The sequence below is a fragment of the Brevibacterium sp. ACRRH genome, from assembly GCF_022346365.1.
Taxonomy (GTDB): Bacteria; Actinomycetota; Actinomycetes; order Actinomycetales; family Brevibacteriaceae; genus Brevibacterium; species Brevibacterium paucivorans.
The window spans coordinates 57672-99259 of record NZ_JAKRMN010000010.1 but is presented as its reverse complement, the minus strand read 5'-3'; the positions used below and the strand labels follow the sequence as shown (position 1 = coordinate 99259).

Below are 41588 nucleotides of genomic sequence, written 5' to 3'. Positions count from 1 at the left end.
TCGGGCATCTTCAAGTCCGGTGACCCGGCCAACCGCGCACAGGCGATCGTCAAGGCCACCGCGTTCTACGACGACCCGGCCGTCATCGCGGACGTGTCCCGTGGCCTGGGCGAAGCCATGGTGGGCATCAACGTCGCTGACCTTCCAGCACCGCACCGCCTCGCCGAGCGTGGCTGGTGAACGCGTCCGTTCGCGTAGGTATCCTGGCGCTCCAGGGTGGCGTGCGAGAACATGCAAACACGTGTGAATCCCTGGGCGCTCAGGTCACCCTAGTGCGCCGCCCACGTGAACTGACGCAGGTCGAGGCGCTGGTGCTTCCGGGCGGTGAGTCGAGCATGATCGACAAACTGTCGCGTGCGTTTGACCTGCAGAAACCCATCCAAGCTGCGATCGCTGCCGGCCTTCCCGTTTACGGCACGTGCGCGGGCCTGATTCTGCTTGCGGACCGGATCTGTGACGGCATCGAGGGGCAACAGACCTTCGGCGGTCTTGACGTGACGGTTCGGCGAAACGCGTTCGGCTCCCAAATCGACTCGTTCGAGTCGGACTTGCACGCCCCTGACCTGGGGGAGGAGCCGGTGCGCGCCGTGTTCATCCGCGCGCCCATTGTCGCCGAGGTGGGCCCCGCGGCCCGCTCTCTGGCCACCCTCCCGGGAGGCGAGGTGGTCGCGGTCGAGCAGGGCAACCTTCTGGGGACGTCTTTCCACCCGGAGCTCACCGGCGAGACGCGCTTCCACGCGCGATTCATGGACAAGGCACGAGCGCGGAGAGGCTAGCCAACCATGCGCGGCTAGCCGTCACCCCAACATACTCAGTATCTGCCCGGTAGCCAGCCCAAAGAACGTACCCGCAAACGCGCCAATGAGCGCATACAGCACACCCACCGGTACCAGCTGCTGGCTGTACGCGCTGGCTACCACGGGCGCGGATGCCACACCACCAATGTTGGCGGTAGAGGCAACGGCGATGCTGAACAGTTCTGTGCGGGTGAGCTTGGCGTACAGCACCATGAGCAGCAGGTGGATAGCGACCACCACGAACCCGGCCAGCAGGTACAGCGGCGCTTCGACCAGCGAGCTGAAGTCCGACCCCGCCGCGATGATCCCGATGATGATGTACAGCATGATGTGGGACACCTCGGACGCGCCGGGCATCTTGCCAAACCGTGTGGACCCGATGATCAGCCCCAACACGCTCACGATCAGGATGGTCCACGTGGTGGAGGTGACGACCACGCCAATCTCTGGCAACTGGTCACCCACCCACGTGGCCGCCGCTGACGCGAACAGCCCCAACGCAATGACCCGGAAGAGCGCCACCAGGTCCAGGGTCTCACCGCTGCCGTTGGAACCGCCGCCACCCTTGTCTTTACCGGCTTCCCCCGCCGAGGTGTCACCCGAGTTCGCGACCGCGGCGGCTTGGGTCTCGAGGTAGGAAGTGTCGGCCTTCACCCACGTGTTAAAGCGCTGGGCGATTCCCGTCCCGGAAAACATCAACAGCAGCCACAACGAGTACACGATGGTGTCCACAATGAGCACGTGCCCAAACAGGGATTCGGGTGCTTGCAGGATTTCCTGGACGGCCACCATGTTCGCCGAACCACCGGTCCACGAACCTGCCAGCGCGGCGAACCCTTTCCACGCCTCGGGGTCCAAAAGACCTCGGAACAAAAGGAACGCAACCACAAACCCGGCAAAGATCGACACGACCGCCGCCGTGTACGTGAGCATGAGCTTAGGCCCCAGTTTGATGATCTGACGCACGTCGCACTGGAACAGCAACAACATGATCATCGCCGGTAGCAGCGCGTCCTTGACTCCAGACCCCACGGCGTCGATCGAGTCGGTCTGCCCAAACACGCCCAGCGTGTTCAAAGTCGCCGCGATCAGGTACAGGAACACGAACCCGGGCACGTACTTGAACACCGCCATACCCCGACGTTTCTCCAAGTACACCAGGATCGCTGCGATGCCTATCAGGGTGGCCAGGAAGAAGAAACCGTCGGTGATCATGACTGCTCGTCTGCTCCTCCGTTGTCGAGGCGGGTACTTACCGGGTTACGCGCACCTCGGCACCAATGCGCGACAGGTGACGCGTATCACAACCGTACAACATGTGTGGTGGTGGGCTTGGGATTTTCGGAAGCCCCAAGCGCACGAGCCCCTATGCTTTCTTCCGCTCCACCAGCTTGCGCTGTTCCAGACGCAGGGTGACGTCGGCGGCCCGTGCCAGTTGACGTGAGTGGGTCACCACGATCACGCACTTGTTCTGTTCGTGGGCGGCGTCGCGCAGAATCTCGATGACACCTTGGGCGGTGTCCTCGTCCAGGTTGCCCGTGGGTTCGTCGGCCAGGATCACGGGTGCTGACGACACCAACGCGCGCCCAATCGCCACGCGCTGCTGTTGCCCACCGGACAAGGCCAACACGTTGCGCTTGGCCGCCGCTTCGTCGATTCCCAACCGTGTCAGGTCCTCAACGCTGGCCTTGGGGTTGACCAGGCGCAGGTTCTCCAACGGCGTGAGGTAGTCGATCAGGTTGTAGTTCTGGAACACCAACGCGATCTGGTCCCTGCGGTGGCGCGTGTAACCGGTGGTGGCGAGGTCCTTCCCATCGAACAGAACCGCGCCTTGCGTGGGCGCGTCGAGCCCGGCGAGCAGGCTCAACATGGTGGTCTTACCCGCCCCAGACGAGCCCACAATCGCGTAGAACGTGCCCACCTCAAAGTCGTAACTGACATTGCTGAGCACCCGCTTGGCAGCACTGGCGTAAGTGAAGTTGACGTGGTCGAGTTGCATGATGGTCATGATGTTTCCTAACTGAGTTTTGCAAGAATTCGTTTGGGACGTTGCGTGATGAGCGGCAGCACGCCCACGGATACGCCCATGAGCACGAGGACGAACCCCAACGCCACCGCCGCAACAACGTCTCCGGCGCTGGTGGTCAGTTGCAGGGAAGAAAGCGTCTCCCCGCCAACCTGGGTAAACACCGCCCGCCCGAGGTGGTTCGACAGCACCGTGCCCGCCCCGGCCGCGATGAGGGTTGCGACGGCGGCGAAGATGCTGGACTCGATCGCGAACTGGGCCAGCACATTGCCCTTACTCTTCCCCAGGGACAGGAGGATGCCCACTTCGTGGATGCGACCTCGGGCCCAGAACGTGCTCACCAACGTGAGCACACCCGCACCTGCCACGCACAAGGTGAGCAACAGGATAGTCAGCAGCCGGTCAACCCCCGCGATCGCCTGCAGAACGGGCGCGAACTGCGCGGAGTTGTCCTCCAGGGTGAGGTCGGGGGCCGTGCGCTTAGCGGCGTCGAGTGCGCTGGTGAGTTGTTGCGCGTTGTGTGTGAAGTATCGGCCCGTGGTCAGTGGCGCGCCCAGTTTCTGGGCGGACTCAAGGTCCACGAAAACCTGGTTCTGCGAAGCCCCGGACGGCAGGCCGGTAGGGTTCTCTGTCTTTCCGTCAAAGATGCCGGCCACGGTGACGGTCACGCTGGAACCGTCGCGGGTGAGCGTGAAGGTGTCGCCGGGCCCGAGGTTGTTGTGGCTGGCGAACTCCCGGTGGATGAGCGCCTGCGTTGTGCCTGAGCCTGCGTGCGTGCCCTCGGTGAGTTGGTACAGCTTGCCTTGGAACGCCGGGTTGAGTTCGGAGTCGTTAGCGCCGGTGACGCTGACGTCGCCTGCGAACTTCGGATCCAACTGGACGCCACTGGTGCCAGCCACTGGCGTGGCATCCTTGGGGCGCGCCAGGGTGGACGCTTCCAGACTGTGCTGTGCCACCTCGGGCAGGGAAGCCAGCCGGTCAGCCAGGGAAGGGTCAATGCCAGGAGTGGGGCCGTCGCTGGGGGCGCCGTTCTGGCTGGGCCCGGTAGCCGTGAAACCCGCGCCCACGTTGGTGTTGATGGCGTGCTTGACGTGGGCCATGGTGGAGCGCACGCCGGACTGGGCGACGAGCGCGGTGAACACCACGGTCATGATGAGGATCATGAGGAGGCTGCGGCGCGGTTTGCGGGTGACGCAGCGGATTGCTCGGGACCAGGGGTGCGTCATGCCGCGTCCACGAGGATCGCGCGGGGGCTCTTACGCAACATGGGCACCGCGGTGATGGCGACGACCACGGCGATCACAGCCACGCAGATGATGGACGCCTGAATGGCCGAGGCGGGGGAGAGTCCCACGGTGAGGTTGTCCAGGGTTTGGGCGGACGCGGAGGACTCCAGGTCGGAGCCGAACTGTCCGGCCTGCGCCATTTCCTGGGCCGCGGACTTGTTGACGCTGGCCAGGGTGGTGTCGCCCATCCACTGTGCGAAACGGCTGGCGGCGAAGTACGCGCAGATGAAGGCGGGTACGGCGATGAGGATGAGTTCGGCGAGGTACTGGGCGGCGATGCTGGCCTTGGTGACGCCTATAGACAGTAGCGTGCCGGTTTCTTTTTTGCGTTCGTTCAGCCACAGAAACAGGACGAGTGCGACGATCGCGGCGGCGAAGATGGTGGCGCCCACGGTGGTGTTGCGCATGATGCTCTTGATGCCGTCGACGGCGCCGGTGATGCCAGACAGGTACTGGGTGGACGGGGAGATCTGGTAGTTCTGCCAGTCGATGCCTTGGGCCTTAGCGGCCTTGGTGACGTCGTCGAAGTTGGTGTCTTTGGCTACGAAGAAATTGGCGTCTTGGTAGATCTCGGTTTCAGGGGTGAACTGGTAGAGCTCACGGGTGGTGTCCAGGTCAGTGAACACGGTGTTAGCGAACAGTTCGTTGCGCATGGCCGCCGGTTTGGTGTTTGTGCCGGACAACAGGCCCACGATCTGGGTTTTGACTTCTTTGGTGGACTGGCGTTGGTTGTCGACGTCGTACTTGTTGCCCTTGAGTGTGAGGGTGTCGCCTACCTTGAGGTTGTTGGCTTTGGCGAGGTCTTCGTGAATGACGGCTTTGTGGGTGTCGTCGGGGGTGAGGTGGCGGCCCTGAGCAAGTTTGAGGGAGCCGCTGCGGAAGTTGTTGTCGATTTCGCTGTTGTTGACGCCCCACACGTTGACAGCGTTGCCGAACTGTTTTTCGCGCTGTTCGTCATAGTCGTCGTGGTCGAGTTTCTGGACCTTTGCGTTGACCAGGTCAGCGGTGACGTTTTGCCGGGCGACGTGTGATTCCACACCCTCCAGTTTTGAGAGCGTGTCAATGTCTGCAGCCTTGACGGTGCCGGAACCTCGGGGTGTGCCGAGGTTGTTCTGAGGGTTGTTCTCTAGCACGAACCCGCGGCCGGTTTTCGCGTCGATCTCCTCTGACACTTGGTCAGCGGAGCGGGTGACAGCGCTGGCCGCCATGACCACTGTGGCCATGATGATGAGGACGACAAGGATGATGAGTGTCTTGATTGGTTTCCGGGCACAGTAGCGCCAGGCTCTTCCTATGAACGTCAAAGGTTCCCTTTCACAGTAAGAAACGGTTGGCGCGCCCAGAGCGTTTGCTGTTTGCAGTGTTGCCAACGGTGGCAAGGCTGACGGTTCGCAAAACGGTGCGCGCCGAAAAGGTTCGGAGAAAATTTACTATTCGAATCTGAATCGATTCTGGTAGCAGTCTGCGCCGAACCTGTGGGAGGGGAGGGGTGTGTGGGGTGTGACTGCTGGGAAACGGTGGCAGCGAACAACTGGCTCAGCTTTCGATGATGCGAAGACGTGTAAGCGCTTAAGGCGCGATGTGCGAAGGGATGTTTGATGGCAGGAGAAACAAGAAGGTTAGAAGCTGCGGAGGTCAATGTCGGAAGGCTATTGACCAGCGGTGACTTTGAGTTTGTCATTCCGGAATATCAGCGCCCTTATGCCTGGGGTGTCGAAGAATCACTTCAACTGCTGTCAGATCTTCTGGGAGCGCTTGAGCGAGACACAGATGAGCCTTACTTTCTCGGTTCAATTGTCCTTGTGAAGTCCGCGGGCGCCCCTCGGTCCGAGGTCATTGACGGCCAGCAACGCATCACAACCTTGACGCTGTTGCTAGCGCTACTTCGAGATCTTGTCGCCAACGATGATCTTCGCCGGTCCATTCACAATTTGATTGAGAAACCTGCAGTGGAGTGGGATGACCAGCCCGCACGGCCTCGGTTGAGGCTTCGGCCACGCGATAATCAGTTCTTCTCCGACTATGTGCAGACGATGGGCCAGATCGCAAAGCTCATCGAGCTCAGTGACAACATTCCTGAGACTGATTCTCAGCGGGGGTTGCGTGACAACGCGAAGGCACTCCATGCTGAGTTGTCGCAGCTCAGCTCAGAGCAATTGAAAGACTTGTTCCGACTTGTCGCTGGGAGGGCTTTCCTCGTGACTGTCGCGACGCCGGATCTGAACAGCGCCTACCGGATTTTCTCGGTAATGAACGCTCGCGGTTTGCCTCTTTCGCCACAGGATATTTTCAAATCTCAGGTCATTGGCGCCACCAAGGAAGAAGAAAAGCAACACTATGCAGACCTTTGGGAGCGTCTTGAGGAAGATCTGGGCCGCGATGAGTTCGGGGATCTGTTCCTCTATATTCGTGCGATTAAAGCACGCACCCGAAGTGTCAAGAGTTTGTTGCAGGAATTTCCCGAGCAGGTCCTCAACGCTTATCTGCCTGATAACGGAAGCGGCTTCATGAAGGAAGTGCTAGAGCCGTATGCCAAAGCAGACATTCGTCTGAATGCTCATGATTTCCACGGAGATAACCCACTTTGGGAGCAGGTCAACAATTGGTTGAAGTGTTTAGCTCAACTCGACAACGATGACTGGCGTCCCCCGGCCTTGTGGGCGATCACCGAGCACGGCGAAGATCCCGAATTCTTAGTCACGTTCTTCAGCAAGCTTGAACGCCTCGCTGCCAGTATGCTCGTCCGCCGGGTCTACGCGACACCACGACAGCAGCGTTACATGGAGCTACTCAAACAGCTGGCCGACGGGCACGGTCTGGATTCGCACAGCTTCGAACTCACCGAAACTGAACGGGCAGAGACACGGGAACGCCTCGACGGTGACATCTACTTGGCGACCCGCGTTCACAAGTATGTGCTGCTACGGCTGGACTCCGTACTAGCTGATGATCCGGGGGCTTCCTACGACCACAAGATCATCACGGTCGAGCACGTTTTGCCCCAAACCATCGATCCCGAAAGCCAGTGGGCAAAGAACTTCACTGAGGAAGACGCACAAGCGTGGACACATCGCCTTGGAAACCTACTGCTGCTCAACCGCTGGAAAAACTCCAGCGCTGGTAATTACGACTTCGATGCTAAGAAGGAGAAGTACTTCAAGTCCGGGAAAGGCGTGGCGGTGTTCGCACTCACAACGCAGGTACTTGGAGAGCCAGTGTGGACTCCCAGTGTTATCGAGCGACGTCAGGAAACGTTGGTGAATCTGCTGGTCGAAGAGTGGAAACTCTAGCTGGTTGGTGTTGTCTGATCATGAGCCATTTATTTGCGCTTCAGTTATAAACACCATGGGCGCATTCACTTTGTGCGTTACGTTTATGCCGAATCAAACCTTTTCGCACTGAGACTAGGGCAACTTCCTACGCATTTTCGTGCCTTTTTTGTTGTTTTAGTTTTGAGGATGGGTAGGAAGCAGGTATTTCGTCTCTTGGCCGTTTTGCTGATTGTGTTGGGTTTGACCGCGGGGACAGTGGTTCCAAGCCAGGCGGCGCAACGCCTGGTGGATGTAAAAGGGTTCAGCGCCCCGTCAGTTGTGTTTTCGAAGTCCGGGTGCGAGTACATCACCGTGAAAATGCGCAAGTCCGTTCACCGTTAAACATGGGAGTGGAACGTCTATGCGGATGTCACGCATAAGGGACGATCGGTAAATACTGCTCTGTTTAGTGACAATGGGGATTCTTCCCGCACGCGAATCTTCCTGTGTGATTATGACGGCTTTGGAAAACACACAATTGGCCCATCCAGCGTCGACGCATATACCTATGACTGGCTTACCGATGGCCATGGCTCTTATCAGAGCAACACAGACTGGACTTAGGGTCACTTCTATGTCCGTGCCAAGGTCAAGGCCGGTTTGAAGGCTAAACGTAGGGGGAACAAGGTAGCGCTGATCGCATCGGCTCAGCGTTACAGTACCGATCGAGGCAAGTTCGTGAACTACGCGCCTAAGAAAGCTCGTGTGCAGGTGAAGTCGGGCAAAAAATGGAAGACCGTGAAGTCGGTCAAGCTTAAGCATGGTGAAGCAACGGTAATCGTCAAGTCGAAGTGGAAGAAGCAGTACCGTTTTGTCATTGACAAGTCGAGCTCCAGAACTAGCGCAAAGTCGAAGATCGTGAAGGCATAGTTCATTCGACTGGATGGCTGGCGGCGGTTCGTTGGAGTTAAGCACAGGTTTGGGGCATATATGCTGAGGTGGCAACAGGCATTTACGTTCGTGCGTCAAAAAGTAATCAATTCGAGGCGATGCAGATGACTAGCGACTTTCCTACGACTGATGAGTTCCGCCCCATGATTCTCCGTGCTCTTGCTGATGGCAAGGAGCGTGGGCGACAAGAAATCTATGAAATGGTGGCCACTTTGGCTGGTCTGTCGCAAGAACAAAAGCAAGAAACGTTGGCCACTGGCCAACTGCGGTACAAGAATCGGATTGGGTGGGCGCTGTCTTCGTTTTCCTTGTCTGGGTTGGTCGATCGACCTAAGCGTGGCCGTTACAAGATCACCGAGAACGGCAAGGTCGTAGACCGGCGTTCCTTGCGTGAGTACAGCGAAAAGGACATGCTCGAGTGGTCCACGTGGCGTGAGTATAAGGACGAGGTTGCGCAACGCCGTCAGATCAAGGACGGGACTAGTTCTACCGAAAGCGAAATTGAGTCAGCCGATGACCCGGTAGAGGTTATGCGGGCTAGCGAGAGAACGTTTAATGCAAGTACCGAAACGGACTTGCGTAAGCGCTTGCAATCATCATCCCCCGAGTTTTTCGAACGTGCAGTAATCGACGTGCTGTGGGCCATGGGCTACGGCGGTGCACACGGCGAAAAGCAGCATGTAGGGCGATCTCACGACGGAGGAATCGACGGTGTAATTCGTCAGGATGCACTGGGGCTTACGAACATTTACATTCAGGCAAAGCGCTATTCGGACACCAACAAAGTTGGGGAACCGGAAATCCGTAACTTCATTGGGGCTCTCGACGCGCAGGGTGCGAACCTGGGTGTATTTATTACAACGTCTACTTTCTTGGACCGAGCAAAAGAGACAGCGGCGCGTTATCGGCACGGCAAGATCGTTCTGATTGACGGCATAAAGCTGACCTCGCTCATGCTTGACTACGGTGTTGCCGTGCACAAAGCACGGGAGTTCACGTTGTACGAAATCGATGACGACTTCTTTGAAGACGAACTGGTGTAAGGAACCGGGTGAACGACAGCTAGCGACGCCTACTGTATTCGTCAATTTTTCTTTGCAGATGCCTGTACCAATCTTGTTGTTTGTACAACAACTGCTGTTGCTTCGAACGCCACTCATTGTTCCTACGCAGAGCGTCAGCTTGGCGTTGTACAGCTGCATTGCGCTTACGTGATCTTACCGGGGGTAGCGACCAGGACGCGATCGCCGCCCCATCTGCCTCGGCCTTTCGTATCCGGGCTTCAGTTTCTCGGATCTTGCGCTTCTGCTCGTTCAGCTGTTGACGATAGTCGTCAGCAATGCACCGTCGCCAGTAGTCAAAAAAGTCGTCAGTAGCTCTATCTAGCCTTGTGCGAAGCCTGTCTTCATTGTCTCTTCCTGAGTACCCGACTTGAAAGAATTCGTCGCGAAGTTGCAAAACCCTGTTTTTCGCGTCACCCAAATCCCTTGCTCCGCGTAGGCCGGCGATCTGCGAAATTATGTGTTCCTTTCGATTCGCATTTGTTTGGTTAACTCTTTGAGTCCGGTTGTACAGCTCCCGCCAAATTGAACGAATTTCTTCCGTAAGCTCAGGTTGCTTTTCTCCGGCGTGACCGGACTGTGCCCACTCATCCTTGATCTTGTCCATTTCTGACCAGGCCAAATGTAGGTCTTGTAAATGAATGATGCGTCTAGCACGTGCAATGAGTTGCGTTTTAGTGGCAAGGGCTTCTTTTTGGGATCGTGTTGGCTCCACGTTGCCTCCTCTGAAACTCACTTGAAGTTTACCAATGGTCGACACGAGGAGACGTTGAAAATCACAGATCCCGAATACGTGGACACATGTATCAAGAATGCAAGAGTGCTGGTGTGGCTACGAGGAGTTCAGTGTGTATCAGGCGCACAAGTTTTGTGTCACACCCTCTTCCTATTATCAGCGATGAACACTAACGATCGAACAAGAAGAAAGTAGAACAGCTGAAAATTTCTTTCGATAAGGGGGAGAAAATAATGTCTTTAGATGGAATTATTACGGCCTTTGCAAAGCAACTTCATAGCATTGCTACATTTTTTGCTTCGTTTTATGCGCTTTGTGTATTCATTGCAATCTTTGGTCATGGAGATAGCGGAGTTCACAACATGGCTACAATCTTAGATGTTTTCGGTCTTACAGGTGCAAGAACTTGGGTCATTAGTCTTTCTAACCGCTTGATGATGTGGGAAGTAGCGTCAAGCGTACGCGTGCTCTTTCTTATCTGGTTATTGGTCGCATTGACTATTTTTGTGTACCTGTTTTGGGGTGAACGTTCAGGCCAACTTATGCCGTCACCCGCCGTTGGAGTGACTTTTACGTGGTCTCTTTATACTGATTTGTACAGTGGCTCGCAACTATGGAATATAGCTACGTTTATGTATATGTTTGCACTTGTGCTGATATTAGTTGGTAGCTTGAAACGAGGAAGAGAGTTCTGGAAGTATCCGTTATTTGCCATAGTGGGGTGCCTTGTGACGCCGCTGTATGCGCTTGTAGTTATTCCATTTTGGATTTCGACGAAAACAGATGACTATGACCAAACAAGAGGTCTAAGTGAAATTGTGTTACAGCTTGAGAAGATTCAAAATAAGCTAAAATAGTGCAGGATATTTAACTGTGTGTCGATAGAAGTTTATGTACTCCGAATGGTGTTGTCTACGTATTTAGTTTTGTTTTATTCTTTAGGGCATATAGTGCTCTCGAAGTTTTCGTTAAGACCGACATACTCTCTCACCACCATTTCTGCCATTGCAGGTCATCTCAATGATTAGTGACCTGCTTAGAGAGCTATGCGTTTCTACCATGAAAGACGTTCTGGTTCCTGGGCTGACTCTCAATGACAGCCGAAGGTGTTGTGATTGATGCCCACGGTGAGGTGGGCAAGTTGTTGTTTGGGTGTCGGCAGAGGGGTGGTGGTGAAATCAGCGGTGGCCTTTGGTTGCCCGTGCAACCTGCATTCTTCTATGACCTGTTCTTTAGCTGTGGACGTGCGCGAAGCTGAGCTCGCCAACTTCGGTGTGTGGTGTTACACGCTGGGAAGTGGCTCGCGTACATGACTGCTGTCTTGCTGATCTGAAACCGGCGGCAGTGCCTATACGTATCCTGATTTTCGGGGCAGCCTGAACACCGTTTCGAGGCAACACGAAAAGACACGGTTCGTGTTGAGCTGAAAGCAAATGAATTGCGTGCAGAGAGTCCGTCAAACGAAGCAAAGCTCAAAGAGCTAAAGCTGGTGTGCTAAAACCATTGAGCGCAAGAACTGAGAAATTTAAACTGGCTCAGAGCGCGCGGATGTTTAGAGAAGCGGAGCCTCTAGGGATGGATGCGCACGACTTGGAAGCTAAAGAAACAAGACTTGCCCAAAAATTTTATATATTTGAACTTCGTGAAAAAAGCGCGAGAAGTTACGCATTCTCATGTTGAGGTCTATTCCAGACAGTGGTCTACGCGCTGAGCGTGAAATAAAACGGATCAAGGATGCCGTTAGAAAAGTAGTGCACTAAAACTGGATAGATAGTTATTATTATTCAGCTACCGAACTCGATGATTTGTTTGATGGTTTATCGGAACATTCGCCACATATTGTGCATTTTTCTGGACACAGTGATGATACGTCTATATTGCTCGAACAAGATGTCGTTGGCGCTAACGACGGAATGGCGGTGGTGGTGAGTAACCTCGGGCGTGCGTTCTGCTCCGTGGATAACCCTCCGATTGAACTCCTGCCATTCGGCAGATCATTATCGTGCAAGAAATAATGTTTGTTGTTGATATGCTCGCGTCCGTTGGGGGAGAGGGGCGGAGCCAGCTCCGCTACCAGAATGTATGCGACGATTGCGAACGGTCAGTCTTTAGGTTCTGCGGTTGATAGTGCGGAGGCTTACCGATCAGTAGTTGGGCTTAAAGGTGCGGAATTGCAGATGCTCGTTAGCACAGATGGTGCAGATCCCTATTAGCTGTACTCGGTGAAGTAGCCGACCGGTTTTAACAAACATGGATAAGTGGGGCATGACAGTGCCGTTTTTGCCTGCAGTGCAGGTGCAAGTGGCACTTACTTCCCCAAAGATGCTACAACACAAGCAATCGCGGAACTAGAGCGTGGTTAAAGCCACTGACCACGAACGGACGCTGCAGGTACTAGGAGCTTGCACTTATGCGGGTCGCATAGGTTTTCGAAGTAAAAGTTGGGAGAACGATTGCTACTTTGTTGAGGTTTCGTGGGAAGCTAAGGGAAGCGGAGCGCTCGAATTCTCAAATGAAATCGGCTGAGATGCTGGCCTTAACTGACAACTCGTACAGGCTGTGGCTAACAGCGCATGTCATGGATAATCACGGCCACAGGTTTGTTCAAGACAGTGCAAGAGTTTGTCTGAGTGCAACGGGTACCTGAAGAACGAAGGAACTGACAGCTTTGGCTATCGATAAGAAAATAAATCACGTCACCATGATTTGGAATATTGCCGAGATTCTGCGTGGCGATTACAAGGAACACGAATATGGCGACGTGGTCTTGCCTTTCACCGTGCTCACCCGCCTCGATTCGGTCTTGGTAGACACCAAGCAGGCAGTCCTAGATATCAAAGCCACCTCAGTTCCGAGCGAGATCAAGGAGCTACAATATGCCAAGGCTACGGGCTACCCGTTGTGGAATACGTCGAACTTCACGCTCAGGACCTTGTTGGATGACCCGGACAATCTTGAGCAGAACCTGAGCTACTATGTGCAAGCGTTTGCGCCTGCTGCGCGTGAGGTGATGGAGGCCTACAACTTCTACAACGTGATTGAGCGCCTCGACAAGGCGAATTTGCTGTATCACGTGCTCAGTGAGTTCACCTCCGCGAAGGTCAACCTCCACCCTGACGTGGTCAGTAACGAACAGATGGGTTACATCTTTGAAGAGCTCATCCGTCGATTCTCTGAACTGTCGAATGAGACTGCTGGTGAACACTTCACCCCGCGCGAGGTCATCAGCCTGATGGTCACCCTGTTGTTTAACCCCGATGAAGATATCAACCGGCTTTGTGCAGACGGAGCCATGGCCTCGCTATATGACCCGGGGGTCGGTACCGGCGGCATGCTCTCCATCGCCGCGCAGCACCTCGATGACATGAATGGGACCGCACGCCTAGAGGTTTACGGTCAAGAGCTCAATCCGCAAACCTATGCGGTGGCAAAGTCTGACATCATGATCAAGGGTGAACGCCAAGAACGCATCTACTTAGGCAACTCGTTGACGAACGATAAGACGGCAGGGATGCGGTTTGACTACATGTTGTGCAATCCGCCCTTCGGCGTGAACTGGAAGAAATACGCCGACCCGATTCTTGATGAGGCTGAACGCATGGGCCACCAGGGGCGTTTCGGAGCGGGGACGCCGCGTGTGTCGGATGGCTCGTTCCTCTTCTTGCAGCACATGATCTCGAAGATGAAGCCCTACGACCCCAAAGACCTCGTCAATTCCCCTGGCACGCGGATCGGGATCGTGTTTAACGGTTCACCCCTCTTTACAGGTGGAGCTGGTCAGGGTGAATCAGAGATCCGCCGTTGGATCCTTGAGAACGACTGGCTCGAAGCGATCATCGCCCTACCGGATCAGATGTTTTACAACACCGGCATTCTCACCTACATCTGGGTGCTGTCGAACAAGAAAGAGCGTCGCCGCAAGAACAAAGTGCAGCTGATCGACGCCACCCAGTACTACCAACGGATGCGTAGACCCTTGGGTGAAAAACGCAAAGAACTCACCGAAGACGACATCGCTGCCATCTCTCGCATCTATGGGGCATTCCAGGAAACCGAAGAGTCGAAGATCTTCGACACCGAAGACTTTGCATATCACGAAGTGCTCGTAGAGAGACCCCTACGGTTGAGCTTCCAAACCACTCTAGACACGATCGAAGCACTCAAACAAGCCAAGCCATTCATGGATCTTGCCACGTCGAGGAAACGAATCGAACCTGCGCGCAACGAAGAAATCGAGGCGGGCAAGCGGGTGCAGGAAGCGGTCATCGCCACTCTCGAGGCATTCGATGCTGAGCATGTGTACCTCAACCGGGACGAGTTCACAGACCTACTCCGAGAAGGCATTAAAGACCGTGGAGAGAAAATCGGCATCGCAACGCTGCGCAAGATCGTCGTCGAACTCGGCACCAAGAACCTGGACGCGGATATTTGTGTGGATGCGAAAGGTAACCCGGAGCCAGACCCGGATCTACGTGACACCGAGCAGATACCGTTCCGCGAAGATATCGAGGCGTACTTCCAACGCGAAGTTATCCCGTACGCTCCCGACGCATGGATCGATCACAACAAGACCAAAGTTGGCTACGAGATCCCCTTCACCCGCTACTTTTACAAATACGAAGAACTTGGCGATCCCGCCGAGACCCTCGCCGAAATTCAAGCCCTATCGGCAAATATTCAGGCCGACATCGCCAAACTCTTTAGTGAGCAGGTGGCAAAGTGACAGTCGCATCCGAGTCAAAAATATTGGGCGTGAGATTTCCTGACGATTGGTTGCGCAACAAGATCGGAAGAATCACAACAAAAGTTGGCAGTGGTGCTACCCCGAAAGGTGGCGCTAGTGCTTATCAGCCAACTGGAATGCCGCTCATTCGTTCACTCAATGTGCATAATGAAGGTTTCCGATCATATAACTTAGCTTTCATCAATGATGACCACGCTCGGCAACTCGAATATGCTTCGGTTGAGCCTGGCGATGTTCTGCTCAACATCACAGGGGCATCTATTTTGCGCAGCGCGGTTGTGCCAGCGGAAGTCGGACCAGCGCGCGTCAATCAGCACGTTTCTATTGTGCGTCCGGATACTGATCAAGTGCTCCCAGGTTATTTGCACGCATGGTTAATATCTCCCGTCATGTACAGCTATATGTATTCCCTAAGCGTGGGGAGTACACGCGAAGCGATCACAAAGGAGCAAATCCTTCGATTTCCAATTGTGTTCCCCACCCTAGAAGAGCAGCGCTCAATCATTAGTTACTTGGAGTCCAAGACCGCTGCGATCGATGGAATCATTGGCAAATTGCAGCGCGAAGTTGAGCTGTTAGAGCGTTACCGTCGAGAGCTGATTGCCCACACCGTAACTCGTGGCCTTAATCCAGATGTACCAATGAAGGACAGCGGAATCGACTGGATCGGCAAGGCTCCGGCGTCCTGGAAAGCGGCTTCAATTTCGGTCGTGACCGATGAGAACAAGGCCAAGAACGCAGATTTGTCCGAGAAAAATCTGCTCAGCTTGAGTTATGGCCGGATCATTCGCAAAGATATCGACCTCGCATTTGGTTTGCTCCCGGCCTCTTTTGATTCTTATCAAATTGTCGAACCCGGCTACATTGTTCTTCGAATGACTGACCTCCAAAACGACAAACGCAGCCTTCGAAGTGCGCTCGCTAATGAGCGTGGCATCATCACAAGCGCGTACATCGGCCTTAAGGTTCGCGGCCCAATCGTAAGTGAGTACTTTGCATGGCTACTGCGGTTTTATGACCTTGCAAAGGTGTTTTACTCGCTTGGCGGAGGCGTTCGACAATCCGCAAGCTACAAGGAAATCGGCAAGATTCCGATCCTCGTCCCCCCGTTGGCAGAGCAACAGAAGATCGCGGATTTCCTCGAGGAAAAATCAGCCCAGATTGATTCGACTATTGAGGGCATTAATAAGCAGATCGAGTTGTTGGGCAAGTATCGCAAGCAGGTTATTAATGATGCCGTGACGGGCAAGGTTCGTGTGGAAGAGGTGGCGTGATGGATACGTCTGAGCGCAGGTTTGAAGATGAGATCGAGTATTGGTTGACTCATGTTGGCCCTTCCGAGTTCGACCTCTACGAATCGAGGACATCGTCCGGTTTTGATAAGCAGCTCGGCTTGTATCCGCAGGATCTGCTCGATTTTGTGCGGGATACGCAGCCGCAACAGTGGGAGCGCCTGGAACGCATTCATGGGGCAAAGGCTGGCGAGAAATTTTGCAAACGTGTTGCCCGCGAGCTCGATAATCGTGGTGTCGTGGAGGTGCTACGTCGCGGTGTGGAAGATCTTGGTGCGCGCTTCAAACTGGTGTTCTTCGCCCCTGGCTCTGACCTAAACGAGCTGCTGGCAGAGAAGTATTGGGCGAACCGCATGACTGTGATGCGCCAGCTGCGCTACTCGACAAAGAATGACAACTCTGTCGACACCGTACTGTTTGTTAACGGCATCCCTGTGGTGACCTTGGAGTTAAAGAACCAACTCACTGGACAAACTTACCGCGACGCGATCGACCAGTACAAACGGTCCCGCTCAGCCAGTGAGGTGCTGTTTGGGTTGAATCGCCGTGCAGTGGTGCACTTTGCGGTCGATACCGACGAGGCGTGGATGACCACCAAGCTCGCAGGTATGGACACGGTTTTTCTCCCGTTTAACCGTGGTTTTGGCAATGGTGCTGGTAACCCGCCCGTGCCAGGCAAGTACAAGACGTCTTATTTGTGGGAAGAGGTGCTGGCGAAGGATTCCCTGCTGGATATTTTGCATCGTTTTGTCCAGTTCATCCCACACGAGAGAGATCGGCGTAAAGACAAGCTGATCTTCCCGCGCTACCACCAGCTCGACGCCGTTCGCGCGCTCGTCGCAGACGCGAAGATTCATGGTGCGGGGAAGAACTATCTGGTGCAGCACTCGGCGGGGTCAGGTAAGTCGAACACCATTGCGTGGCTTGCCCACCACTTGTCGAACCTGCATGATGATCAGCAGCGCGCAGTCTTTGATTCGATCATTGTGATTACCGATCGGCGCGTGTTGGATAAACAGCTGCAGAACACGATCTACGCGATGGACCACACCGCTGGTGTGGTGGTTAGGGTCGACAAGAACGCACGCCAACTGACAGACGCGCTTGCCGATGGTGCGAAGATCATCATTTCCACGTTGCAGAAGTTCCCATTTGTCGACGTGAGCAACGTGGCGACGACTAGTAGGCGCTTTGCCGTGATCGTTGATGAGGCTCATTCGTCGCAGACGGGAGAAGCGTCGGAGAAGCTCAAGCAAGTGCTCGCAGACACCGTCACTGCTGGCAAGGAGTCTGCAGAGGACCTGCTCGAACGCTACGCGGCCGCCGAAGCCCAGATCGAAGAGGAACAGCTAGAGATTGATGAGCAGATCGCCGAGGAGCTACGCACACAGGGCCGTCAGCAGAACCTGACGTTCTTCGCGTTTACCGCAACTCCGAAGCAGAAAACGCTCGAGATCTTCGGCACCCCGGTGCCCGATGCCACCCCAGTTCCGTTCCACGTGTATTCAATGCGTCAAGCGATCGAAGAGGGTTTCATCCTTGACGTGTTGAAGAACTACACCACATACAAAACGTATTACCGAATTGGGAAGACCACGGCTCAAGACCCCGAATATTCCACCAAGCAAGCCAACAAGGCGCTCGGAAAATACCTGAGTCTGCACCCGTATAACCTGCGGCAAAAAGCGGAGATCATCATCGAGCACTTCCGCGCCAACGTCGCTCACAAGATTGGCGGCGACGCCAAAGCCATGCTGGTGACCGGTTCACGCTTGCATGCAGTGCGCTACTACTTCGCCTTCCGTGACTACATCACACAGAAGGGCTACGCAGACCTTGGTGTGCTCGTGGCATTCTCAGGAGCTGTCGAAGACCGGGGCGCGGAATACACCGAGGAACAGCTCAACCAGATCCCCGAAGCGGAGTTGCCGGAGAAGTTCGCCACTGGCGAGTACCAGCTGCTGCTCGTGGCTGAGAAGTATCAGACGGGCTTCGACCAGCCACTATTGCACACCATGTATGTGGACAAGAAGCTCCACGGGGTCAAAGCGGTGCAGACCTTGTCTCGAATCAACCGTATGCATCCGGGCAAGACCGACACGTTCGTGCTCGACTTCGTCAATACCGCTGAGGAGATCCAGAAGTCGTTCCAGGACTACTACATTTCCACCGGCATCACCGAGGAGACCGACCCGAACATCGTCTACGACCTCTACCACTTCCTCGCCTCTTATCATTTGTGGACGGACAAGGAGGTCGCGGGCTTTGCCAAGGTCTTCTTCACCGAGTCGAAGAAGCAAACGAACCTCGACTTCAGCCGACTCAATGCCTACCTCGACCCCGCCGTCGCACGGTTTGACGAACTCGAGGACGAGGACAAGCGCGAAGTGCGGGCGCGGATGAACAAGTTCAACCGCAACTACGACTTCCTGACCCACATCATCCGCTACGACGACGAACGACTCCACCGCTTTGCCGCCTACGCCAAGCTCCTGGTGCGCAAGCTCCACATCGAGGGCGATCCCGCCCCACATCTGGAAGACGAGGTCGCTCTACAGTATTACCGCCTCCAGCAAGTCTACGAAGGCTCCATCGATCTGGTCGATGAGCAAGGGCAACTGTCGAACAACCCCGACATCGGTGGCGCGAGCGTGGACGAGAAGGACAGTCTGTCCAACATCATCTCCAAGCTCAACGACCGCTGGGGCACCGAGTTCACTCACGTGGATAAGGTCATCGAGCAGCTCACCGAAGACATGGTCGAAGATCCCGAAGTCAAGTCACGTGCCCACAACTCGCTTGACATGTTCTCCATCGTCTACGCCGAACGCATCCAAGACATCGTTCTCGACCGGATGAACCAAAACCAAGAATTCGCTATCAAGTACCTATCGGATCCACAGCTCAAGGCCGATGTCGATCGCGTGCTCTTGCCCCTGATCTATGAACGTCTCAAGCGCAAAGAGTAGCTGCCCGGTCAGCCTGCAGGACCGCTTGACGCACCCCAAAACTACCTCTTGCCGACCATCGAAATTGCGTGTTCGCATAGCAACGGACACGCAAATGAACAGAGGGTTAATGGAATGAGTCAAGAACGCGGCGGGAAAGACGATTCGCCGAGTCGACCACATTCGCAGGCACATCTCGATCGTCTACCCGAGCTTTTGGCCACGGCTGTGGTTTGACGGGGCCGGTCATTTCAACGAATAACATGAACGCATGCCAGCGCTGGAGTATAAACACTGCAACACTTGACTGAATGCCAACCACACAGATCCGATCCGCAGAACCGCTAGCCCGGCATGGACCGCGCATCATCTCACCTTGAGGTAGGTGAACCTGCCCGTCTTGTCGTTTCTGCATCTCGATGAACTCCTGCGGATATCAATCCGAAACGCTCATGACATTCCGGATATAAGCTCGCGCCAACTGCGTTTTGTTCGCCTGATTGGTTCAAACCTGCGCTGATCGGTCAAGGTTAGAGAGGACACTCTTGCGACCGTTGAGCCACCAATTGTTCGAATGTTTAGTTACGTAACCGTTGAAGTGGTTCACGCCTAAGGCGCTTTCGTGGGAGCACTGCACCGAGCTGTGTCGTGGTTCGCTCGACGTGGCATCACGATCAAACGATTTCTGTCAGAAAATGGTGGTGCCTAACGGTTCTTCCTCTGGCGTGAACACGTGCGATGCCTTGCTTTGACTCCGACGCGCACGCACCACTACAACCTTCACCGACCTCACGCAACGCAAGACAACTAACCGCCCTTCTCGCGATTGAGCAACGTGTCTGATCCGTGCCTTTAGTGATGGCGCCCCGTCTGGGTTCTACTAAAAGCAATGTGGCCAGCACTCCTAGCGCCTACTCGCCCACACAGGTGTCCGGGACGACAACATAGGGGGCACTTATGCAGACCGCAGATATTAAAAGCCGCGCTCGGCGCTATCAGCGCGTAAAAGGTGCAAGGTCTGGCTCGCAGTGAGGCGCCAGGCGGTGCTGTGTAGAATGTAGTCTGCTCCGTCAGTTGAAGACGTACGTGAATTGAGGAGTGTGTAGTTCCGGTGACAATGTGATCTCCACTCAGCTTTGCTGAGACGTGACCGAAGTGAATGCTACGTCCAGGAGATCATTATGCCCGCAATTGTTCTCGATTCCATTTCCTTTTCGTATGGCTCACGCCTCGTATTTGACCAGGTGAGCCTGCATGTTTCTGACGGTGAGCGTGCGTTTCTAATTGGACCGAACGGGGCCGGTAAGTCAACGCTTTTGAGAATCCTTATCGGAGAATTGCAACCCGACTCCGGGCGAGTTGAGTCTGGTGTTGTTTCGCAGAGCATTCCTGACCCGGAAACGTTCTCGGGCAGCGTTGCACAGTTTTTAGAGACGGTTTTGACGCCATCTAGAACCCTGCTGGCTCGCTTTGAAAAGGTTGCCGACTCTATCGCTTCTGGTCGGGCCAATCGCGCATCGGAATACGACCAGCTTCTTTCGCGGTTGAATTCCTTGGACGTGTGGTCCTTGGATGTGCGGGTGAACGAAACACTTGGTGGATTAGGTCTTGCGGAATTTACAGAGTGCGGCCGCAACAGGCCGTTGTCGACGCTTTCTCCAGGTCAGCGTGCACGATTCAAGCTGGCAGCGCTACTGATAATGCGTCCCGAGGTGTTGATCCTTGATGAACCAACTAATCACCTGGACAGTGACGCCATCGCATTCCTCGAAGCCACCGTAAAGGATTGGGAAGGGCCAGTGCTTGCGACAAGTCATGACAGGGCCTTCATAGAAGGAACCGCGACCGTCATGTACGACTTGGACATCACCGTATGGAGAGAACTCGCCAAGATTGACGGGGAAAAACTAGTAGGTGTGTATCGCAACGCAGGTAACTACACGGACTATCTCGAAGCCAAGGAGACTGCCCACCAGAAAGTTCAGCAGATCCATGCAACGCAACAAGCCGAAAAACGTGAGCTACAGGCACATCGTCACGAAAGCATGAAAATTGCTCGTGGTGGCGTACGAGTAGAAACAGCTGCTCGGAAAGAAAAGAAATTCTTCACCGACAGGGCAGCAAAAACGTCAGTGAAACGAACACGTAACGATGACGTTCGCTTAGAACTCCTCGCTCAACGCGAAGTTCGAGAGCCACGCCACTACAGCCTTGAATTCCCAGTTCACGAATCTGACCCCAGACCCGGCCTTGCCGTGTCGGCTAGAGCCGCCGCAGTGAACGGTCGGCTTGCTCCGGTCACATACGACCTCGGCCGTGGCGAACACCTATTGGTGACGGGGCCCAACGGCGCAGGAAAATCAACGCTACTCAGTTGGATTGCAACGGGTAATCCACCTGACGATGCACTTGCGAGCGGAACCATCACGCGTGATGAACCGGTCGGTAAAGTGCCTCAGAGACTTCCTGAAGTGCCAGACCCAGGTTTCGGGGAGCACGCATGGAGGGCCGGAATCGGGGAAGCCGGAAAAGGAATTCTTCACCCGTCCATGTGGCGCACTCCAATTCCAGACCTATCGGCAGGGAATCAACGACGCGCCCAACTTGCAATCGCATTGGCTGCAAACCCAGCGGTTCTGGTTATCGACGAACCCACCAACTACTTTGACTTAGAAGCGATGAACGCGCTTGAGAATGCGTTACACAACTGGCAAGGAACCCTGATCGTCGCCAGTCACGACCGATGGCTGATCGAGCACTGGAGCGGTCGTAGACTTGACCTCCAGCCCTGTCCACCGGGTGCGTAGATCATCAGCCTTAATCACCCACACGCAGACAACCGTGCACATCAGGCCTGGTCTCTACTAGAATCGGTGACGCCTGTATGCAACAACCGTGGAACACGGGACGCGCAGCACTCACGGCACCGCCACACATGGAAGGACACACATGAAGACCGCAGAAATTAAGCGCCGCTGGCTGGAATTCTTCGAATCCAAAGGCCACACCGTGGTGCCATCTGCGTCCGTGATCTCGTCCGACCCCTCCATCCTCTTCAACATCGCCGGCATGGTGCAGTTCATCCCATACCTCACCGGCCGCGAACCCGCCCCCTTCCCACGCGCCACCAGCGTGCAAAAGTGCGTGCGCACCGCAGACATCGAAGAAGTGGGCCAAACCACCCGCCACGGCACGTTCTTCCAAATGAACGGAAACTTCAGCTTTGGCGACTACTTCAAGAGCGAAGCCATCTCCATGGCCTGGGAACTGCTCACCACCCCAGAAGACAACGGTGGCCTCGGCTTTGACCCCAACCGCCTGTGGGTCACCGTCCACGAAGACGACGCCGCCTCGATCGACCTGTGGCTCGAAGAAACCAGCATGCCCCGCGAACGTATCCAAATGCGCGGCAACGAAGACAACTTCTGGCACACCGGCCAACCCGGCCCCGGCGGCTACTGCTCCGAAATCTACTACGACCGCGGGCCCGCATACGGCAAAGAAGGCGGCCCGGTCGCCGACGAAGACCGCTACATCGAAATCTGGAACCTCGTCTTCATGGAGTTCGAACTCTCCGAGGTCCGCACCAAAGTCGACTTCGACATCAAAGGCGACCTGCCCGCTAAAAACATCGACACCGGCATGGGCCTGGAACGCGTGGCGTTCCTCAAACAAGGCGTCGAGAACATGTACGAAATCGACGAAGTCTACCCCGTCATCAAAAAGGCCGAAGAACTCTCCGGCCACACCTACGGCGCCAACCACGACGACGACGTCCGCATGCGCGTTGTCGCCGACCACGTGCGCTCCGCCCTCGTCATCATCGGCGACGGCGTACGTCCCGGCAACGAAGGCCGCGGCTACATCCTGCGCCGCCTGCTACGCCGCGCCATCCGCGCCATGCGCCTGCTGGGCGTCACTCAACCCGTGCTCCCACACCTGCTGCCCGTCTCCAAAGACGCCATGAAGCAGTCCTACCCAGAACTCGACACCGACTTCGACCGCATTTCCAAGATCGCCTACGCCGAAGAAACCGCGTTCCTGCGCACCCTGGAATCCGGCACCCAGTTGCTCACCCGCACCGTCGCCGAGGTGGGTAAAGGTGGCACTATCGACGGCGCCGTGGCATTTACCCTCCACGACACCCACGGCTTCCCCATCGACCTCACCGTAGAAATGGCCCACGAAGCAGGCGTGGAAGTCGACGTCGACGGGTTCAAAGCCCACATGGAAGAACAGCGCCAACGCGCCAAAGCCGACGCGAAGTCCAAGAAGGGCGGGGGAGCGAACCTCACCGCCTACTCCCACCTACTCGAAGCAGGCACCTCGGAATTCGTGGGCTACGACAACCTCAACACTCTGGCCACCGTGCGCGGCATCATCAGGGACGGCGAAGCCGTTCCCGTTGCCCACGCCGGCGACACCGTCGACGTTGTCCTGGACATCACCCCGTTCTACGCCGAATCCGGTGGCCAAACCGCTGACATCGGTCACCTCACCGGCCCTGACCTTAACGCCCGCGTCACCGACGTTCAGAACATCCTCGCCGGACTACCCACGCACAAGGTCACGGTTGAAACCGGTGAACTGGAAACCGGCGCCCTCATCACCGCGCAGGTCGACCCAGACCACCGCTACCAAGCCCAGCAGGCGCACTCGGCAACCCACCTCATCCACGCCGCCCTGCGTGAGGTTCTGGGGTCGAACGCCACCCAGGCGGGGTCGCTGAACAACCCCGGCTACCTGCGCTTCGACTACTCGTACCCCGAAGCACTCAGCCCAGCAGCCCGCCAAGAAATCGAAGAGTGCGCCAACACCGCAGTCCGCGACAACTTCGAAGTGGGCTACGACTTCCTGCCATTCGAAGAGGCCAAGAAGTCCGGCGCCATGGCCCTGTTCGGTGAACGCTACCCAGAAATTGTGCGCGTGGTCGACATCAACGGCACCTGGTCGCGTGAACTCTGCGGAGGAACCCACGTCACCCGCACTTCAGAGATCGGACCTATCTCGCTGACCAGCGAAGCCTCCGTGGGCTCCGGAACCCGTCGCATCGAAGCCAGCGTGGGACTTGACGCCATGAAGCAACTGGCCCGCGAACGCTCCACCGTGGCGCAACTGTCAGAACTGCTCAAAGTGCCCGGCCCCGACGTCTACCAGCGCGTCACCGGCCTCATGGACCGCATCAAAGAAGCCGAACGCACCATCGCACAACTCAACCAAGAAAAGGTCCTGGCCCGCGCCACCGACGCAGCCGCCAGCGCCCAGAAACTCGGCCCAGCAACCGTCGTCACCACCGAACTCGGTGAGGTGGCAAACGCTACCGACGTCCGCTCCTTCGTCCTTGACGTTCGCAACCGCCTGGACGACCCAGCCCACGTCATCGCCGCAGTGGGACTGGCTAATGACAAGCCCGCCGTCGTCATCGCGGTAGGCCCTGACGCACAAAGGGCCGGTCTGAAAGCCGGAGCGCTTGTCACCTCGGCGTGCAAAACCCTGGGCGGTGGCGGAGGCGGCAAGCCCGACCTCGCACAGGGCGGCGGCCAGGACGCCACCAAGGTGTCGCAAGCACTCCAAGCAGTGCGTGACCAGGTAGCGAACTCGTGAGGCGCGGCAGGCGCTTAGGGATTGACGTGGGGGCGGTGCGCGTGGGTATCGCCCACAGCGACCCCGACGGGATCCTCGCCTCACCTCTTGAAGTGGTCAACCGCCGAGGTGGTGACAACTTCGCGCTGCGACGCATCCAAGAGATCGTGGACGAAGTCGACCCGGTTGAACTGGTGATAGGCGACCCCACGTCCTTAGACGGCAAGGCGCGCCAGTCCGCAGACAAAGCCAGGCGTTTCGCCCAGAAGATCGTGGACCGCACAGGACTCCCGGTAAGGTACGTGGATGAACGTTTTACCACCACACAAGCGCACCTGATGTTACAAGCAGCAGGAAAATCGTCTAAGCAACGACGCGAAACCGTGGACGCGCAAGCCGCCGTGGTGATCCTGCAAACAGCTCTCGACGCTCTAGCACGTGAGGACAACAGTGGGGATTGACGACGTATTCGAAAACAAGGGCACCCGCAAGGACGCCCGGCAGCGCAGGCACAACCGGAAGATCCGGCGCCGGCGCATCACCGCCATCGTTGTAGTGCTCGCCCTCATAGCCGGAGTCAGCGGGGTCGTGGCAGTCAGCACGGCCTCGGGAGCGTTCTCTAACCTGTTCGGTGCCAAGAAGGACTACGAAGGCGAAGGCGAAGGCAGCATCGACGTCACCGTGGTCCCGGGCGCGTCCGCCAGCCAGGTCGCCAACCAGTTGGTCGAAGAAGACGTCATCCAATCCGCCGACCCCTTCCTCAAAGAAGTCGAAAGTCGCAGCTTCGTCATCAAAGCCGGCACGTTCAAAATGCGCAAACGCATGAGCTCCAGCGCCGCCGTCGACGCCCTAGAAGACGCCACCGCCGCGCAACGCCTCACCGTGGCAGAAGGCCACACCATCAAGACCATCAAAGCCAACGCGATCAAAGCCGGCGTCAACGAACAGCAGCTCGACAAGGCCATCGACAAGAAGAAACCCAAGGACTACGGCCTCGACATCGACGCGCCCAACCTCGAAGGCTACCTGTACCCGGCTACCTACGACATCGACCCGTCACGCCCAGCCGAAGCCCTGGTCCAAGACATGGTCAACAAGACCAAGGACGAACTCAACCGGCTCGCCATTCCACACGACGACGCCCACTACTACCTGACCCTTGCCAGCCTGGTAGAAAAAGAAGCCACCAGTGACCCCGAGGTGCAAGCCAAGGTTGCTCGCGTGTTCGTCAACCGCGTGGGGAAGAAGTCCCAAACCGGCGGGCTACTCCAGTCCGACGCCACTGTCGCGTACATCCACGGCGCGCGTAAGGACCTGACCACCACAAAGAAAGAACGCGAAAGCAACAACCCGTACAACACGTACAAATACAAAGGGTGGACGCCCGGCCCCATTAACTCACCCGGCGAACCCGCCGTGCGCGCCGCCATGAAACCCGCCAAGGGTGACTGGCAGTTCTTCGTAGCAACCGACCCAGACAACGGCACCGTGAAGTTCGCCAACAACTACCAAGAGCACCAGAAAAACGTCGAAGAGTTCCGCACATGGCTACGCGAACACCGCAAGAAAAATGGATAAGTTCAACGCCTGCGTGGCCGGGTCGCCCATTGCGCACTCCAAGTCTCCGGACCTGCACACGGCCGCGCTCACAGCACTGGGCATTCCGGGGGAGTACGGCTCGGTCGAACTCACGGAAGATCAACTGGCCACCCACATCGACACCCACCCCCAGCTCGTGGGCATGTCCTGCACCATGCCACTAAAAGCCACCCTGGCCCAACTCGCGCACGAACGAAACTGGAACATCGACCCCACCGTGACCGCCACCCGGGTCGCCAACACATTCGTGCGCACCCCCACGCCGTCGGTCTACAACACCGACGTCGCTGGAATCGTGGGCGCCCTGCGAACACCTGCCACCTCGGCGGCCATTGTGGGATCCGGCGCCACCGCAACCAGCGCGCTTGTCGCCCTCAAAGAACTGGGTTGCGCGACCGTGGACATCTACGCCCGCAACCAAAAAACCCGCGCTGATCTGGCCCAACTCGCCCAATCACTGGACATGGACGCCACCCACGCTGGCCTGGAGAACATCAACTGGGACCACGACGTCATCGTGAGCACCCTGCCCACGGGTGTGGACCTGGACGTCCCCACCCGTCTGTCCGCCACGGTGCTGGACGTCGCGTACGCACACGGGTCCGTGGGGGAGAAGGCTAAGCAAGCCGGCGCCGAGGTGGTCCCCGGCCTGGCAATGTTGGTGGAGCAGGCTGTCGCCCAGTTCATTCACTTTGTGGGCGTCACCGGCAGGTCGTTAAGCGCGTCCGAGGTTCAACGGGCTACCGTTGCTATGTACGAGGCCGTCAACCTGGCCCCGCCGAAAGGAGACTCATGGAGTCCGTCTCACTAGTCGCAGGACTGTCACTTGCGGTTGGGGCAGCGATCGCCGTATCCGTTGTCATCTGGTTCATGTTCCCCAAGCTCATCAACGACGAGGCGGGACTGCGCTTGCTCAACGGTCTGCGCACGGACAACCGCCCCGTGTGGCTCGTGTCCTTCGTCATGACCGCAACCGGACTGGTTCTGGCGTGGATCGCAGGGTTCTTCCTGCCCTTGTTCATGTCGCGCACGTACGCCGACATCCCCATCATCGTGGCCCTGGGCGTGTTCGCCGGAGCCACGGCGTGGCTGTTCTGGATCGACAGTGTGTTGCACCGGCTTCCCAACCTGATCGTCATGCCAATAGCAGGGTTCATGATCGTGGCCTACCTGGTGTCCATGATCTTGGGTGTCACCAGCAAACAATCAGCGTTCGACCAACTGTGGGCACGCGGCGCAACCCCAGCACTCGCCGGGCTCGCCGGGGCCGGAATCACCGTGGTCATCTTCGCAATCGTCTACCTTTTTGGTCTGGCCCTGGGCAAAGAAACCTTGGGACTGGGCGATGTGAAACTCGCGGTTCCCGTGGGAATGGTCGCCGGAACGGCCAGCCAATGGGGACTCGTCGTAGCCCTGATCATCATGAACGTTTCGGCCCTGGTGTACTTCCTCATGCACCTTGGCAAACGCCGCAACGTTGCGTTTGGGCCACACATGCTCATTGGCGCGTGGACCGCCGCGTTACTTACACCACTCATTCTGTAGAGTTAGTTAAATGTTGAGATGGTTGACCGCAGGTGAATCGCACGGCGAAGCGCTCGTAGGAATCCTCGAAGGACTCCCCGCACACGTCGACGTCACCACTGAAGATATTTCCCGCGCACTCGCGCGCCGCCGCCTGGGCTACGGCCGAGGCGCCCGCATGAAGTTCGAAGCCGACAAAGTGCGCCTCGTCGGAGGTGTACGCCACGGCAAGACCCTGGGCGGACCCGTAGCAATCGAAGTGGGCAACACCGAATGGCCCAAATGGGAAACCGTCATGAGCCCCAACCCAGTCGACCCAGACGAGCTGGAAGGGCAGGCCCGGGCCGCTAAGCTGACACGACCTCGGCCGGGGCACGCCGACTTGGTTGGCATGATGAAGTACGACTGGGACGAAGCCCGCCCCATCCTGGAACGCGCCTCCGCCCGCGAAACCGCAACCCGCGTTGCCCTGGGCGCTGTCGCGAGCCAGTTCCTCAAGGCCCTCGACATCGATATCGTGTCCCACACTGTGGCCATTGGCCCGGTGGAGGGCGGACGCGATCTGGTACGCCCCACTGCTGCTGACGTTGAGCAGCTGGACGCTGACCCGTTGCGTTGCTTCGATTCGGAACTCTCGCAACGGATGGTCGCCGAGGTCGAAGACGCCAAGAAAGCCGGCGACACCTTGGGTGGGGTCGTCGAAGTCATTGTGTACGGCGCGTTCCCTGGTCTGGGATCGCACGTGACCGGGGACCGTCGTTTGGAATCGCGCCTGGCTGCCTCACTCATGGGCATCCAAGCGATCAAGGGTGTGGAGATTGGCGACGGGTTTGAAACCGCACGCCGTCGCGGCTCGGTTGCTCATGACGAGATCGACGCCGAAAACGGCGTGAAGCGTCTGACTAACCGCGCCGGAGGTATCGAAGGTGGCATGACCACCGGCGAACCCATCATTGTGCGCGCGGCCATGAAACCCATTTCCACCGTGCCTCGCGCCCTGTCCACGGTCGACGTGGCCACCCAGGAACCAGCCAAGGCACACCACCAGCGCTCCGACGTATGCGCCGTGCCCGCGGCCGGTGTGGTCGCCGAAGCCATGGTCGCGTTGGAACTTGCCCAAGCTGTGCTGGAGAAGTGCGGCGGGGATTCCGTTGACGAAGTCAAACGCAACCGCGACGCATACCTCAGCCACATCGATCCGTTCCTGTTGGGCCAATGAGCGTAGAGCCCGTCCCCAGGCCAGCACCCCCACTCAATCCAGTGCCGGCCGCGGGTGCGCGGATCGCGTTGATCGGTCCACCGGCAGCGGGGAAGTCCACAATTGGGCGCCTCCTCGCAGAACGCCTGGACATCCCACTACGCGACACCGACGCCCGCATCGTCGAACAACACGGAGACATCCAGCAGATTTTTGCCTCCCGAGGTGAAGCCCGGTTCCGCGAAATCGAGCGCGAGGTTGTGCGCAGGTCCCTGCGCGAACTGCTGGACCGCCCCGGAGTGGTGTCCCTAGGTGGGGGGGCGATCCTCAACCCGGGAACCCGCGCCCAGCTCAAGCACCCGGCCATCAAAGTCATCACCATCATGATCGACGCCGATGTTGCACGCGTGCGCCTGGGCGGGTCACGCCGTCCTCTCTTAGACGACGACGCCGACCCCGTGGCCGCGTGGCAGGCACTGGTAGAAGAACGCTTGCCACTATATGAGTCCGTATCCACCGCGACCGTGAGCGCGTCGAACGAACCACCCTCAACCGTGGTCAACCGAGTGGTTGACGTGCTCACTAAACTGCAACGTGAAGAGGAGTACGCCCGCTTTGATCAGGAGGACACCATTGACTGAAATCCGCGTGACCGGCGGAGGCGACTACCCCGTCATCATAGGTTCGAAACTCCTGGGCAAACTGCCCCAACTGCTGGGCTCACAAGTCCAGCGCGTCCTGGTGATCTACCCGCGCGCACTGCGCACCACGGGTGAACTTGTTCGCGAAGACTTAGCCAGCACCGGTCTGGAAGCCATTGCCGCTGAAATCCCCGACGCTGAAGAAGCAAAACACATCCGGGTGGCGGAGTTCTGCTGGCAAATCCTGGGCCAGTCCGACTTCACGCGCTCCGACGCAATTGTGGCCGTGGGTGGGGGAGCCATCACCGACGTTGCCGGTTTCGTGGCAGCCACCTGGTTGCGCGGCATCACCTTCGTCAACATCCCCACGACCTTCTTGGGCATGGTCGACGCCGCGGTGGGTGGCAAAACCGGAATCAACACGGCAGAAGGTAAGAACCTTGTGGGCGCGTTTCACTCACCAGCCGGCGTGCTTGTCGACACGGACACGCTGGCGACTTTGCCAGAGAACGAACTGTTCACCGGCATGGCCGAGGCCGTCAAGTGCGGTTTCATCGCCGACCCTACGATCTTGGAACTCATCGAAAACACCCCCAAGGACGTTCTGGCCAACCACGAATCACCCGAACTGCGCCAGATCATCGAACGCACCATCGAGGTCAAAGCCCGCGTGGTCTCCGGTGACTTCAAGGAATCCGGCACTCGCGAAATCCTCAACTACGGCCACACCCTGGGCCACGCAATCGAACGCAATGAGCGCTACCAGTGGCGCCACGGAGCCGCCGTGGCCGTGGGCATGATGTTCGCAGCTGAACTGGGAGTGATGCTTAAAAACCTTCCCGCCGAGGTGGTGGACCGGCACCGCGCAATCTTGGAACACCTCGGGCTGCCTACCGGGTACCGTTCCGACCGCTGGCCACAACTGCTCGACACCATGAAACGCGATAAGAAGGCCCGAGGGAACCTCATGCGGTTTGTTGTGCTCCGCGACATCGCACAACCCGTCGTCGTCGAAGTTCCGGACACGTCGCTTCTGTTCACGGCTTACCAAGCAATTGGAGTCGACTCGCCTGTGCGGACGATTTAAACCACCTGTTACAATCTTCTGGGCGCACCGGCCCTCACTTCTATGAAAGGAATCGCGTGGCAACCACCAACGATCTGAAGAACGGTATGGTTCTCAAGCTCGACAACGAACTCTGGCAGGTTGTTGAATTCCTGCACGTGAAGCCAGGAAAGGGCCCGGCTTTTGTGCGCACCAAGATCAAGAATGTGCTGTCAGGCAAGATTGTGGACCGCACCTTCAACGCTGGAACCAAGGTTGAAACCGCTACCGTGGACCGCCGCGACATGCAGTACCTCTACCACGACGGTTCCGACTACATCTTCATGGACGAACAAGACTACGACCAGGTCCCACTGTCCGACGCCCTGGTGGGTGACGCTGCGAACTTCATGCTCGAAAACCAGAGCGTCCAGGTTGCATTCCACGAAGGTAACCCGCTCTACATTGAACTGCCTGCTGCGGTGGAACTCACCATCAGCCACACTGAACCTGGCCTGCAGGGTGACCGCTCCAGCGGTGGAACCAAGCCAGCAACCGTAGAAACCGGATACGAAATCCAGGTGCCTCTGTTCCTCGAAACCGGTACTCGGGTACGCGTTGACACCCGCACCGGAGAATACATGGGGCGCGTCAAAGAGTGAGCGCCCGGTATCGAGCACGTCGCAGGGCACTCGAACTCCTTTTTGAATCCGAAGCTCGTAACCTCCCAGAAGCGGAGCTGATTAAGCTTCGTGAAAACGACGAAGAGTACCCTCTACGGCCGTATGCACGCGAAATCGTCGACGGGGTCGTGACTCACCGTGCGCAACTGGACGAACTCATTTCGACATACGCGCACGGTTGGACTCTGGAGAGAATGCCACGGGTCGACCGCGCTGTCCTGCGGATCGGCCTGTGGGAAATTCTCTACAACGACGACGTCGACGACCCTGTAGCGATCGACGAAGCCGTCACCCTGGCCAAGGAGTATTCCACCGACGATTCACCAGCTTTCGTCAACGCTCTGCTGGACAGGATCAGCAAACTTAAAGACACGCTTTAGGTATGCTTGTCATGAAACCACCTTTAACCACCGTCCAGTGAGGCGGAGAAGGAGGAGTCATGCGAACACGTACAGTTCTCGACGCCAAAGAAATGGCTCGAGCGCTTACTCGCATAGCCCACGAAATCATTGAAGCGAACAAGGGCGCACAGAACCTTGTTCTGTTAGGAATTCCCACGCGCGGAGTGCCCCTTGCGCAGCGTCTGGCAGAACGCATCGGGCAGATTGAACCAGGCGTCGATGTCCCAGAAATCGTGGGTAGCCTCGACATCACCATGTACCGGGATGACCTCAAAGCGGGCAAACTGCGCACTCCCGAACCCACCAACATTCCCCGTAGCGGAATCGACGGGAAAACCGTCGTGCTCATTGACGATGTTCTGTTCTCTGGGCGCACAGTTCGCGCGGCCCTGGACTCCCTGGCCGATGTTGGTAGGCCCGAAGCCGTGCGCCTGGCGGTTCTTGTTGACCGTGGGCACCGAGCCCTGCCCATCCGTGCCGACCACGTGGGAAAGAACCTCCCCACATCTCTTTCGGAACGCGTATCCGTCACCGTCACAGAAATTGACGGTGAGGATTCTGTCACCATCTCGGAGGCGTGATGAAACACCTGCTGTCGACGAAAGACCTCTCACGTGACGACGCCGTTGGACTCCTCGACATTGCAGAAGAAATGACGCAGGTGTCCGCACGTGAAGTGAAAAAACTTCCCGTTCTACGTGGGCGCACCGTGGTCAACCTCTTCTTCGAAGACTCCACCCGCACACGCATCTCATTTGAAGCGGCCGCCAAACGTTTGTCTGCCGATGTCCTGAACTTCTCCGCCAAAGGCTCGTCCGTGTCGAAGGGCGAAAGCCTGCAAGACACCATCCAAACCCTGGGCGCTATGGGTGCTGACGCGATCGTGGTGAGGCACCCAGGATCGGGAACCCCGCACCGGATTGCCACCTCGGGCTGGTTGCACGCCCCAGTCCTCAACGCCGGGGACGGCACCCACGAACACCCCACCCAGGCCCTCTTGGACTCCTTCACATTGCGCCGAGTTATCGCCGGGCAGCCCGCATCCGGACCTGCAGACGGCTCCCGTGGGCGCACGCTTGAAGGCGCAACCGTGGCGATCGTGGGTGACGTGCTGCATTCGCGCGTGGCCCGCTCCAACGTCCACCTACTCAACACCTTGGGTGCGCGAGTGGTGCTCATTTCCCCACCCACACTGTTGCCGTGGGGTGTGGAAACCTGGCCGTGCGACGTGAGCTACTCGTTCGACGAAGCGATTGCCCAGTACGACTTCGACGCCGTCATGATGCTGCGCGTGCAACTCGAACGCATGCACCAAGCGTTCTTCCCCAACCCCCGCGAATACTCACGCATGTGGGGACTCACCCAGGAACGACTGAACGCGCTGGGCGACGACACGTGGATCATGCACCCCGGGCCCATGAACCGCGGATTCGAAATCTGCTCCGCGGCCGCTGACTCACCCCGCGCAGTTGTTCTCAACCAGGTAGAAAACGGGGTCGCCGTGCGCATGGCCGCCCTGTACCGCCTACTCACCGGACAGGAAGGTTAACCGTGTCGATCCTCATCACGTCAGTCAAACCCTATGGTGGCGAAACCACCGACATCGCAATTGACGGCGGGCGAATCGTTCCACACGTCGACAACCCGGACACCACGATCGACGGATCTGGTCTGATTGCCCTTCCCGGCCTGGTGGACCTGCACACACACCTGCGCGAACCCGGAAAAGAAGACGCCGAAACCGTACTCACCGGATCGCAGTCGGCTGCCCGCGGTGGGTACACGTGCGTCCACGCGATGGCCAACACGCAACCGGTAGCAGACAACGCTGGTGTGGTTGAACAGGTGTGGAACCTGGGACGCCAAGCAGGCTACACCGAGGTCGTTCCCATTGGCGCTGTCACCGTGGGGCAAGAAGGTGCCGCATTGGCAGAACTGGGGGCCATGGCGTCCTCGAAAGCTGGGGTCAGGATCTTCTCAGACGACGGCCTGTGCGTCCACGACCCGTTGCTCATGCGCCGGGCATTGGAATACGTCAAATCGTTCAACGGGATCATCGCGCAACACGCGCAAGAACCACGCCTGACCGAAGGCGCCCAAATGAACGAAGGCGTGGTCAGTGCGGAATTGGGACTTCCCGGCTGGCCCGCCGTGGCCGAAGAAGCCATCATCGCCCGCGACATCCTCCTGGCAGAACACGTGGGATCCCGCCTCCACGTGTGCCACCTGTCCACCAAGGGCTCCGTAGAGCTTGTCCGCTGGGCAAAGTCCCGAGGTGTGAACGTCACCGCCGAAGTCACCCCACACCACCTCATGCTCACTGACGAGTTAGTCCGCTCCTACGACCCCGTCTACAAAGTGAACCCGCCACTGCGCACAGAAGCAGATGTGAAGGCGGTGCGCGACGGCCTAGCAGACGGAACGATCGACATTGTTGGAACGGACCACGCACCGCACACCGCCGAGCACAAGTGCGCCGAATGGACCGCCGCTGCAATGGGCATGGTGGGAATGGAAACAGCTTTGGCTATCGTTGTCGAAGCCATGAAAGACCACGACTTCGACTGGCACGACATTGCCCGCGTGATGAGCGCCAGGCCCGCGGAAATTTCTGGCCTCACCACGCACGGCTCACTGGATACGGGTGCAGCGGCCAACATCGTCCTGATCGACCCAGCGGCTGACGTGACCATAGAACCGAACGACCACGCGACTCTGGGTCGCAACAACCCGTTCAAGGGCTTCAAGGTCGGCACTCAAGTGGTCCACACCTTCCTGTACGGCGCCCACGTTGTACGAAACGGTGAACTCGCTGAACCACACCCAATTTCAGGAGGTGGCCAAGCGTGGATCGGCTGACCCCAGTCCTCGTACTTCTAGCCGTCCTGGCCGGTCTGTTCTTCCTCATGTGGAAGGGCTGGAAGAACCGCCAAGCGTCACAGACACACATCCCTGAACCACCCAGGCCCACGAGCGAACCATCCGGACCCGGGCACCCAGGGATGTACGTCGCCACCACGTACGCAACTGACCCCCTTGAACGCATCAACGTCCACCACCTCGGCGTGCGCACCAACGGAACCCTGCACATTGAGGACGACCGCGTGGTGTTCATGCTCGACGGGATCGATGGAATTGAGATCCCGTTCACCGCGATTGACCAGGTCACCACAGCATCCGGGATGGTTGGGAAATTCGTTGAAAAAGACGGCCTCGTGGTGATCGTATGGACCCTGGGCGACACACAAGTCGCCACCGGTTTCCGACCACGCCTGGCCCACGCACGCACAGAAATTCTTGAAAGTTTAGCCCTGACAGAGAAGGTGAAATGAGCACTTTTGAACCTGCGGTCCTAGTCCTAGAAGACGGTACAGTCTACGAAGGCTCCGCATACGGTGCACGAGGAACAACCTTTGGCGAAGCGGTATTCGTCACCGCAATGACCGGGTACCAAGAAACCCTCACCGACCCCTCCTACCACAAACAAGTGGTCATCCAGACGTTCCCACACGTGGGAAACACCGGGGTCAACGACGAAGACGACGAATCACGCGACTACTGGGTCGCCGGCTACGTCGTACGCGACGCTTCCCGCATCTCGTCCAACTGGCGCTCCACCGAAGACCTCGAAACCCGCCTGAAGCGCCTGGGTATCGTGGGAATCTGCGACGTGGACACCCGTGCGCTCACCCTCAGGTTGCGTGAAGAAGGGTCCATGCGCGTAGGTATCTTCTCAGGGGAAGAAGCCTCATACGACCATGTCGCACTGCTCGAACAGGTCAAAGCCCAGCCCCGCATGGAAGGTTCGGCTCTGGCGGACGAGGTGAGCACCACCTCGGCGTACACCGTGGAAGCTCAAGGCGAAAAGAAATTCACCGTCGTTGCCTACGACCTGGGCATTAAGGGACGCTCACCGTTCCACCTGGCCGCCCGCGGCATGGAAGTCCACGTTGTGCCCGCAACCACGACGTTCGAAGAACTCAAGGCCTACAACCCCGACGGCGTGTTCTTCTCTAACGGCCCCGGCGACCCCGCAACCGCCGACCACCAGGTAGAGGTGCTCACCCGCGTGCTGGAAGAAAAGATCCCCTTCTTTGGAATCTGTTTTGGAAACCAGCTGCTGGGTCGCGCTCTGGGATTCGACACATACAAACTTCGGTTTGGACACCGCGGCATCAACCAGCCCGTCATGAACGTTGAAACCGGACGGGTCGAAATCACCTCACAAAACCACGGATTCGCCGTGGACGCACCCATCGGGGATCCCGTGACCGCACCCAACGAGAAGTTCGGGCGCGTCCAGGTGAGCCACATCGGACTCAATGACAACGTGGTAGAAGGACTCGCCTGCCTGGACATCCCAGCGTTTTCCGTACAGTTCCACCCGGAAGCCGCCGCGGGACCCCACGACTCAGAAAACCTTTTCGACCGGTTCGCTCGCATCTTGAGCGACGCATAAGGAGGACCCGTGCCACTGCGCAAAGACCTACAGTCAGTTCTTGTCATCGGTTCGGGGCCCATCGTCATTGGCCAGGCCTGCGAATTCGACTACTCAGGTACCCAGGCGTGCCGCGTGTTGCGGTCAGAAGGCCTGCGCGTCATCTTGGTCAACTCGAACCCAGCCACCATCATGACCGACCCGGACATCGCGGATGCCACTTACGTCGAACCGATCGACCCCGAAGTCATCGAAGCGATCATCGCAAAGGAACGCCCGGACGCGCTTCTGCCCACCCTGGGTGGACAAACCGCACTCAACGCGGCCATCAACCTGCACAAGGCCGGCGTACTCGACAAATACGGCGTCGAACTCATCGGTGCCGACGTCGACGCAATTGAACGCGGCGAAAACCGCCAACAGTTCAAAGACGTCGTCGAAGCCTGCGGTGCTGAAGTGGCCCGCTCCCGCATCGCCCACACCATGGACGAATGCCTCGAAGCAGCCCAAGAACTGGGCTACCCCATGGTGGTGCGCCCGTCGTTCACCATGGGTGGCCTGGGCTCTGGAATGGCGTACAACGAGGACGACCTGCGCCGCATCGCAGGCGACGGCCTGCACGACTCACTCACCAACGAAGTACTGCTAGAAGAGTCGATTCTGGGGTGGAAAGAATACGAACTCGAACTCATGCGCGACCGCAACGACAACGTCGTGGTGGTGTGTTCAATCGAAAACTTTGACCCCGTAGGTGTGCACACGGGTGACTCCATCACGGTCGCACCCGCCATGACGCTCACCGACGTTGAATTCCAGAGGATGCGCGACATCGGTATCGCGATTATCCGCGAAGTTGGCGTGGACACGGGTGGCTGCAACATCCAGTTCGCCATCAACCCCGACAACGGGCGCATCGTCGTCATCGAAATGAACCCGCGGGTGTCTCGCTCATCAGCACTTGCGTCGAAGGCCACCGGCTTCCCGATCGCAAAGATCGCCGCCAAACTTGCTGTGGGCTACTCGTTGGACGAGATCCGCAACGACATCACCCAAGAAACCCCGGCGTCGTTCGAACCTGCCCTGGACTACGTCGTGGTCAAGGTTCCACGCTTCGCGTTCGAAAAGTTCCCGGCAGCCGACCCAACACTTACCACCACCATGAAGTCGGTGGGCGAAGTCATGGCGCTGGGCCGAAACTTCACCACCGCGCTGCAAAAGGCCATGCGTTCAATGGAACAGAAGGGCTCGCAGTTCGACTTCGCTAAGCGCCTTGACCTGGACGACGCGGACGTCAAGAAGCAGGTGCTGGCTGATCTGGCCCACCCAACCGCGGAACGCATCCACACCGTCATCACGGCGCTGAATTCTGGCATGAGCATCGAAGAGATTCACGAAGCCAGCGACATCGACCCGTGGTACTTGGACCAGATGAAGCTTCTGTGTGAGGTCGCCGAGGTCGTTCGCACCCAGGATCTGTCCCCGCAGGTTCTGAAGTTGGCTAAGCGTCACGGCTTCTCGGACGAACAAATTGGCGCGTTGCGTCACCTGGACGCCCAAGTGGTGACAGGCGTTCGCCACGCACTGGGCATTCGCCCGGTCTACAAGACCGTGGACACGTGTGCAGGCGAATTTGCCGCACACACGCCGTACCACTACTCGAGCTACGACCAGGAAACCGAAGTCCAGCCACGCGACCGCGAAGCCGTGATCATCCTGGGCTCCGGTCCCAACCGAATCGGTCAGGGAATCGAGTTCGACTATTCGTGCGTCCACGCCACGATGGCGCTTGCCGAAGCCGGCTACGAAACCATCATGGTCAACTGCAACCCCGAAACCGTTTCCACCGACTACGACACGGCCGACCGCCTGTACTTTGAACCACTGACGTTCGAAGACGTTATGGAGATCTACAACGCAGAACTGGCGGCCGGACCTATCAAGGGAGTCGTATGTACCCTGGGTGGCCAGACCCCGCTGGGCCTTGCGGCTCGTCTGAAAGAAGCCGGTGTTCCCGTTTTGGGTACCCAACCCGAAGCCATCGACCTGGCCGAAGACCGCGGCGAATTCGGACGCGTTCTGGACCAGGCCGGTCTGCGTGCTCCTAAGCACGGAACCGCCACGACGTACGCGGAAGCTGAAACGATCGCCGAATCGATTGGCTACCCGGTTCTGGTTCGCCCGTCCTACGTGCTGGGTGGGCGCGGTATGCAGATTGTGTACGACAACGCCCAGTTGCGTTCGTACATGGATTCCGCGACCGAGGTGTCACCCACCCGCCCCGTCCTGGTAGACCGGTTCTTGGAAGACGCTGTCGAAATCGACGTTGACGCGCTGTTCGACGGCGAAGACCTCTACATCGGTGGCGTCATGGAACACATCGAGGAAGCGGGCATCCACTCGGGTGACTCAGCATGTGTCCTCCCTGCGATCACCCTGGGCGAAAACGTACTTAAGCGTGTGCGGTCCGCGACCCGCGCGATCGCAGAAGGCACCGGAGTGCGTGGTCTGCTCAACATCCAGTTCGCAATCGCAGCCGACGTTCTGTACGTCATCGAGGCAAACCCCCGCGCATCGCGTACGGTTCCTTTCGTATCCAAGGCCACGGGTACACAGCTCGCTAAGGCGGCCGCGAAGATTGCCGTGGGCGATACGATCGCGTCGATGCGTGGCACGCTACTGGAGGCCGAAGATGACGGTTCCTATGTGAACTTGGACCGCCCAGTTGCCGTGAAGGAAGCGGTTCTTCCATTCCGCCGTTTCCGCGACACCGACGGACGTGTTGTCGACTCGATTCTTGGCCCCGAGATGCGCTCAACGGGTGAAGTCATGGGTATCGCCCCCACCTTCCCAGTGGCGTTCGCGAAAGCCGAGATGGGAGCAGGTGCCTCGCTTCCGACTCAGGGTCGCGTGTTCGTTTCGGTTGCTGACCGTGACAAGCGTGCAGCGGTTCTGCCCGTGAAGAAGCTCATCGACATGGGCTTTGAAGTGATCTGCACAGAAGGCACCGCTGCAGTCATGGCACGCTACGGCATCGAAACCGTGGCCATGAAGAAGTACTTCGAACTCCAAGACGGCGAACGATCGATCCTGGACGACATCGCAGAACGCAAGATCGACCTGGTGGTCAACGTGCCGTCCGGACGTCAAGAACGCGCCGATGGATATGAAATCCGTGCAGCAGCGACCGCGGCACCTCTGCCGATCCTGACCACAACGGCCGAATTCGCGGCAGCGGTGTCCGCGATCGAAGCGATCCGCACGGCTGACTTCGGAGTCGCATCCCTGCAGGACTGGGCATGAGTTTCGCGCATCTGTGGCAATCGGCTATCGCGCGTAACCCGTTGTGTGTGGGCATTGACCCAGCTCCCGCCACGCTCGCAGCGTGGGGTCTGGAAGATTCGCCAGAAGGGCTGGCTTCATTCGCCACCACCATGTTGGAGCAATGCCACATGGAGGCGTGGTGCGTGAAGCCTCAAGTCGCGTTCTTTGAACGTCACGGCGCAGCTGGGATCGCAGTGTTGGAAAGCGTCCACCGCATTGCCAAGGACCTGGGCATGGTCGTCATCACCGACGCCAAGCGTGGAGACATTGGGTCCACCATGGACGGTTACGCCGACGCCTACCTCAATCCGGCCAGGCCACTGGCCACAGATGCGCTCACCGTGTCGCCATACTTGGGTACCGACAGCCTCACCTCGGTGTGTAAAGCCGCCGAAAAATACGGAACCGGGTTCTTCGCCCTGGCTCTCACGTCCAATCCGTCTGGGCCACAGGTGCAACATGCTCAGAACAATGGGACCGCCGTTGCCGCCCAGGTCGTTGAAACGGTACACAACTTCAACGAATCCGTTGGCGCACCGCTGGGCGGACTGGTCGTCGGTGCCACGATCGGTGACGCGGCACGCAAACTCGGAATCGACCTCGGCGCTTTCAACGGACCCATTCTGTCACCGGGTTACGGGGCGCAGGGTGCAACTGTCGAGGACCTGCACACGGTATTCGGGAACGCGTTCGACAAAGTTTTTGTCAACGTCTCCCGAGGCATTTCAAATTCTGGACCCAAGAGAATAAAGCACCATATTCGAACAATTAGTAGCGAAATTCGCGGTGAAGCCCTATAGACTGACCGTAAGTTTCTTCTGGCTTAGGAGTACACGGTGGCACTAGAACCATTGACACCAGAACAACGGTCAGCAGCTCTGGAAAAGGCATTCCAGGCTCGACAAGCCCGCGCAAGAATCAAAGCTGAACTCAAAGAGGGAAAGACATCTTTGAAGACAGTTTTGGACAAAGCTGTTGTCGACGAAGCATTGAGCAAGATGAAGGTCGTTGACCTACTCAGGTCCATCCCGGGTGTAGGGGAGCGACGCGCACATGGGATCATGGAAGAAGTAGGGATCGCCCTGTCGCGTCGCATCAAAGGCCTGGGTATCCACCAAAAAGCAGCACTCTTGGAGAAATTCGACAACGCATGACACCACGACTCACCGTTCTCACTGGACCTTCCGCGGTAGGTAAAGGCACCGTTGGTGCGTATATCCGGGAACACTTTCCCCACGTGTGGTTCTCCGTTTCGGCTACCACCCGTGACCCGCGGCCCGGTGAGATCGACGGTGTGCATTACCAGTTCGTGTCGCCGGCTGAATTTGACCACATGGTGAAGTCCGGGCAAATGCTCGAAACCGCTGTGGTCCACGGCCGTAACCAGTACGGCACACCAAAAGAACCGGTCATGCAGGCGTTGGACGAAGGTAAGTATCCACTTTTGGAGATCGACCTTGCCGGAGCACGCCAAGTCAAGGAGCGCATGCCGGAAGCACGCTTCATCTTCTTGGCCCCACCCAGCTGGGACGAACTCGTGCGCAGGCTCGTGGGCCGTGGCACGGAATCAGAAGAGGAACAAGCCCGGCGCTTAGAAACCGCGAAAGTCGAATTGGCTGCCGAAGACGAGTTTGACCACACCGTGGTCAACAACGATGTTAGAACTGCGGCGCAAGAACTAGTAACATTGATGGGGCTGTCTATCGACAACCCCGAAAACTGAGCCGGAACTGCTATCGCGTTCCGCAAACCTAGATGGAGAATGAGTGTCCGTTCAACCTGAAGGCATCACCAACCCGCCTATCGACGACCTGCTCGAAAAGACCGAATCCAAGTACGAACTGGTCATCGAAGCATCCCGTCGTGCACGCCAGATCAACGCGTACTACGCACAGCTCCAGGAAGGTCTGCTCGAAAACGTGGGTCCGCTGGTGACACCAGAACCCAACGAGAAGCCTCTGTCGATCGCACTGCGTGAAATCGACGAAGACAAGATCATCATCCGCGAGGCAACCGAAGCCGACTTCGCAACTCCGGAACCTGAACCTTCTGCTACCGACGAC

Annotated in this window: 35 protein-coding genes and 1 pseudogene (1 of these 36 only partly in view); 31 read left to right on the top strand and 5 right to left on the bottom strand. The window is 57.7% G+C overall.

Annotation, left to right across the window (positions count from 1 at the left end):
- Both MHX53_RS10190 and pdxT read left to right on the top strand, forming a co-directional pair.
- Window positions 1-180 (top strand): annotated as a pseudogene (locus tag MHX53_RS10190) (pyridoxal 5'-phosphate synthase lyase subunit PdxS); the annotation flags it as partial.
- Complete coding sequence (gene pdxT, locus MHX53_RS10185; RefSeq protein WP_239272641.1) at window positions 174-776, top strand: pyridoxal 5'-phosphate synthase glutaminase subunit PdxT; 603 nt, start codon at window positions 174-176, stop codon at window positions 774-776. The pseudogene MHX53_RS10190 and the gene pdxT, both read left to right, overlap by 7 nt.
- Before the next feature lie 21 nt (window positions 777-797).
- Here pdxT and MHX53_RS10180 read toward each other — a convergent pair whose 3' ends face one another.
- The 4 genes from MHX53_RS10180 to MHX53_RS10165 form a co-directional block, all read right to left on the bottom strand.
- The gene (locus MHX53_RS10180) at window positions 798-2012 is read right to left on the bottom strand and encodes a DUF819 family protein (protein ID WP_239272638.1); all 1215 of its coding nucleotides are present in this window, start codon (window positions 2010-2012) and stop codon (window positions 798-800) included.
- Window positions 2013-2163: 151 nt separating this feature from the next.
- The gene (locus tag MHX53_RS10175) at window positions 2164-2805 is read right to left on the bottom strand and encodes an ABC transporter ATP-binding protein (RefSeq protein ID WP_204515920.1); all 642 of its coding nucleotides are present in this window, start codon (window positions 2803-2805) and stop codon (window positions 2164-2166) included.
- Window positions 2806-2813: 8 nt separating this feature from the next.
- On the bottom strand, window positions 2814-4049 hold the full coding sequence (locus tag MHX53_RS10170; RefSeq protein WP_239272637.1) for an ABC transporter permease: 1236 nt from the start codon (window positions 4047-4049) through the stop codon (window positions 2814-2816).
- A complete protein-coding gene (locus MHX53_RS10165) occupies window positions 4046-5413 on the bottom strand; it encodes an FtsX-like permease family protein (protein WP_239272636.1) in 1368 nt (455 codons plus the stop codon). The genes MHX53_RS10170 and MHX53_RS10165 overlap by 4 nt, the downstream gene beginning before the upstream one ends.
- Window positions 5414-5707: 294 nt before the next feature.
- Between MHX53_RS10165 and MHX53_RS10160 the strand changes: the two genes are divergently transcribed.
- The 4 genes from MHX53_RS10160 to MHX53_RS10145 all read left to right on the top strand — a co-directional run bounded on the left by MHX53_RS10160 (window position 5708) and on the right by MHX53_RS10145 (window position 9354).
- Entirely contained in the window at window positions 5708-7399 is a 1692-nt protein-coding gene (locus MHX53_RS10160) for a DUF262 domain-containing protein (protein WP_239272635.1), read from the top strand.
- A 168-nt stretch (window positions 7400-7567) separates the two neighbouring features.
- The gene (locus MHX53_RS10155) at window positions 7568-7762 is read left to right on the top strand and encodes a hypothetical protein (protein WP_239272634.1); all 195 of its coding nucleotides are present in this window, start codon (window positions 7568-7570) and stop codon (window positions 7760-7762) included.
- 258 nt (window positions 7763-8020) lie between these two features.
- Window positions 8021-8290: a hypothetical protein gene (locus MHX53_RS10150; RefSeq protein ID WP_239272633.1), complete on the top strand. Its 270-nt coding sequence runs from the start codon at window positions 8021-8023 to the stop codon at window positions 8288-8290.
- A gap of 125 nt (window positions 8291-8415) precedes the next feature.
- Window positions 8416-9354, top strand: coding sequence for a restriction endonuclease (locus MHX53_RS10145; RefSeq protein WP_239272632.1), 939 nt, complete (start codon window positions 8416-8418; stop codon window positions 9352-9354).
- 19 nt (window positions 9355-9373) lie between these two features.
- Here the strand turns inward: MHX53_RS10145 and MHX53_RS10140 are convergent, their stop codons facing one another.
- Window positions 9374-10132, bottom strand: a complete 759-nt coding sequence (locus tag MHX53_RS10140; protein WP_239272631.1) for a hypothetical protein — start codon at window positions 10130-10132, stop codon at window positions 9374-9376.
- Window positions 10133-10341: 209 nt separating this feature from the next.
- Here MHX53_RS10140 and MHX53_RS10135 point away from each other — a divergent pair, with 209 nt between their 5' ends.
- From MHX53_RS10135 to rpoZ, 25 genes are all read left to right on the top strand, one after another.
- Complete coding sequence (locus MHX53_RS10135) at window positions 10342-10965, top strand: hypothetical protein (RefSeq protein ID WP_239272630.1); 624 nt, start codon at window positions 10342-10344, stop codon at window positions 10963-10965.
- A gap of 1844 nt (window positions 10966-12809) precedes the next feature.
- Entirely contained in the window at window positions 12810-14831 is a 2022-nt protein-coding gene (locus MHX53_RS10130; RefSeq protein WP_239272629.1) for a class I SAM-dependent DNA methyltransferase, read from the top strand.
- On the top strand, window positions 14828-16126 hold the full coding sequence (locus MHX53_RS10125) for a restriction endonuclease subunit S (RefSeq protein WP_239272628.1): 1299 nt from the start codon (window positions 14828-14830) through the stop codon (window positions 16124-16126). The genes MHX53_RS10130 and MHX53_RS10125 overlap by 4 nt, the downstream gene beginning before the upstream one ends.
- Complete coding sequence (locus MHX53_RS10120; RefSeq protein WP_239272627.1) at window positions 16126-19113, top strand: type I restriction endonuclease; 2988 nt, start codon at window positions 16126-16128, stop codon at window positions 19111-19113. The genes MHX53_RS10125 and MHX53_RS10120 overlap by 1 nt, the downstream gene beginning before the upstream one ends.
- 1160 nt (window positions 19114-20273) lie before the next feature.
- Complete coding sequence (locus MHX53_RS10115; RefSeq protein ID WP_239272626.1) at window positions 20274-21899, top strand: ABC-F family ATP-binding cassette domain-containing protein; 1626 nt, start codon at window positions 20274-20276, stop codon at window positions 21897-21899.
- A gap of 142 nt (window positions 21900-22041) precedes the next feature.
- Window positions 22042-24696: an alanine--tRNA ligase gene (alaS, locus tag MHX53_RS10110; protein WP_239272625.1), complete on the top strand. Its 2655-nt coding sequence runs from the start codon at window positions 22042-22044 to the stop codon at window positions 24694-24696.
- Complete coding sequence (gene ruvX / locus MHX53_RS10105) at window positions 24693-25136, top strand: Holliday junction resolvase RuvX (protein WP_239272624.1); 444 nt, start codon at window positions 24693-24695, stop codon at window positions 25134-25136. Before alaS ends, ruvX begins: the two co-directional genes overlap by 4 nt.
- Window positions 25126-26253, top strand: coding sequence for an endolytic transglycosylase MltG (mltG, locus tag MHX53_RS10100; protein ID WP_239272623.1), 1128 nt, complete (start codon window positions 25126-25128; stop codon window positions 26251-26253). The genes ruvX and mltG overlap by 11 nt, the downstream gene beginning before the upstream one ends.
- On the top strand, window positions 26246-27085 hold the full coding sequence (locus tag MHX53_RS10095) for a shikimate dehydrogenase (protein WP_239272622.1): 840 nt from the start codon (window positions 26246-26248) through the stop codon (window positions 27083-27085). The genes mltG and MHX53_RS10095 overlap by 8 nt, the downstream gene beginning before the upstream one ends.
- Window positions 27067-27819 (top strand): hypothetical protein, encoded by a 753-nt coding sequence (locus tag MHX53_RS10090; RefSeq protein ID WP_239272621.1) that lies wholly within the window; start codon window positions 27067-27069, stop codon window positions 27817-27819. Before MHX53_RS10095 ends, MHX53_RS10090 begins: the two co-directional genes overlap by 19 nt.
- Before the next feature lie 10 nt (window positions 27820-27829).
- Window positions 27830-29017, top strand: a complete 1188-nt coding sequence (gene aroC / locus MHX53_RS10085; protein WP_239272620.1) for a chorismate synthase — start codon at window positions 27830-27832, stop codon at window positions 29015-29017.
- On the top strand, window positions 29014-29637 hold the full coding sequence (locus tag MHX53_RS10080; RefSeq protein WP_239272619.1) for a shikimate kinase: 624 nt from the start codon (window positions 29014-29016) through the stop codon (window positions 29635-29637). Before aroC ends, MHX53_RS10080 begins: the two co-directional genes overlap by 4 nt.
- A complete protein-coding gene (aroB, locus tag MHX53_RS10075) occupies window positions 29630-30724 on the top strand; it encodes a 3-dehydroquinate synthase (protein WP_239272618.1) in 1095 nt (364 codons plus the stop codon). Before MHX53_RS10080 ends, aroB begins: the two co-directional genes overlap by 8 nt.
- Before the next feature lie 56 nt (window positions 30725-30780).
- Window positions 30781-31344: an elongation factor P gene (gene efp / locus MHX53_RS10070; protein ID WP_239272617.1), complete on the top strand. Its 564-nt coding sequence runs from the start codon at window positions 30781-30783 to the stop codon at window positions 31342-31344.
- Window positions 31341-31745 (top strand): transcription antitermination factor NusB, encoded by a 405-nt coding sequence (gene nusB / locus MHX53_RS10065; protein ID WP_102238086.1) that lies wholly within the window; start codon window positions 31341-31343, stop codon window positions 31743-31745. Before efp ends, nusB begins: the two co-directional genes overlap by 4 nt.
- A gap of 59 nt (window positions 31746-31804) precedes the next feature.
- Window positions 31805-32347, top strand: a complete 543-nt coding sequence (gene pyrR / locus MHX53_RS10060; RefSeq protein ID WP_239272616.1) for a bifunctional pyr operon transcriptional regulator/uracil phosphoribosyltransferase PyrR — start codon at window positions 31805-31807, stop codon at window positions 32345-32347.
- Window positions 32347-33315: an aspartate carbamoyltransferase catalytic subunit gene (locus MHX53_RS10055; protein WP_239272615.1), complete on the top strand. Its 969-nt coding sequence runs from the start codon at window positions 32347-32349 to the stop codon at window positions 33313-33315. The genes pyrR and MHX53_RS10055 overlap by 1 nt, the downstream gene beginning before the upstream one ends.
- A gap of 2 nt (window positions 33316-33317) precedes the next feature.
- A complete protein-coding gene (locus tag MHX53_RS10050; protein WP_239272614.1) occupies window positions 33318-34625 on the top strand; it encodes a dihydroorotase in 1308 nt (435 codons plus the stop codon).
- Entirely contained in the window at window positions 34613-35098 is a 486-nt protein-coding gene (locus tag MHX53_RS10045) for an ABC transporter permease (RefSeq protein WP_239272613.1), read from the top strand. The genes MHX53_RS10050 and MHX53_RS10045 overlap by 13 nt, the downstream gene beginning before the upstream one ends.
- Entirely contained in the window at window positions 35095-36225 is a 1131-nt protein-coding gene (carA, locus tag MHX53_RS10040; RefSeq protein ID WP_239272612.1) for a glutamine-hydrolyzing carbamoyl-phosphate synthase small subunit, read from the top strand. The genes MHX53_RS10045 and carA overlap by 4 nt, the downstream gene beginning before the upstream one ends.
- 9 nt (window positions 36226-36234) lie before the next feature.
- Window positions 36235-39504 (top strand): carbamoyl-phosphate synthase large subunit, encoded by a 3270-nt coding sequence (gene carB, locus MHX53_RS10035; protein ID WP_239272611.1) that lies wholly within the window; start codon window positions 36235-36237, stop codon window positions 39502-39504.
- Window positions 39501-40325, top strand: a complete 825-nt coding sequence (pyrF, locus tag MHX53_RS10030) for an orotidine-5'-phosphate decarboxylase (RefSeq protein WP_239272610.1) — start codon at window positions 39501-39503, stop codon at window positions 40323-40325. Before carB ends, pyrF begins: the two co-directional genes overlap by 4 nt.
- Before the next feature lie 36 nt (window positions 40326-40361).
- Window positions 40362-40679: an integration host factor, actinobacterial type gene (gene mihF / locus MHX53_RS10025; RefSeq protein WP_204515944.1), complete on the top strand. Its 318-nt coding sequence runs from the start codon at window positions 40362-40364 to the stop codon at window positions 40677-40679.
- A complete protein-coding gene (gene gmk / locus MHX53_RS10020; protein ID WP_204515945.1) occupies window positions 40676-41248 on the top strand; it encodes a guanylate kinase in 573 nt (190 codons plus the stop codon). Before mihF ends, gmk begins: the two co-directional genes overlap by 4 nt.
- Window positions 41249-41291: 43 nt before the next feature.
- Window positions 41292-41588, top strand: the 5' portion of a protein-coding gene (gene rpoZ, locus MHX53_RS10015; RefSeq protein WP_239272609.1) for a DNA-directed RNA polymerase subunit omega. Its footprint extends 36 nt past the window's final position; only the first 297 of its 333 coding nucleotides appear in the window; its start codon is at window positions 41292-41294; the stop codon falls past the right edge of the window.

What these genes read in the sequence shown, in the direction of transcription:
- MHX53_RS10180 (WP_239272638.1), bottom strand. Translation starts at nt 2,012, where the DNA reads ATGATCACCGACGGTTTCTTCTTCCTGGCCACCCTGATAGGCATCGCA.
- MHX53_RS10155 (WP_239272634.1), top strand. Translation starts at nt 7,568, where the DNA reads ATGGGTAGGAAGCAGGTATTTCGTCTCTTGGCCGTTTTGCTGATTGTG.
- MHX53_RS10160 (WP_239272635.1), top strand. Translation starts at nt 5,708, where the DNA reads ATGGCAGGAGAAACAAGAAGGTTAGAAGCTGCGGAGGTCAATGTCGGA.
- MHX53_RS10130 (WP_239272629.1), top strand. Translation starts at nt 12,810, where the DNA reads ATGATTTGGAATATTGCCGAGATTCTGCGTGGCGATTACAAGGAACAC.
- alaS (WP_239272625.1), top strand. Translation starts at nt 22,042, where the DNA reads ATGAAGACCGCAGAAATTAAGCGCCGCTGGCTGGAATTCTTCGAATCC.
- MHX53_RS10080 (WP_239272619.1), top strand. Translation starts at nt 29,014, where the DNA reads ATGAGCGTAGAGCCCGTCCCCAGGCCAGCACCCCCACTCAATCCAGTG.
- gmk (WP_204515945.1), top strand. Translation starts at nt 40,676, where the DNA reads ATGACACCACGACTCACCGTTCTCACTGGACCTTCCGCGGTAGGTAAA.
- MHX53_RS10115 (WP_239272626.1), top strand. Translation starts at nt 20,274, where the DNA reads ATGCCCGCAATTGTTCTCGATTCCATTTCCTTTTCGTATGGCTCACGC.
- MHX53_RS10135 (WP_239272630.1), top strand. Translation starts at nt 10,342, where the DNA reads ATGTCTTTAGATGGAATTATTACGGCCTTTGCAAAGCAACTTCATAGC.
- MHX53_RS10120 (WP_239272627.1), top strand. Translation starts at nt 16,126, where the DNA reads ATGGATACGTCTGAGCGCAGGTTTGAAGATGAGATCGAGTATTGGTTG.
- MHX53_RS10055 (WP_239272615.1), top strand. Translation starts at nt 32,347, where the DNA reads ATGAAACACCTGCTGTCGACGAAAGACCTCTCACGTGACGACGCCGTT.
- carA (WP_239272612.1), top strand. Translation starts at nt 35,095, where the DNA reads ATGAGCACTTTTGAACCTGCGGTCCTAGTCCTAGAAGACGGTACAGTC.
- MHX53_RS10170 (WP_239272637.1), bottom strand. Translation starts at nt 4,049, where the DNA reads ATGACGCACCCCTGGTCCCGAGCAATCCGCTGCGTCACCCGCAAACCG.
- pyrR (WP_239272616.1), top strand. Translation starts at nt 31,805, where the DNA reads ATGCGAACACGTACAGTTCTCGACGCCAAAGAAATGGCTCGAGCGCTT.
- MHX53_RS10095 (WP_239272622.1), top strand. Translation starts at nt 26,246, where the DNA reads ATGGATAAGTTCAACGCCTGCGTGGCCGGGTCGCCCATTGCGCACTCC.
- pyrF (WP_239272610.1), top strand. Translation starts at nt 39,501, where the DNA reads ATGAGTTTCGCGCATCTGTGGCAATCGGCTATCGCGCGTAACCCGTTG.
- aroC (WP_239272620.1), top strand. Translation starts at nt 27,830, where the DNA reads ATGTTGAGATGGTTGACCGCAGGTGAATCGCACGGCGAAGCGCTCGTA.
- MHX53_RS10145 (WP_239272632.1), top strand. Translation starts at nt 8,416, where the DNA reads ATGACTAGCGACTTTCCTACGACTGATGAGTTCCGCCCCATGATTCTC.
- MHX53_RS10175 (WP_204515920.1), bottom strand. Translation starts at nt 2,805, where the DNA reads ATGACCATCATGCAACTCGACCACGTCAACTTCACTTACGCCAGTGCT.
- MHX53_RS10090 (WP_239272621.1), top strand. Translation starts at nt 27,067, where the DNA reads ATGGAGTCCGTCTCACTAGTCGCAGGACTGTCACTTGCGGTTGGGGCA.